Here is a 56,550-nt window from a genome sequence, read left to right as displayed (position 1 = left end):
GTGATATCGGGCTGACGACGTATCCGCTCACCAGCGGCAGCAAGGGTCTGCACCTGTATGTGCCTCTGGCCGAGCCGATCAGCTCCCGTGGTGCCTCGGTCCTGGCCAAGCGGGTGGCCCAACAACTCGAGCAGTCGATGCCGAAGCTGGTCACCGCCACCATGACCCGCAGTGTGCGGGCGCAGAAGATATTCCTGGACTGGAGCCAGAACAACGGGGCCAAGACCACGATCGCTCCGTACTCGCTGCGCGGGCGTGAGCACCCGACCGTCGCCGCGCCTCGCACTTGGGACGAGATCGGCGACCCGGATCTGCGCCACCTGCGATTCGATGAAGTGTTGCAACGGGTTTCCGATGACGGTGACCTGCTGGCCGGGCTCGACGAGGATGCACCCCGGATCGACAAACTCACCACCTACCGCAGCATGCGCGATGCGGGTAAGACGCCCGAGCCGGTGCCGGCGGGATCGCCCACGACCGGCAACAACGATGCCTTCGTCATCCAGGAACACCATGCAAGGCGGTTGCACTACGACTTCCGCCTGGAGCGAGACGGGGTGCTGGTCAGCTGGGCGGTGCCCAAGAACCTGCCCGAGACCACGTCGGTGAATCACCTTGCCGTCCATACCGAAGACCATCCGATGGAATACCTGACATTTCACGGCGAGATTCCTAAAGGCGAGTATGGCGGCGGCAAGGTTATCGTCTGGGACACCGGTACGTACGAGACGGAGAAGTTCCGCGATCATTCCCCCGACGGCCCGGATCAAGGCGGGGAAGTGATCGTCACGTTGCACGGCGAGAAGATCCAGGGCCGGTACGCGCTGATCCAGACCGAGGGCAAGAACTGGCTGGCGCACCGGATGAAGGACCAGAAGTCGGCCATGCCCGAACCGAAGGACTTCGCGCCGATGCTGGCCACCGAGGGTTCGGTCGCCAAACTCAAGGCCGGCCAGTGGGCATTCGAGGGCAAATGGGACGGCTACCGGCTGCTGGTGGACGCCGATCACGGTCGCCTGCAACTGCGTTCCCGTCGCGGACGTGACGTCACCGGCGAGTACCCGCAATTGGAAGCGCTGGCCGCCGATCTCGCCGACCACCACGTGGTGCTCGACGGCGAGGTGGTGGCGCTTGACGACTCCGGGGTGCCCAGCTTCGGCGAGATGCAGAACCGGGCCCGCTCCACCCGCGTCGAGTTCTGGGCCTTCGACGTCCTGTGGCTCGACGGCCGGTCCCTGCTGCGCGCCAAGTATTCCGACCGTCGAAAGGTGTTGGAGGCGTTGGCTGCCGGCGGCGGCCTGATCGTGCCCGAGCCGCTGCCCGGCGACGGTCCCGAGGCCATGGAACATGCCCGTGAGCACCGGTTCGAAGGTGTGGTGGCCAAGAAGCGGGACTCCACCTATCAGCCGGGCCGTCGGTCGGCCTCCTGGATCAAGGACAAGATCTGGAACACCCAGGAGGTGGTGATCGGTGGTTGGCGCCAGGGGGAGGGGGGCCGCAGCAGTGGGATCGGGGCGCTGCTGCTCGGCGTCCCCGGCCCCGACGGCCTGCAGTTCGCGGGCCGCGTCGGCACCGGGTTCACCGAGAAGGAACTGGGCAAGCTGAAAGGCATGCTGGCCCCGCTGCACACCGAGGACTCGCCGTTCGACAAACCGCTGCCGAAGCTCGATGCCAGAGGAGTGACGTTCGTGCGGCCCGAGCTGGTCGGCGAGGTGCGTTACAGCGAGCGCACCAGCGACCACCGGCTGCGCCAGCCCAGCTGGCGTGGGCTGCGGCCCGACAAGACGCCGGACGAGGTGGTCTGGGAATGATGTGGAGACTCTCTTCGCGTCATCGAGCCAGCGATTCAAACGCATCGGCGGTTGTTCGATCGGCGGGAAAGAGCAACTCGATGGCCAATTCGGAAATCGTGACTTCGAACGGCATGTCGAAGGTGCCGAACATGCCGAAGAACGACCACTCGCCGCCGTCGGGTGCCCGGACTCTGACTGGACCGAGATTCTGCGCGAAGTCGGATTCACTTGCCGCACTGTGGTCTTCGTCCGGCATATACGTCTCGAACTCCTCCAGCAGCTGCACGAGCTGTCGGTCGGCGCTGACGGCGAGCTGGCGCTGAATGCGATCGCGAAAGTAGGCCATAACGTCGCGGGCATTGATGATCTGCGGAACCAACTCCAGTGCGACGCGGAGGACGTTGACCGGCGGGTTCAGCAGGGCAGGGTCGATGGTCGCGATGAGTGGCTGTATGGCGGCGTTTGCGGCGACGAGGTTCCAATTGCGGTCGAAGACGACTGCCGGATACGGCTCATGACTTTTCAGGATCCGCTCCAACGCCTCGCGGATCGGGGCGAGTTCAGGTGCGCCGAACGCATGCTCGGGAAATGCCGGAGCGTGCCCCGCGGCAAGCAGCAGCTGGTTGCGTTCGCGGAACGGTAGTTCGAGCCGTTCTCCAAGCCGCAGCAGCATGTCTCGCCCGGGTTTGGAGCGGCCGGTCTCGACGAAGCTCAGATGACGCGCCGACACGCCCGCGTCGAGTGCCAGCTCCAGCTGGGTCAGTCGACGCCGTTGCCGCCATTCCCGCAGCAGCGGCCCGACCTGAGGAGTGAGGCTGGTGATCGCCATTCGCACCGACTGTAGCCGGATGAGGTGCGCTACTCCATTACCTCCAGGTAATCGACAGCACGACCTCTGACCTCGACGATCACTGGAATGACTGTTGGGAGGACGAAATGACCAATTTGCTCCGACGGCTGGTCTGCGGCGCGGCCGGCGCCTTGATGGTCGTCGCATTGTTGTTGCCGTGGACCCAGGTTCAGGACGCCGATCGCATCGCGTGGGGGTTGTGGAAGCTCACTTTTCCGCTCTGCGTGGCCTTGGCCGCGTGCGCGTTGACCACCGCGATCACCGGCGGACGGATCGGCCTGAACAGGCCGGATGTCTCGATCATCGGCGCGACTGACGGTCTTGGGGTTATCACCACACTGACGTTGGCCTGGCTGCTGTTTGGTGACTTCCTGGCTCACGACGGCCGGCAGCCGGCTCTCATCCTGGCGTTGGTGTCGGCGGCCGCAGCCGCCTTGGCCGCCGCTGACTACGGCCCGCTGCGGGGAGCGCCTCTGTTTCCGCGAATGGTCGAGGAGCGCGGCAGTGATCACCGCTCCAGCAGACCTTCTGTATCTCGTCGATGACGGCGTACCTGTATCTCCGTCAGCTGTGTGGGAGTCAGTGAACCAGATCGCCCGAACCGTCGAGCGCTTCCCGAAGTCCCCGGGTCGCGAGCTCGTCGGCCAACTCGTTGTCGGCGATCCCTGAGTGCCCCTTCACCCAGAACCACTCGACCTGGTGCTGGGCGCACGCGGCCTGCAGTCGCTGCCAGAGGTCGACGTTCTTCACCGGCTGCTTGGCTGCGGTCAGCCAGCCATTCCGTTGCCAGCCGAGCACCCACTTGGTGATGCCGTTGCGGACATAGGTGCTGTCGGTGTGCAGATGCACCACCACGGGCCTCGTGAGCGCCTCGAGCGCCATGATGGGAGCCATCAGCTCCATCCGGTTGTTGCTGGTGGTTCCGGGTTCCCCGCCGTACATTTCGCGAACGTGCTCGCGGTGGCGCAGCACTGCACCCCAGCCGCCGGGGCCCGGGTTCGGCCGGCACCCGCCGTCGGTGTGGACGACAACGACGTTGTCACTCATCTGTCCGGCGTCGGTCATGCGCTGAGGATAGGTAACCGCGTCGGGCGCCCGGCGCCCCGACACACGTCAAGCCGGCAGAGTCGTCGAGATCACCGCCGTGTGCACGGATATGTCGAGGTCGCGGTGCCGCAGCGTGGCGATCCGGCGTCCGGGCTGGACTGCGTCCTTGACGGGCCCGATGCGGTCGCCGAAGAACGCCGACGTCGCGTCGATGTCGGCCACGGTGTACGTGATTCCCCACAACGTCGAGGCTCCGTCAGACGCGGTCTCCGGTGAACCGACGACCTCCAGGATCACCTCGCCGAGACGGAAGAAGACCTGGCGCATGGGCCGCCCGCCGAGCTCGGTGTCCCGCTCGCGGCGCGGTTGTTCGCCGATGGCGGCCATCGAGGCGACCGTCCGGCCCAGGTCGGGGGACAGCAACACGATGTGGTCGATCGCGGCGACACCGTTCGCGTGAGTGGCGGAATCAGCGGTGGCGGTCATCGACCGCGCCGTCGGGATGCCGTCGAGGTCTTCGAAGGTGCCGTCGGCCGGGAGGCCGCGCAACGACCACCCGACAATGCCGGCGCCGCGGTCACGTCCGACCAGTCGGATGCGCACCCCGCCGACCCGGCAGACCGGGCCTGCGTCTCCGCCGGGATCGACACGGAATCCCGCCTGCGTCCAGGCATCCGGCGAGTCAGCGACTTCGAGTTCGTCGACGGTGACGGTCATGGACGTCGAATCTATCCGGCGTGCGGTTACTTGCGTGGCGGGCGTAGGGCTTTCATCGCCAGGCGCATGACGGGCTCCGGTAGGTGGTCCTTCGCAGACAGTGCGGCGCCGGCCGCTCGGGTCCGCAGCGGTGTGCCGCGGCCGAACCACCGGTTCAACGGCCCGCCGGACGGCTCCAGGTCGACGTGCAGTGGCGGCTTGCCGTCGGCGGCGCCGAGAGCGTGCGCGATGACGATGCGCTGGATCTCGCTGGTGCCCTCGAAGATCGTGTACAGCTTGGCATCCCGGTACCACTTCTCGACGGGATGATCCGTGACGTAGCCCCAGCCGCCCATCGTCTGGATGGCCTGCTCGGTGGTGCGGACTGCCACCTCGCTGGCGGCCAGCTTCGACATCGAGCCCTCGCCGCGGTCGAACCGCACCCCGGTCGCGGCCATCCAGGACGCCCGCCACGTGAGCAACCGGGCGGCATCGATCCGGGTGGCCAGGTCGGCGAGTGGAAACGCGATGCCCTGGTTGTCGATGATGGGAGCGCCGAAGGCGACCCGGCGGTTCGCATATTCGGTGACGTATTCCAGTGCGGCCCTGGCGATTCCGAGGGCTTGTGCAGCCACCATCGGCCGGGTCTGTTCGAAGGTCCCCAGGGTGGCCGACCCGGAATTCTGACCGCCTGCGACGACTTCGCGGGCTCGAGCCAGCTTGTGCTCGAGTTTGTCCTGACCGCCGAGCAGGTGGTCGGCAGGAACTCGGACATTGTCGAACTTGAGCTCTGCGGTGTGTGAGGCCCGGCAGCCGAGCTTGTCGAGTTTGCGCACCGTTTCCAGCCCCGGCGTGCCGCCCTCCACGATGAACAACGCTTGCCCCTTGTGGCCGAGCTCTTTGTCGACGACTGCGTTGACCACGTGCACATTGGCGATGCCGCCGTTGCCGATCCACATCTTGTGGCCGTTGATGATCCAGTCCGCGTCTGGTCCGGATCCGCTACGGACGGCGTAGGTGCGCAGGTTGCGCACATCGCTGCCGCCCTCGGGTTCGGAGATCGCCAAGGCTGCCAGCTTGAGGTCCCCCGGGGTGCCGAAGCACTCGGGAGCCCACCGCAACATCTGCTCCGGCGAGGCGGCCTGGCCGATGGCCGACAGTGCCAGGGCCGGCATGACGATGGCCAACCCGATCCCTGCGCAGCCCCAGAACAGCTCCTCCATGAACATCGGCAGGGACAGTCCGGTCGGGTCGCCGATCAGGTCGCGATAGAACAGTGGGCTGTAGAAGCCCTGAGCCGCCGCTTCTTCCAGCACCGGCCATGGAAACTCCTGCCGACGGTCGTAGTCCGCGGCGACCGGACGTACCACCTGTTCGGCGAATTCGTGGGTGCGTCGAGCCAGGTCATGCTGCGCCGCGGTGGGGGTGATGTCGAATGCCACGCGGGTGGGATACCCCGCTGTGGATGCCGTCGAACTCGTAGACCTCAGTCGGACGGCTGGCCGGCGTCGGCTATCCGCCGCCGGGCCTCGGCCGGCGAGATGCGCAACCGCCTGGCCAGCACGGCGGCCGGATCGAACCGCGGTGGCGACGCGGTGTTGGTGGCGACCATCCGTCCGAGGAGCCGTTGTTGAGCGGTGGCCAGCCGTTTCTCACCGGCGTCGAGCCGACTCAAAACCTCGTGCAGCTCTGCGCGGGTCAGGGCATGCACCGACAGCGCGTCGATCTCTTTGCAGGCGGCATTCAGATGTTCGAGGGCATCGCCGACGATCGTCCGCTCGATGTCCCTCTCGGAAACCAGTATCGAACTCATGTTCGGTACCGTACGCCGGCACACCGACAAGTCCGGCGGACGCTCGGACCCGGCCCAAAACAATCGGCCGCACAACACTGTGCGGCCGACTGCGGATATGGAATTATCACCGGATCGATTAATTCCGGTTTGGCGTCACAACAAATGCATGCCCGGTTTTATTCCCGACTCAGCAGGCGACGTCGACGTATGCCGTCTTTGAAATTACGGTGGTATTGATCGAGCTTCCGCCCCTTGAGTCGTTGGTGGCGATGGTCTGCCCCTGGCGCACACCGAGCACGGTGCAGTTGGCCAGTGGTGCCGCGCCGGTGCGGTTGACGATGACGTGATAGCCGCTGGTCTGGAGGCTTTTCACGGTCTGTTCGGCCGACTGTGCGGTCGGGGCGGCGGCGGCGACGCCCCCTAGGAATGCTCCCGCGGCCAGCGCGCCCGCGGCTAATGTGGCGATGGTATATGACTTCATTTCCCAACCCTCCGTTGCAGGCCGCACCGGAAGTCCCACTACTACCGGTTGCTGCCTAATACGTCTAATTGGGAATTGGGTTCGAAAATTCCAGAATTCTCAGCTGGATATTGGATATTTCTCAGGATCGGGGCGGGATGCTCGACCGGGTCGCTGTGTCGGATGTCCGACTGCGAAGAACTGCTCAGGTGGGCCCGAGCTGTGCCATCGTTGAAGGATGAGTAGTGACGGGTACAGCGTCGACGACGACGACCAGTTGACTCAGGAGGACACCCTGATCGACCGGGGTGTGGACGATCTGCTCGACGAGGGTTACTCCCCGCCGGACCGTTGGCGGGAACCGCGTGACCACGAGACCCTCGACGAGCTGCTGGCCGAGGAAGAGCCCGATCCCGCGATGCAACTAGACGATTCCGAGATTCCCGACGAGCAGGCCGGCGACGAAGAGGTCGGGGATCGGCGGTCCGGCCGGCTGGTCGCCCCTGATGCCGGCTTCGGCGAGGACGACGAGGCGGAGTTGCTCGGCACTGACGTCGGCATCGATGGCGGCGCGGCCTCTGCCGAAGAAGCCGCAGTTCACATCATCCCGCCGTCATCATCGGGTAGCGGTCCGTTGTTGTAACGCCACCGACACGGTGAACACCAGCAGGCCGCCGACGGCCAGCGCCGCGCCTGCGGCCGCGGGAGCGGTGTAACCGAAACCGGCCGCGATCACCAGGCCGCCCACCCACGCGCCGGTGGCATTGCCGACGTTCAGCGCGGAGTGGTTGAGTGCGGCGGCCAGTGCCTGCGCATCGTGGGCGACGTCCATCAGCCGGGTCTGCAGGGCGGGGCCGACGGCGGAGCCGGCCACCCCGACACCGAACAACAGCGGCAACGCGGTCCACGGGCTGTGCGACCCGAGCGAGAACGCGGCCAGCAATACCGCCAGTGAGCCCAGCGCCAGGTACAGCGCACGGACCACCGAGATGTCGGCCAGTCGGCCGCCGATCAGGTTTCCGACCACCATGCCGAGGCCGAACACCATGAGCGCCACGGGAACCAGCGACCGCGGCAGTCCGGTCACGTCGGTCATCGTGGTGCTGATGTAGGTGTAGACCGCGAACATGCCGCCGAAGCCGATCATTCCGACGAGCACCGCCAGCCACACCTGGGGTCGGCGCAGCGCTCCGAGTTCGGTCAGCGGACTGGTGACGTGCATGGCCCGGAGCTGCTCGGGCAGCCAAGCCCACTGGGCGGCCAGCGTGACCAGCCCGACTCCGACCACCAGACCGAACGCGCTGCGCCAGCCCAGGGCCTGGCCGAGCCAGGAGGCCAAGGGCACGCCCAGCACCGTCGCGACGGTCAGCCCGCACAGCACATAGGCCACGGCCTTGGCCCGGTTCTGCGGACCCATCAGATGCGCGGCGGCCAGCGCGGCGATCCCGAAGAACGCGCCGTGCGGCAGACCGGTCACGAACCGGGCGGTGACCAAGGTCGCGTACGTCGGGGCCAGCATGCTGGCCACGTTGCCGAGGGTGAAGACGGCCATCAGGGTGAGCAGCAGCGCCCTGCGCGGCCACCGTGCGGTGAGCGCGGCGATGACGGGTGCGCCGACGACCACGCCCAACGCGTAGGCGGAGATGACGTGGCCCGCGGTGGGTTCGGTGATGCCGAAGCCCGTCGCGATATCGGGTAGCAGGCCCATCGCGACGAATTCGGTGGTGCCGATCCCGAAGCCGCCGAGGGCCAGGGCGAACACTGCGAGCATGCGCACCGTGGGGTCGGGAGCGACGATGGAGCGCGCACGTTCGAGAGAGGTCGTCATTCGCAGGCTTTCCGAGTCTTCTGAGTTTTTTCCGGTGGTGGCCGGACTGAGCTCTCGGACAGCGTTGGCGAGAACGGCGGGTGCAACGCTAACGGCGCGCCCGCTGTTCCCTCAACCTGTTCTCTCGACCCGCGTCAAAAATCTTGACGATCGCCCAAACAACATCCGACCTGTAGAGGCCCGCGGGCAGCGCAGATCAGACCTTGGCGATGACGTTCTCGGCGAACTTCTCAAGGTGGCGGATCTTGCGGTCCAGTGGCTCGGGGTCGTCGCCCTTGATGTAGGGCAGGCGGAAGCCCACGATCACGTCGGTGACGCCTTTGTCCTCGAGCCGTTTGATGCCGTCGGGCGTGTACGCGTCAGCCGAGATCACGTGGACTTCAAACGGTCCGGTCTGACCTTCCTCTGCACGGATCTCGTTGAGCCGTTTGAGGAGGACATCGAGATCGTCGGTACCGCCGCCGTGCATCCAGCCGTCGTTGCGGGCCGCCCGGCGCAGGGCCGCCTCGGCGTGCCCGCCGACCAGGATGGACACCGGCTTCGACGGTGCCGGGGTCATCTTGGTCTTGGGGATGTCGTAGAACTCGCCGTGGTACTCGAAGTAGTCGCCACTGGTCAGTCCCCGGATGATGTCGATGCACTCGTCCATGCGCTTGCCGCGCCGAGCGAACGGCACGCCCATCAACTCGTAATCCTCGGGCCACGGGCTGGTGCCGACCCCGAGGCCCAGCCGGTTGTCGAACAGCGCGTTGAGCGAGCCGACCTGCTTGGCCACCAGGGCCGGCGGGCGGATCGGCAGCTTGAGGACGAAGAAGTTGAAATTGAGCGTGGTGGTGGCCGCGCACAAGGCCGAGGCCATCACGAAGGCCTCGATGAACGGCTTGCCGTCGAGGAACTCCCGGTTGCCGTCGGGGGTGTACGGGTACTTCGAATCGGACTCGAAGGGATAGGCGACGCTGTCGGCAATGGTCATGGCGTGGTAGCCGGCCGCCTCGGCCGCCTGGGCCAGCGGGATGTAGTAGGTGGGATCGGTCATGGCTTCGGCATAGGTGAACCGCATGCCGTACACACTAGAACGTGTTCTAGTTTTGTGGGGCCGATCGGCAGGCATGATGACCTGGTGCCCGCTTGGCTGACCCGCAACGTCCGAGTGTTGTCGGCGGTGTCCTTTCTGCAGGACGCTGCAAGCGAGCTGCTCTATCCGCTGCTGCCGATCTATCTGACGGCCGTGCTCGGTGCCCCACCTGCGGTGGTCGGCGCGGTGGAGGGCGCCGCCGAAGGCGCGGCCGCGATGACCAAGCTGGCCGCGGGCCCGCTCGGCGACCGCTACTCGAAGCGGCCCTTGATCGCCGCCGGCTACGGCATGGCTGCCCTGGGCAAGGTCATGGTCGCGGCGGCGAGTGCGTGGTCCGGTGTGCTCGCGGGCCGCGTGGTGGACCGGCTCGGCAAAGGGATCCGCGGTGCGCCGCGGGATGCCCTACTGGTCGTCGATGTCGACGACGCTGCCCGTGGCCGGGTGTTCGGGTTCCACCGGGCCATGGACACCATGGGCGCTGTCGTCGGTCCGCTGCTGGGGTTGGCCGGCTACGAACTGCTCGACCATCAGATCGCGCCACTGCTGTGGGTCGCGGTGGTGCCCGCGGTGCTCAGCGTCGCCCTGGTGTTCCTGGTGTCCGAAAAAGCGAAAGGGAAACGGACCGAGCCGCGCCCGCAGCGTCAGCCGGTGTTCGCCCGCGTGCGCGATCTGCCCGGGCGGTACTGGCGGGTGACGGCCGTGCTGGTGGCGTTCGGCCTGGTGAATTTCCCCGACGCCCTTTTGTTGTTGCGGCTCAACGAGATCGGCTTTTCTGTCGTCGAGGTGATCCTGGCCTACGTCACCTACAACGCGGTGTACGCCATCTCCAGTTTCCCGGCCGGGCTGCTGGCCGACCGGATCGGTCGGCTGCCGGTGTTCGGCCTCGGTCTGGTGTTCTTCGCGATCGGCTATGCCGGGCTGGGACTGACCACCGATCCGCTGCTGGCCTGGCTGCTGATCGGGGCTTACGGCTTGTTCACCGGGTGTACCGACGGGGTCAGCAAAGCCTGGGTCTCCTCCCTGGTCGGCGCTGACCTCCAGGGCAGCGCACAGGGAGTTTTCCAGGGGCTCAGCGGTTTTGCCGTGCTGGGCGCCGGGGTGTGGGCCGGGCTTCTCTGGACCGTGGTTCCAGGTCAGCCCGGCCAGCTGCCACTGCTGATCTCCGGGATCTGTGGTGCAGTGTTCGCCGTCGGGTTGCTCGGCCGCTCGGCGCTTACCCGGCGGCGCTGACTCCGGCCTCGTCGGCGCTGTCCAGTTCGAAGGGCGGTTCACCCACGCCGGCAATGGAGTGCGTGCCCTGCGAGGTGCGTTCGGTGATGCGGGCATCGACGGTTCGGGTGCCGATCGTGAGCCGCACCGGCCCGGGAGTGACAGTGCTCGGGGCATCGAGAATCGTTCCCTGCCAGTGGTAGCGGCCGTCGATCGGATCGAGGTGACCGGCCAGGCGAACGTTCACCCGGCGATCGCCGTCACCGGTGTCGAGAATGGCGAGCCCGTCAAACACCTCTTCGGTGACGCCCTCCTCGGAACCTGCGTCCGGTCCGGCCAATCCGGTGAGGCCACGCGGGGCCTTCGCCGGCAGGAACCCCGAGCGCCGCCACATCCGCCGTCCGATGCGGCCCATCAACCCGACCTCTTCGAGGAAGGCGGCCAGCGGGGCGAATCCGGAGATCTGCACCCCACGGCGGTGTGCGCTGGCCCGAGCCATGCGACGGGCGGCGCGGGCGTTGAGGCCCACGCGTGCGTACTGGACCTTGTTGGTGAACAGGTAGCGGAAGAAGAATCCGCCGACCCCGTTGAGGTTGGCCACCCACACCCGCTGGTACCAGCGCATCGAGGGGGCGCGCCCGCGCAGGCCGTCACGCGCGAACTGGATGTGGCGGGCCTCCTCGGTGACGTGAATGCGCATGAGGCGCTGCACCATCGGCTGCAACTCGGGGTCATCCATCATCTGCCGCTGCAGGGAGTCGAAGATCTCCTCGCCGATCAGCGCGGCCACCCACAGCACCGAGCCGCGGAAGAAGAACGGCAGAGAGTTGATGATCATGCGCTGGTACAGCCGTGGTCGCACCGGCTTGGCGCCGATCTTGTCGATGGCCTTGCCGAACATCACCATGTGACGGGTTTCGTCGCCGAGTTCGGTGAGCTCGTAGTGCGTGGAATTCGAGGTGGGATCTTGGTGCATCATCTTGCGCAGCAGCGCCTGGTTGAGGATGTTCTCGAACCAGATGCCCGCCGAGAGCGTGTTGGCCAGTTCCTCGCGTGACAGCTCGATCTGTTCTGCGCGAGACATGCTGTCCCACAATGGGGTTCCGTACAGCGACACGATCCGCGGCGGCAGGAAGAACTTGTCCGGATCGATCGGCGCCTGCCAGTCGATGTCCACCACCGGCGCGTACGACTTGCGAACCGAACCCTTGAGCAGGCGTTCGGAGAACGCGTCCCGCCGCGCAGCGTTGGCCGAGCCTCCGCCGGGTCTGACCGAAGTTGTCACCGTTGACGTTCCCTTCGTTTGTGGTCCCCCTCTTCCCGACGGTAGGTACCGACAATGCGTGATGTCAATACCCCGGGTACCGGATACTTGGGGTACTCGGTTCTTGTTCGGTTAACCTTCGACGGTGCGTCGCATCCATGTCATCGGTATCGGGGCCGGTGATCCGGACTTCGTCACCGCACAGGCCATTTCCGCGCTCAACGACACCCAGGTGTTCTTCGCTATGGACAAGGGTCCGCGTAGAGGCTCGCCGACCGATGACCTGGTCGCCGTGCGCAAACAGATCTGCGACCGGTTCATCGAGAAACCCGATGGTTACCGCTTCGTCGAACTGGTCGACCCGCCGCGCGCCGCGGCCGGCGACGCGCCGGGCTACCGCCAGGTCGTGGCGGACTGGCATGCCGAGCGGGCCAGGATCTGGGCGAAGGCCATCGAATCCGAACTCGGGCCCGACGGCACCGGGGCCTTCCTGGCCTGGGGAGATCCGTCGCTGTACGACAGCACCCTGCGGATCCTGGAAAAAGTGGCCGAGCACCTCGACATCCAATACGACGTGGTCCCGGGCATCACCGCAATCCAGGTGCTGACCGCACGGCACCGTATTCCGCTCAACGACGTCGGCGAACCGGTGCTGATCACCACCGGACGTCAATTGCGTGAGCACGGGCTGACCGGTAGCGCCGTGGTGATGCTCGACGCGGACTGTTCTTTTCAGCAGTGCCCGCCGCAGACCCGCATCTGGTGGGGCGCCTATCTGGGCACACCCGATGAGTTGCTCTACGCGGGAACGGTCGGGGAGATCGGCGACGAAATCGTTGCCGCGCGTACCGAAGCCAGAACCCGCCACGGCTGGATCATGGACACATACCTGCTGCGCTCGGCAGACTAGACCGCCATGAGCTCATTTCTCCTGCGCGCCGCGATAACCGGATTCGCGCTCTGGGTGGTCACTCTCGTCGTGCCGGGGATCTACTTCATCGGCGGTGACTCGACCATCGCCAGGGTCGGCATCATCTTCGTCGTCGCGGTGATCTTCGGTCTGGTCAACGCGTTCGTCAAGCCGATCGTGCAGATCCTGTCGATCCCGCTCTACATCCTCACGCTCGGCCTGATCCACATCGTGATCAATGCGCTGATGCTGTGGATCACCTCGTGGATCACCGACAACACCACGGGTTGGGGTCTGCACATCGACCAGTTCTGGTGGACCGCCATCTGGGCCGCGATCGTGCTGTCGCTGGTGAGCTGGCTGCTGTCGTTCGTCAAGGCTCTCGCGTAACGCTTTCGCGTAAGGCTGTGGCCTGCTCGGTCAGCGCCGCCGCGGTGTCTGCCGCCGCCTCGGCGCCGGCCTCGGTCGCGCCGTCGTGCTCGGCACCCCAGCAGGCCGCCAGGGTGCGGTAGGCGAGCTGTTCGGTGGCCACGACCGTCGGCCACATGCGTTCGGCGCCAAGGCGTTGCGCGGCCGAACCGCCGATGCCGGCGTCATAGGCCGGGAGCAGCCCCATGGCCCGCAGTTGCAGATCGCGCCGCTCGGTGCGGGCCGCCGCGGAGGTGGCGTCGCCGGCTGCCAGGTGAGGCAGGGTCGCGGTGACCGCGTCGAGTGTGGCGTTGACGGCACTGCGCAGACCGGTCGGATGGCGAAGACGCTGGGTCGCCCAATAGACCGCGAGGGCCACCGCGCAACCGATCAGGGTGTCGCTACCGCGGGTCAGCAGCAGTTCGCCGAGGTTGTCCACGGGTTGGCCGCCCGAGGCGATGGTGAGCGCGGCGGGGGTGATGAACACGACGGCCAGCGTGTAGTTGCGCATCACGTACATCTCGATGGTGAACTGCAGCGCCCCGATCACCAGCACCAGCCACAGGCCCTGTGGGTGCAACGCGAGAATCACCCCGGCCACACCGAGTCCGAGCCACGTGCCGAGCGTCCGTTCGACCCCGCGGGCCACGGTGCGTTGCCAGTCGAAGCCCTGGTGCAGCATCAGTACCGCGGCCGCCATTGCCCAGTAGGCGTGGGTCATCGTGAGCGCCTGCGAGATCAGCACCGCGATGACGCCCGAGATCGCGACCGCGATGCCGACGCGCACTGCCAGTTGCAGTGACACCGAACCCGGCGTCAGGGCCCGGCTCAGTAATTGCACGACGCTGGGCCTGCCGAGTGGAATTCCCTCGGCGCCATGCTCATCGGTGATCGCATCGGCAGGCACGGTAGCCAGATGGCGGGCCAGGGCGGCACCGTCGAACGCCAGCGGTTCACCCGAGTCCGAGGCACGCATGGCCTCCGCGAACAGCACGTGCAGGCGGCGGTTGACCACTCGCAACCGATAGAGCGCCTGGTCCGGTTTCGGTTGCACCGGTTGATAACTGACCAGCGTGACCCATGCGGTGTGCAGCAGGAGGGCCGCTTTATGTCTTGCCTCAGCGCCAGGGTTCTCGATGTAGGCCGCGACGGCAGCGGCAGCCGCCGCCACCGCGGCCTTCTCCGGTCCGCGGGGACGAACCAGCGCGCCGCTCATGTGCACCAGCCAGGCGAATGCCCCGCCCGCGAGGACCAGCGTCGCGTGATGAGCCGGGGTGAGGTGCAGCGTGGCCGGGGTGCCGGTGCCGGCCGCACAGGCCAGTACCACCATGTAGGCGCCGGGCGGTCCGACGCTCAGGGCATGGCAGACCAAGGTGGCCACCGCGGCGATCATCGTCACCGTGAGCACGCCCAGCCAGGGTGTCGACGACGCCCAGTCACCGAGAGCCACCGCGGCCGCGAAGCTCACCGCAACGACCGCCAGGAACCCGCCCCGATTCAGGTAGGGGCGCCCGCTGCCGTACAGCGAGGTGAATCCGCCGATGGTGGCGATCAATCCGGCGGTTGTGTCACCGGCCAGCCAGCCCACCAGAACCGGTACCGCCATGCAGATTCCGGCGCGCAGCGCGAACGGCCACCGGCGCGGCACGCTGTTGATCACGAAGACGTGCCGCAGCGGGTTGGTCGCTCGGGGAGCAGGCCGATTGGACATGTCTACAGCATGCTCGGCGTTTCGCTGACACACTGGAGCCATGCCTGAACTGCCCGAAGTCGAGGCGCTGGCCGATCATTTGCGTCGGCATGCGACGGACCGGGTGGTCACCCGGATCGACGTGGCCGCGTTGTCGGTGCTCAAGACGTTCGACCCGCCGACGACGGCATTGCACGGCCAGACCGTGACCGGGGCGAACCGCTGGGGCAAGTACCTCGGTATCGAATTAGGCGCGGAGTTGGGTCCTTTTCACCTCATCACGCACCTGTCGCGGGCGGGGTGGTTGCGGTGGTCCGACAAGCTGTCACCGACCCCGCTGAAGCCGTCGGGAAAGGGCCCGATCGCCCTGCGCGTGCATCTGGGTGACGGGTTGGGTTTCGACCTGACCGAGGCCGGCACCCAGAAGCGGTTGGCGGTCTGGATCGTCGGCGATCCTCTCGACGTACCGCAGATCGCCTCACTCGGACCGGACGCGCTGTCGCTGGATTCAGCCGGGTTGGCCGGAGCGCTGGCCGGGCAGAGCGGGCGGATCAAGACGGTGATCACCGATCAGAAGGTGATCGCCGGGATCGGCAACGCCTACAGCGACGAGATCCTGCACGTGGCCAAGCTGTCGCCGTTCGCCACCGCGGGCAAGCTGACCGATGCCCAACTCGGCGCGCTGCACGACGCGATGATCTCGGTACTCACGGATGCGGTGACGCGGTCGGTGGGGCAGCAGGCCGCGACGCTCAAAGGGGAGAAGCGCTCTGGCCTGCGCGTGCACGCCCGCACCGGGTTGCCGTGCCCGGTGTGCGGGGACACCGTGCGGGAGGTGTCTTTCGCCGACAAGTCGTTCCAGTACTGCCCGACATGTCAGACCGGCGGCAAGGTGCTGGCCGACCGGCGGATGTCACGACTGTTGAAGTAGTCCGCGTTTTTGACAGTTGTCTAACTCGGTTATCCTGCAGCGATGACCCGTCAGAAGATCCTCATCACCGGTGCCAGCTCTGGACTGGGCGCGGGCATGGCCCGGCAATTCGCGGCCAAGGGCCGGGACCTGGCGCTGTGTGCCCGTCGCACCGAGCGGCTCGATGAGCTCAAAGCCGAACTGGCCGACCGGCACCCCTACGTCAAGGTGGCCGTCGCTGCGCTGGACGTCAACGACCATGAAGCCGTGCCCAGGGTGTTCGGCGAGCTGTCCGAGGAACTCGGCGGAATCGACCGCGTGATCGTCAACGCGGGGATCGGCAAGGGTTGGCCGCTGGGCGAGGGCAAGCCATGGGCGAACAAGGCCACCATCGAGACCAACCTGATCGCCGGTCTGGTGCAGATCGAGACAGCGCTGGAGATGTTCAAGAAGTCCGGCAGCGGTCATCTCGTGTTGATCTCGTCGGTCCTGGGCAACACCGGTGTGCCCGGTGGCAAGGCCGCCTACTGCGCCTCGAAGGCCGGCATGACCTCGCTGGGCGAGTCGCTGCGCGCCGAGTACGACAAGGGCCCGATCCGGGTGACTGTGATCGAGCCCGGTTACATCGAGTCGGAGATGACCGCCAAGTCGGCGACCACGATGCTCATGGTCGACAACGAGACCGGCGTGCGGGCGATGGTCGAGGCCATCGAAAAGGAGAAGGGCCGGGCCGTGGTCCCGCGCTGGCCGTGGGCGCCGCTGACCCAGGTGATGAGGCTGTTGCCACCGAAGTACACCAAGCGATTCGCCTAGCCACAGGCATCACTCCCGTCGCAGATTCCCGAGGAATGTCGATGTGCCCGACTGTCCGCGACTTCTCAGCGACAATCGCCACCTGAACAACATCAGTATCGCCAACCACATTGTCGCTGGCGGTTTTCGGCACTCCAGCACCACTGGACTCACAGAGCTCGTCAGTCCAGTGCCCGCCTGTTAGCGACAGTGTCGCTGATAGCCGGGCAGCCCGAAATCTGATGCTGAAGTGGCTGTAGTTGGCTGGAGTGACATAAGTACTAATCGGCCGTGGGGTCAGAGTGACCCAAGGAATCTATGAGGCGATTGTCGCTGAGAAGTCGCGGACAGGCGGGCAAGTCTATACGGCCCTCCCCTCCGCGACACGCCTACCCGCCGCGGCCGTCAGTCGGTGCGCTCTGGACAGGGCGGGGTTTCAGCACCGGGTGAACTTGGGTAGTTAGCCTTTATGACCACAAAGTTGATTGCCTCGATGCTCTTTGCAGGCGCTGCGGCAGGTGCTGTCGCCTTTGGCCCCGTGGCCATGGCTGAGCCTGCTCCGCCGCCTTGTGTCAATGCCGACGGCACCGCGTGCTCCGACATTGGCACCGCCGGACCTGGCGGCGCCACCGGCCAAATTCCGGGTGGCCCCGGTGGCACGGCAGGCCCGGGTGGCGCCAGCGGCTCGATTCCCTACGGCCCCGGCGGCTCGGCGGGTCCCGGTGGCGCGACGGGTGAGATTCCCTACGGCCCGGGCGGAACGGCGGGGCCCGGTGGGGCTACCGGCTCCATCCCCGGCGGTCCCGGTGGCACAGCCGGTCCCGGCGGCGCCAGCGGTTGCATCCCGAACGTGGGCTGCGCGACGGTCCCGGGGATGCCCTAACGGGGATCGCTTCGGCCGGGGACGCTCCTAAGCCGAGCGCCCGCGCTCGACGCGATACCGGCGCACCAGCGCATCGGTCGACGAGTCCGACTGAGTGCCAGGTGATTCCGACTCGGTGATCACCGGCAACAGCGCCTTCGCCTGCGTCTTGCCCAGTTCGACGCCCCACTGATCGAAGGAATCGATACCCCACACAACTCCCTCGGTGAACACCTGGTGTTCGTAGAGGGCGATGAGCTGACCCACGACCGACGGCGTCAACCTGGTTGCCAGGATTGACGTCGTCGGTCGGTTTCCGGGCATCACCTTGTGCGGCACCACCGCAGCCGGTGTCCCTTCTGCCGCAATCGCTTCGGCCGTCTTGCCGAATGCCAGCACCTGGGTCTGGGCGAAGAAGTTGCTCATCAGCAGGTCGTGCATGCTGCCGGTGCCGTCGGCTGTGGGCAGGTCGTCGGTCGGTTGAGAGAAGCCGATGAAATCGGCCGGTACCAAGCGGGTGCCCTGGTGCAGCAGCTGATAGAAGGCGTGCTGGCCGTTCGTTCCCGGCTCGCCCCAGAAGATCTCACCGGTGTCGGTGGTGACGGCGGTGCCGTCGGCGCGCACCGATTTGCCGTTGGACTCCATGGTCAACTGTTGCAGATATGCCGCGAACCGCGACAAGTCGTTGGAGTAGGGCAGCACCGCGCGTGATTGTGCGCCAAAGAAATTCGAGTACCACAGGCCGATCAGCCCCAGCAGTGCCGGAGCATTCTCGGCCAGCGGGGCGGTACGGAAGTGCTCGTCGACCAGGTGGAATCCGGCGAGGAACTCGGCGAACCGCTCGCGGCCGATCACGGCCATCACGGACAACCCGATCGCCGAGTCCACCGAATACCGGCCACCCACCCAGTCCCAGAAGCCGAACATGTTGTCGGTGTCGATGCCGAACTCCTGCACCAGCTTCGCGTTGGTGGACACCGCGACGAAATGCTTGGCGACGGCTTCCTGTCCGGCACCGCCGCCCAGTCCTTCGACCAGCCATCGGCGGGCGGCGGTGGCATTGGTCAGCGTCTCGAGTGTGGAGAACGTCTTAGAGGCCACGATGAAAAGCGTTGTGGCCGGGTCCAGATCGGCCAGCGTCGCGACCAGGTCGGCAGGGTCGACGTTGGACACGAAGCGGGCACTGATGCCTGCGTCGGCGTAGTGGCGCAGCGCGTCGTACACCATCACCGGCCCCAGGTCTGAACCGCCGATGCCGATGTTGACCACGGTCTTGATGCGCTCGCCGGTGGCGCCGGTCCACTCGCCGCTGCGCAGCCGGTCCGTGAAATCGCCCATCCGATCCAAAACAGAGTGCACCTCGGTCACCACGTCCTGGCCGTCAACCGTCAAGGCCGCATCGGCAGGCAACCGCAGTGCGGTGTGCAGCACCGCGCGGTCCTCGGAGGTGTTGATGTGCTCCCCGGCGAACATCGCCGCGCGGCGGGCCTCCAGTCCGGCGGCGCGCGCCAGGTCAGCCAGCAATTCCAGAGTGCGGCGGGTGACGCGGTGCTTGCTGTAGTCGATGTAGAGATCGCCGACCGTCAACACCAGTTCGGTTCCGCGGGCCGGATCCTCGGCGAAAAGCTCCGTCAGATGAATGTCGCGGATCTCGTCGTAGTGCTTCGACAATGCCTGCCATGCGGGGGTTGCGGTGATGTCAGCACTCATTCTGCTGACCTTAGTGCGGTGCTTGATTCGAAGGTGTACATGATGGATGTATGGCCATTGAAGACTTGATTTCATCCGTGCCCACGGGTCTGTGGATCGGTGGTGAAGAACGCCAGGCCGCCTCGACGTTCAATGTGCTCGACCCGAGCGACGATCAGGTGTTGGCCACGGTGGCCGACGCGACCGCCGCCGATGCGGTCGCCGCGCTGGACGCCGCATGTGCGGTGCAGGCCGAATGGGCAGCCACCGCGCCGCGCAAGCGAGGCGAGATCCTGCGCTCGGTGTTCGAGAAGATCACCGAACGCGCCGACGACATCGCCGCGCTGATGACCCTGGAGATGGGCAAGGTCGTCGCCGAGAGCAAGGGCGAGGTCGCCTACGGCGCCGAGTTCTTCCGCTGGTTCTCCGAGGAGGCGGTGCGCATCGCCGGCCGCTTCACCCCGGCGCCTGCGGGTACCGGGCGAATCCTCGTCACCAAGCAGGCCGTCGGCCCGTGTTACGCGATCACGCCGTGGAACTTCCCGCTGGCCATGGGCACCCGCAAGATGGGGCCTGCCTTCGCCGCGGGCTGCACCATGATCGTCAAGCCCGCGCAGGAAACCCCGCTGACGATGCTGCTGCTGGCCAAGCTGATGGATGAGGCCGGCCTGCCCAAGGGCGTGCTCTCGGTGTTGCCGACCAGCGATCCGGGTGCGGTGACCACCGCACTGATCGACGACGGCCGGCTGCGCAAGCTCACCTTCACCGGATCGACCGGGGTGGGCAAGGCACTGGTGAAGCAATCCGCCGACAAGCTCCTGCGCACGTCGATGGAGTTGGGCGGCAATGCCCCGTTCATCGTGTTCGACGACGCCGACGTCGACGCGGCGGTGGACGGCGCGATCCTGGCCAAGATGCGCAACGGCGGCGAGGCCTGCACCGCCGCCAACCGTTTTCACGTCGCGAACTCGGTGCGCGAGGAGTTCACCGACAAGCTCGTCAAGCGGATGAGCGAGTTCACCCTCGGCAAGGGCATCGACCCCGCGTCCACGTTGGGTCCACTGATCAACTCCAAGCAGGTCGCCACCGTCACCGAACTCGTCTCCGACGCGGTGTCGAAAGGTGCGACGGTCGCCGTCGGCGGCGTCGCCCCCGGCGGCCCGGGCAACTTCTACCCGGCCACGGTGCTGGCCGATGTGCCCGCCGACGCCCGCATCCTCAAGGAGGAGATCTTCGGTCCCGTCGCCCCGATCACGGGCTTCGACACCGAGGACGAAGGTGTGGCCGCCGCGAACAACACCCAATACGGCTTGGCTGCTTACGTTTACACGCAGTCACTGGACCGTGCGCTGCGGGTGGCCGAGGGCATCGAATCCGGCATGGTCGGAATCAACCGCGGTGTCATCTCCGATGCGGCTGCCCCGTTCGGCGGCATCAAGGAATCCGGCTTCGGCCGTGAGGGCGGCATCGAGGGCATCGAGGAATACCTCGACACGAAATATATTGCGCTAACCCGTTAGCGCCTCGTCGCGCCTTCCCGATTCGGCGCCCGATGCCCCCTAAACTCTGGGGCTCGGACGCCACGACGGGAGGGCATGACGTGACTGCGGCGCCGGTCCGTGCTGCCAGTCGGCGTCGGCGTGCCTCCATCCGCCGAGACATCCCGGCACTCGACGGCATCCGCGCGATCGCGGTGGCCCTGGTGCTGGCCGGTCACGGCGGGGTGCCGGGTGTGGCCGGAGGTTTCATCGGCGTCGACGTCTTCTTCGTGCTCAGCGGATTCCTGATCACCTCGCTCTTGCTCGACGAGTTCCGCCGCACCGAGCGCATCGATCTCAAAGGCTTCTGGATCCGCCGGGCCAAGCGCCTGCTGCCGGCGATGGTGCTGATGACCTTGGCCGTCGTGATCGCCCGGCCGTTGTTCCCCTCCGAAGCGGTGACCTCGCTCCGAGAGGATGCGGTCGGTGCGTTCTTCTGGATGGCCAACTGGGTGTTCGTCGCCGCGGACACCGACTACTTCAGCCAGGGCGCCACGCCCTCGCCGTTGCAGCACACCTGGTCGCTGGCGGTCGAGGAGCAGTACTACCTGCTGTGGCCATTGCTCGTGCTGGCCGCTGCGCTGCTGGTGCGTCGCCGCTCGACGGGCGCTGTCCGCGCGGTGGTGTTCGTCCTCTCCGTCCTCGGCATGGCCGGCTCGGCGGCAGCGGCGATCTGGTTGTCCGGCGACACCGGTGAGCTCAACCGCGTGTACTTCGGCACCGACACCCGGGCGCAGGCGCTGCTGATCGGTGCGGCTGCCGCGGCGCTGCTGGTGCGGGACTGGTCGGCGCTGACGGTGTCGGGCACGCTGATCCGGACCCGATGGCGGCGATGGGTCGCCTGGACGTTGCCGGTGATCGGAATCGCGGTGCTGGCGCTGGCCGCGCACCTCGCGACCGGCAGTGCCGACGAGTTCCATCACGGGCTGCTGATCGCGGTGGCCGTGGGTGCGGTGCTCGTCGTCGCCCCCGTCGCGTTGGACCAGGACGGTTACGTCGCGCGGGCGTTGGCCTGGTTCCCGCTGGTCACCCTCGGCGTCATCTCTTACGGCGTCTACCTGTGGCACTGGCCGATCTTTCTGATCCTCAACGGCGAACGCACCGGGCTTTCCGGCTGGTCGCTGCTGGCGTTGCGGTGTGCGGTGACGATCGCGGTGTCATGGGTGTCGTGGTGGGCGATCGAACAGCCGGTCCGGCACTGGCGCCCACAGCACGTCCCGATGCTGCGGCTGGCGGCGGCGACGGTGGCCACCGCGGCGGTGGTGACGATGACGTTCGTCCCGGTCGGTGTTCCGACCCGCCCCGCCGGCCCGGACGTGATGGCTGCGGCCGCCTCGGAGCAGGACATCGGCGCCGAGCGGGCCGTCCCGGTGGGACCACCGCCGGCGCTGCCGCCCGGCACGCAAACCGTTGCGGTGTTCGGCGACTCGGTGGCCTGGACTCTGATGCGCTATCTGCCTGCCACGCCTGGTTTTCATTTCAGCGACTACACCACCATCGGCTGCGGCATCGCCCGCGGCGGACCGTACCGGTCGGCCGGGGAGACGCTGAACCAGAAGCCGGAGTGTGACTCCTGGCCGGAACGCTGGGCGCAGCGGATCGCACACGACCGCCCGCAGACCGTGCTGCTGATGATCGGGCGCTGGGAGGTTGTGGACCGCACCTGGAAGGGCCGGTGGACGCACGTCGGCAACGACGCCTACGACGCCTACCTCAAAGGTGAGTTGCAGCGCGCGCTGGACATCCTGAGCTCGACCGGCGCCCGTGTCGTGGTGACCACGGCGCCGTACAACCGACGCGGCGAACGGTCGGACGGGACGCTATACCCCGAGGATCAGCCGGGCCGGGTGCAGGCCTGGAACACCATGCTGCGCAATGTGGTCGGGCAACGGCCCAACGTGTCGGTGCTGGATTTCAACGCCAAGCTCAACCCGGACGGCAAGTACACCGCGAAGATCGACGGGGTGCGGATGCGCAGCGACGGTGTGCACCCGACCTCGGAGGCCGTGCAGTGGCTGACGCCGTGGCTGCTCGACTCGCTGAAGGCGCCTGCCAAACCGGCGGGACGCTAGTCGATCTAGCGAGGGCAGGAGTCGTACTGCTCGCGGACGCGCTCCTGCAGCGCCTTTTCCTCTGGCGACAAATTGTCCCCGTAGGGTGTACTCGGATATCCGCAAGCGCCCACGTGCACTGTTCCGTCGGGCGCCGCGGGAAGGAAGATCTGGCCGACCTGCCAGCTCAACATCAATGGTGAGTCAGGTCCGGCGCCGAGCCGGCTGATGGCATCCTTCATCGCCGGTTCGACCGCCTGGACGTCGGTGACCGCGACATTGAGTTCGGTGATGACACCGGAACTGACCGTCACCGCGCCCACCTGAAGGGGAAGCGAGTCGAGCTGAGAGCTGACGCGGCGTTCTTCATCAGGTGAGAACGGGAAATAGATGCGCCAGCGCTGCACGCTGCTCGATGCGCCCGGGTAGATCTCGGCCAGACCAATGCCGCCCAGGCTTTCCCGAATCATGCCGAGTGTGCCCGGCAACGGCGATTCGCGTGAGACATAGAGGTTGCCGTCCGGGATATCGTCGCGTGTCCACTTCATCACCGCAGTTGGGCCCACCGCCGGGGTGAGTCGACGTAGCCGCTCGACATCGTCGACGAACTGACCGGCATCGAGATTCGCGACCGTGCCGCTGACGAGAATCAAGGGTTTTTCAGCGACACGGATATTGACGGTCTCGAGATCCTCATCGGGATTGTTCTTGAGCGTGTCGACGACCGCCCGGATCTGCCCGGGCGTCGCGCTTGCCATCGTCACAAAGAGATTCGGCAGCGTGACGGTGGCCAGTTCCGCGTCGTTTGTCGCAAACCCCGCGCTGGTGACGCCGGGCATGGCGGCGATGGTGTCCTTCAGCCTCTCGGCGCCGTTGTCTTTGCCGGGGCCGAAGAAGCATCCGCTGAGTAGACCGGCGACGAGCAGGACAATCATGGCCGTCCTCTTCGTCATCTTGGTACTCCCGGGGTTCGGCCCTCGGTCGGGTAGGGGGTCGGATTGCCAGGTGCCCGGCCTTCGGGATTGCCCCCGAACTCGCCTATCGGCAAGCTCGGGTCATTACTCCAGGTCAGGCCTGCGCCGTCCTTGGTCACGATCACACTGTCGCCGTTGTCCACTGTCGTTTGGACGAGATCGGCGAGCTCCTCAGTTGTCGCATTCGCATGAGTCATCCCGATCTGGCGGCCGATCTCGTTGTTGTATAGATCCATCGCCTCGCGCGGTGCCGGTTCACCCGGTCGGCGTTCATGAGCGGTGGCGAACTTGCGGGTCCACTCCTCACCGAACCGCTGCGTCATCAGTGCATTCCAATACGTGTGTCTGAACGCGTCGGTGTGATTGTCAGTGGTGGCGTCAGGGGCAGGGGGAGGATACCTGCGGATTGCCTCTTGTTCCGCGGCCTCCTTCATATCGAAGAAGTCCATGACCGCCTGAGGTCCTTGGGTCGCACCCAGTTCAAGGAGGAGCTGGTATTCGCCGAACGTGAGCCCGGCATACCCTGCGCGTTTGTCGCCAATCAACTTCCCGAGCTGGTCGATCATCCACTGCGGTAGCTTCCGATCGTCTTTGACCTGGTATTCGCGCAGGATGTCTTCGAGCTTCTTGCGGGGATCCTCCTCCATAGTCGATCTGGCGCTCTCGCCCGCTCCGAGCTTCTGGTACTCGTTGGCGATTTCGGTGATGTCCTTGCCGATGTCCGAGAGATCGGCCGTGGTGCGACCCACGACTTCGGCGATCTGGCCCATGCCGGCGGCGACGATCGGCAGGAGCATCGTCTCGCGGAGCGGACCCGGCGGCACCGAGTTGGCCAAGCTGACCACCTGGTCATGCACCGAGACCAGATTCTCGCGTCCGCGCTTGACAGCGTAGGCGGACGCGTCGATCTGGGAGCCGAGACGTTGATCGAGGGCGGCGAATGCCCTCATCTTCGCGACGTTCTTGTTGTTGGCGTCCTCGTATGCCTCGGACGCGGTACCCCTCCACGCATCCCCGGGCATGGTTCCCGCCGTGTCCCTCGCGACGGCATCGACGGCTGCGCTGCCTTCGAACAAGGGGGCGCCGGACTGCAGAGGTGTGTCGTCACCGAAGTTCGACCGTGCAGTTTGGTACGTCGTCAGAAAAGCTTCGAGCACGCTCATCGATGCCGCCCCCCGGTTGTCACCCACCAATTATCGGGGCGACTACGGCAGCGTCTTGACAGCAATTTGTCAGGCTCGCCCGAACCGGTGAGCCGGGTGCGGGGGTCTAGTGACCCAGGCGGCCGCGTCCGAGCTGCAGCAGCAGGATGGCCAGGTCCTTGCCCTCGGGGCCGAGCACGCTGTAGCGCTCGATGACCTGCATCTCGCGGCTGTGCACCAGGCGGGTGCCGCCGGAGGCCATTCGGGCCTTGCCGATCAGTTTGGAAACCTCGGCGCGTCGCTGGACGGCGGCAAGGATGGTCGCGTCGAGTTCGTCGATCTCGCGGCGCAGGTCATCGATCTCAGGCACAGGCTGATCGTCCCAGTCGGCCCGTGCCAGCGCAAAACTGTCCCCGCTCGGCGGTAAGTTTGAACGCAAGATGACCACTTCCCCCGTCGCCTCGCCAGTTGCTGCAGATGTTGATCAACTTCTTGATGGCTTGAACCCTCAGCAGCGCCAGGCAGTGCTGCACCAAGGGTCGCCGCTGTTGATCGTTGCCGGTGCTGGGTCGGGTAAGACGGCGGTGTTGACCAGGCGTATCGCTTATCTGCTGGCGGCCCGTGACGTCGGGGTCGGGCAGATCCTGGCGATCACGTTCACCAACAAGGCCGCGGCCGAGATGCGCGAGCGCGTGGTCCAGCTGGTGGGCCCCAGAGCCAGGAACATGTGGGTTTCGACGTTCCACTCCACCTGCGTGCGGATCCTGCGCAATCAGGCGTCACTGCTGCCGGGACTGAACTCCAACTTCTCGATCTACGACTCGGACGATTCCCGTCGCCTGCTGATGATGATCGGCAAGGACATGGGGCTGGACACCAAGCGGTACTCGCCGCGGCTGCTGGCCAACGGCATCTCGAACCTGAAGAACGAGCTGATCGGACCCGAGCAGGCCGCGGCCGAGGCGTCGGAGGCGGCCGAGGAGATGGCCGGCATCATCGCGCAGGTCTACGGCGAGTACCAGCGTCGGCTGCGCGCGGCCAATGCGCTGGACTTCGACGATCTGATCGGGGAGACGGTCGGGATCCTGCAGGCCTTCCCGCAGATCGCCCAGTACTACCGGCGCCGGTTCCGCCACGTCCTGGTCGACGAGTACCAGGACACCAACCACGCGCAGTACGTGTTGGTGCGTGAGCTGGTCGGGCACCACCTCGACGAGAAGGACGGGGTGGCCCCGTCGGAACTGTGTGTCGTCGGTGACGCCGACCAGTCCATCTACGCGTTCCGCGGCGCGACCATCCGCAACATCGAGGACTTCGAACGCGACTACCCGGACGCGACCACGATCCTGCTCGAACAGAACTACCGCTCCACCCAGACCATCCTGAACGCGGCCAACTCGGTGATCGCCCGCAACACGGGCCGCCGCGAGAAGCGGCTGTGGACCGAGGAGGGCGAGGGTGAGCTGATCGTCGGCTACGTCGCCGACAACGAGCACGACGAGGCCCGCTTCGTGGCCGAGGAGATCGACTCGCTGGCCGACAGTGAGGGCCTCAAGTATTCGGACGTCGCGGTGTTCTACCGGACCAACAACTCCTCGCGCGCGCTGGAGGAAGTGTTCATCCGAGCCGGCATCCCGTACAAGGTCGTCGGCGGCGTGCGGTTCTACGAACGCCGCGAGATCCGAGACATCGTCGCCTACCTACGAGTGCTCGACAATCCGGGTGACGCGGTCAGCATGCGCCGCATCCTCAACACCCCCCGCCGTGGCATCGGCGACCGGGCCGAGGCGTGCGTCGCGGTCTACGCCGAGAACACCGGCGCAAACTTCAACGATGCGTTGCAGGCGGCCGCCGAGGGGCGGGTGCCGATGCTCAACAGCCGCTCGGAGAAGGCCATCGCGAGCTTCGTGGAGATGCTGGACCAGCTGCGGGCCAAGCTCGACGACGAGCTGGGTGATCTGGTGGAGGCCGTGCTGGAGCGCACCGGCTACCGCCGCGAACTGGAGGCCTCCAGTGATCCGCAGGATCTGGCCCGGCTGGACAACCTCAACGAATTGGTCAGCGTCGCACACGAGTTCAGCACGGATCTGGCCAATGCCCGGGCACTGGCCGAGCAGGGTGAGGGCGAGCCGGTCGACGAGGACATCCCCGACACCGGTGTGCTGGCCCAGTTCCTGGAGCGGGTCTCGTTGGTGGCCGACGCCGACGAGATTCCCGAAGACGGTGCAGGTGTGGTCACGATGATGACGCTGCACACCGCCAAGGGGCTGGAATTCCCGGCGGTGTTCGTCACGGGCTGGGAGGACGGCATGTTCCCGCACATGCGGGCACTCGGCGATCCCAACGAGCTGTCCGAGGAACGTCGGTTGGCCTACGTCGGCATCACCCGGGCCCGCAAGCGGCTGTACCTCTCGCGGGCCAAGGTGCGTTCGTCGTGGGGGCAGCCCATGCTCAACCCGGAGTCTCGTTTCCTGCGGGAGATTCCCGAAGACCTGATCAACTGGCGACGCATCGAGCAGCCGTCGTCGATGAGTGCGCCGGTCGGCAACGCCGGCCGCTACGGCACCCCGCGTCCTTCCCCGTCACGGCCCGCGCCGGCGCGCAACCGTCCGATCATCACGTTGGAGCCCGGCGATCGGGTCACCCACGACAAGTACGGGTTGGGCCGCGTCGAGGAAGTCACGGGCGTGGGCGATCTGGCGATGTCTCTGATCGACTTCGGCAGTGGGGGTCGGGTCAAGCTCATGCACAATCACGCGCCGGTGCAGAAGCTCTGACGCTTCCCAGCCCGTTGACTCTGCGCTGACGGCGTCGGTCTGTCGTACTTTTGCGCCGTGCTCGCAGAATCAACGAGGACTGCGTGCCGACGGTGCCGAGCCGACGAGCAAGGCCGCCGCGGCGGCGGTGAAGACGGACGCACTGAACGGTGTCTCGAATCCGGCGAAGACGAACATCGAGACACCGAAGATGAGCAACGTTGCCGCACTGGCGAAAGCGGCCCAGCGCGTGGCGATGCCCAGCAGTAGCCCCACGGCGAGGACGACTTCGACGACCGTCGCACCCCACGCGACGATGTCGACCAGCGCCCCGGGGAGGTAGGGCGCCAGGACATGCACGTAGGCCGTGAAGGACTCGAAGTTCCCCCAGCCGACATTGGGCGTGCCCGGCGGTCCCCACAGACCGAACCGGTCGGCGACGGCGGACAGGAACGAGGTGGCCAATGCCAGGCGGGCGAACAGGATTGCTCCCCGGAGCAATAGTTTGTTCTCGGTCGGCGCCGCATCGGTGTCATCAGGAGTGACGTCGTCAGGCATGTCCCTGATGATGCCAGGGTCCGTCTGCGAGCACGGCGGGAGCGGCCAGTCGTGGCTCGGCCAGAGGTGGAACAGAGGTCAACACCGGATTCTGGTCCAATCGGGAGCCGGGGGAGCGGCCCCGACCCCAGCCCACCATCTCGCGGTAGCCGCCGAGCAGGCCTGCCTGGGCGACGGCGGATTCCGTCGCGTGCGGGCTGTCGGCGCCGACAGGCGCCGAGACCGGCGAGACATAGAGCGCATCGGTGGGGCAGTAAGCCTCGCACATGAAGCAGGTCTGGCAATCGGACTGGCGGGCGATGACGGGCACGCCGTCGGGGCCACGGTCAAAGACGTCGGTGGGACACACCTTCACGCAGACGTCGCATTTGATGCACGCGGTGGTGCTGACGATCTCGATCACGCCACGGCCTCCGAGGAGATGAGCTGCGGGGCAACGGGATCAGGGGTGGTCCAGACGTCATCGAGACCGCCGACCAGGATGCGGTGCTCGAAGCGGCGATTCGATTCGGGCAGATCCTCACGCCGGTGCAGGCCGCGGGTCTCGGGCCGGGCCAGAGATGCGGCAGTGATCCAGCGCGCGGCTGCCACCATGGCGACCGCCTGGCGCTGCTTGTAGACGGCGCGTGCCGGAACCGGGGCGAGACCGTCGGCGATGTCACGCCAGAGGGTCTCCAGTGCCCCGGCCGATTGACGAAGCCGCTCAGCTGATTTCAGGTAGCTGCGCTGTGGCGGCAGGACATGCGACTGTGCCGCCGCGACCACCTCGTCGATGGTCGGCGCACCGGAGCGTGACCGCCCCGTGGGCGGTATCGCCGCAGCCGGTTCGACCCGTCGGGTGCGGCTGAACTCCGCAGCACCCCGGCCGGCGAAGGTGCCCGACGCGATTGCCCAGGAGCCGTTGCGACTGCCGCCGCCCGACAGCGAGCCGGTGATGAGCTCGCGGGTCGCGGCGTCCCCTGCCGCGTACAGTCCGGGAACCGTTGTCGCGCAATCCGGCCCGACCAGTCGCAGGCCACCGGTGCCACGCACCGAGCCCTCGTAGACCATTCGGACCGGGTACGCCGTCGTGAATGGGTCGATGCCGGCCTTGTCCAGTGGCAGGAAGTAGTTCGGCTGGGCATCGCGCATGGTCTGGCGGATGTGTTCGGGGGCACGGTCCAGTCGGGCGAATACCCGCTCGCCGCGGGTGAGTGCCCGCTGCGCGTCCTGACGCCCACTCAGCCCACGTTGGGTGGTGAAGGGCCGGCCGTGTTCATCATAGAAGCTCCCCCACTGCAGCATTCGGCCCTTGGTATGCACACCCCATTCGGGCGCCAGCGCGTAGGCCGTGCAGAACTCCATGCCGGACAGGTGCGCGCCGTGTTCGGCCGCCATCAGGAGACCCTCGCCGGTATCGACGTTGGTCCCGAAGGTTCCGGACAGGAAGGCCGTTCCGCCGGTGGCCAGCACGACGGCACCCGCGGTGACCTGCCACAGCCGGCCGCCGTCCTGGCGAGCGATGCCGGTGGCACCGGTGACGACACCGTCGCGGTCGGCGGTCAACGTCAGCGCCGGATGATGGTCGAGGATCAGCACGCCGCTGCGGTGGGCCTTGCGCCGCATCCGGCGCATGTACTCCGGGCCCTGCAGACTGCTGCGCATCTCGCGGCCGTCGGCGCCCACCGGGAACGGATAGCCCCACTCGGAGAGCTGCTCGAGCCGGTCCCACGAGGTGGCCAGTACCCGGAACATCCACTCGGAGTCCGTGATCCGGCCGGCGGCCAGCTCACGCTCGCGTACCGAATCCTCGCGCCGCGGGCCGGGACCGATGGCCCACAGGTTGTTGCCACCGGCGGCGGTGGCTCCGCTGGTGCCGCAGTAGCCCTTGTCCACCAGGATGACCCGGGCACCGGATTCGGTGGCCGAGATGGCGGCCCAGGTGGCGGCGGGGCCGCCGCCGATCACCAGGACATCGGTGACCAGCGCATCGGGGTCAGCGGGAGCGGTCATGGCCTACTTCCTCTCGGACACCGAGTTCGGCCAACAGCACATGGCGCAATTCGTCGAACCCGTCGTCGCTGCGGGTGCGGGGGAAGGACAGTTCGACACGGCGGTCGAGCGATACCCGCCCGCCCGAGAGGACCACTACCCGGTCGGCCAGCAGGATCGCCTCGTCGACGTCATGGGTGACGTGCAGGACCGCCATGTGTCTGCGGGACCACAATTCGTGTAGCAGCCCGTACATCTTGAGCCGGGTCAACGCGTCGAGCGCGCCGAACGGCTCGTCGAGCAGCAACAGGTCGGGTTCGCGGACCAGCGCGCGGGCCAGTGAAACCCGTTGCGCCTCACCGCCGGACAGCGACAACGGCCAGCTGCCTGCTTTCGCGGTGAGGCCCACCTCTTCGAGCGCGGACCGCCCGCGCGCCGCCCGGCTGGGGGCGTCGGGTCCGGCGTCGGGCAATGCGAAGGTCACGTTGGCCAGGGCACGCCGCCATGGCAGCAGCCGCGGGTTCTGGAACACCACCGCCCGTGAGCGAGGCACCTTCACCGAGCCCGTGACCTGATCGTCGAGGCCGGCCAGCACCCGCAGCAGTGTGCTCTTCCCGGACCCGGACCGGCCCAGCATCGCGACGAATTCACCGTCGTCGATCTGTAATTCGAGGTTGTCGAGCACCTGCTGATCAGCGAAGGCGCGCCGCAGGCCGTGCACCTCGACGACCGGTGAACTCATGCCGGCGCTCCCAGACCCTCGAAACCGTTACGCCAGGACAGCAGGAGCCGTTCAAGTACCCGCACCAGCGTGTAGGACAGCAGTCCCGCGACTGCATAGATGACGATCACCAGCAGCGACACATCGAACTGCAGGTTGGTCTGGGCCCGCGACATCAGGTAGCCGATGCCCTGGGTGGTGTTGATCATCTCGGCGAAGATCAGGCTGAGCCACGCGCTGGACAGCCCGAGCCGCAGGCCGACCAGGAAATTCGGCATCGCACCGGGCAGGATCACCTGGGTGATCAAGGTGTGCCGTGGCGCTTCCAAGGTTTGGGCCATCTCGACGAGTTGCCGGTCCACACCGCGGATTCCGGAATAGGTGTTGATGTAGATCGCAATCGCCACCCCGGTGGTGATCAGCACGATCTTGGGGCCCTCGCCGATGCCCATCCAGATGATCAGCAACGGGGTCAGCGCGAAATTCGGTACCGCCTTGAGGATCTGCATGGTCCAGTCGAGCAGGTCCTCGCCGGTACGGGTGAGCCCGGCCAGGATCGCGAGCGCGACCCCGATGAGGATGCCGAGCACGGTGCCGGTCAGCACCCGGACCGCCGACGCGCCGACGTGGGTGGCGAGTTGGCCGTCGCCGAGCAGGCGCCACGCGGTGGCCGCCACCTCGGTCGGAGGTGGGAAGAGGTCGGTATTGAGGAGCCCCGTCATCGAGCCGACGGTCCAGATCGCGAGGATGAGTGCCGGGCTCACCAGCCGGCGAACCGGTCGAGGTAGGCGTGCCCACAGTCCTTTTCGTCGGCTACGGCCACCGACGACCTCGATGAGTTCCGGACGAGTGGTCGGGGCCTGGACGACGGTCGCTGCGGTCATGACTTGGCCCCGGCCCATTCCCGGACCGAGTATTCGTGGTCGAACGATCCGTCGGCGTTGAGGAACTGGTAGGCGGCCTCGAGCTGGTCCACGCCGACCTGGGGGAACGGTTCGGTGTTGAACTCCTCGGCGCGGGTGGACTTCTGGACGAACTTCAGGTCGGTGTCGTCGGTCTGCGCGACCCAGGCCAGGTAGTCGTCGAAGTTCTCGGTGATGTCGCGGTTGACGCTGGTGACGGCCTGTTGCCAGGCGCCGATGAACTCGGGGCGGGCGTCGGTGAACGAGCGCAGGGCGATGTTGGTGCCGGTGCTGCCGAAGCTGTGCCGCGACAGGCTGTCGATGATCGGGAAGCCCTTGGATTCCAGCTCGGCCGCGCTGGCGCCGGTCACGACTGCCGCGTCGATCTTCCCGGAACTCAGGCCGGCGATGGACTCGGGGGTGGGAACGTCGCGCACGTGGATCTGGCCGGTCAGCCCTGCGGCATCGATGAGTTGTCGGGCGGCCCGGTCACGGATCGTGCCCTGCGGGGCGGTGATGTCCTTGCCGACCAGGCCCTTGATCTCGGTGGGTCCGCCCTTCGCGCCCACCAACCAGGCGTCGCCGTTCACCGAATCCAGGGACAGCAGCACCACTTTCGGGTCGCGACTCCGGGCCCGCAGGCCCGGGTTGTCTCCGATGGCCGCCACGTCGATGGCTCCGGCGAACAGGGCGGAGGCGACATCGCTACCGGACTGGAAGAACGAGTACTCGATCTTGCCGACCCCCGCGGATTTGAGTTGTTCGGTGAGGATGCCCTGCTTGTCGCCCCAGCCCAGCGAGCCCGCGGGGGTACCGGTCACCGACGTGGCCCCGACCCGCAGCGTGTAGCCGTCGGCGTCGTTGTCGTTGGCACTGCAGGAGACGGCGGTGGCGAGGACGGTAAGCGCAAAAGCGGTGCGCAACAGGCGGTTGAACATGGGAGCGGGCCTCCGGGGGTCAAGGCGTGAGCACACGCGAATCCGCCCCAGTAGACGCCCGGCCCGATTTCGGGTCGACGGTTTGGCTCAGCTTGACTGGAAGAACCCTGTGAGCGGGTGATTGACCGCTCAGCGAACGGCACAGTACGGTGGAACAACTATTTGGTACCACGTGGACGGGGAAACGGATCGGTGACGACGCAACAGGCTGTGGAGCTGTACTACGACCCGTTCGACAACGACATCGACGACGATCCCTACCCCATCTGGAAGCGGATGCGCAGCGAGGCGCCGCTCTACTACAACGAGAAGTACAACTTCTATGCGCTGAGCCGCTGGGACGACGTGGCCCGCGAACTGCCCAACTGGCAGGCCTATCGGTCCGGGCGGGGCACGACGGCCGACATCCTGTTCAGTGGCATCGAGGTTCCGCCGGGCATCCTGCTGTTCGAGGACCCCCCGCTGCACGATCTTCATCGTCGGCTGCTGTCGAAAGTCTTCACGCCGCGCCGGATGCTGGCCGTCGAGGACCTGGTGCGCGACTTCTGTGCGAAGGCGCTGGATCCCCTTCGCGGGCAGGACGGTCTGGACTTCGTTGCCGACCTCGGGGCGTTCATGCCGATGCGGACCATCGGTTATCTGCTGGGCATTCCAGAGGAGGGGCAGGAGCAGATCCGCGCGGGCACCGACAAGAACATCGCGCTGTCCGACGACACCACCGATGTGAGTGCGACGGTCTTCGCGGATGCCCTGGCGATGTTCGCCGAGTACATCGAGTGGCGGTCCACCCATCCCTCCGACGACCTGATGACCGAGTTGCTCAACGCCGAGATCGACGAACCCGACGGCACCCGGCGCAAGCTGGAACGTACCGAGGTGCTCGCATACACCGCGATGATCGCCGGCGCCGGCGGCGAAACCACGGCTCGGCTCATCGGTTTCATGGGCCAGCTGCTCGGCGAGCATCCGGACCAACGCCGGGAACTCGTGGCCGATCCGGGCCTGATCCCGAAGGCGGTCGAGGAGACATTGCGCTTCGAACCGCCGTCACCGGTGCAGGCCCGGTATGTCGCCCAGAACGTCGAGCACTACGGGCAGGCCATCCCCGAGGGCTCGTACATGTTGCTGCTCAACGGATCGGCCAATCGTGACGAGTCGAAGTTCACCGATCCCGACCGGTTCGACATCCACCGCACCGGCGGACACCTGAGCTTCGGGCAGGGCCTGCATTTCTGTCTGGGGTCGGCGCTGGCCCGGCTGGAGGCCCGGGTGGCCTTCGAGGAGGTGCTCAAGCGGTGGCCAGACTGGGAAGTGGACTACCCCAACGCTTTCCGCGCCCACACGTCCAGCGTTCGCGGATGGGCGCGGCTGCCGGTCAAGTTCTAGAGGGTCGTGCTGCCGCCGCCGCCAGTACCGCGGTCACCACCGGCACAGTGAGCGTGAGCACCACCACCGACGCCGAACGCGGGGCGAAGATCGGTGTCAGATCGGTGGCTCCGATCTCGAAGAAGAGCCGATCCAGATCAGTCCAGCCGAAGATGCCTTGCGCCACCGTGAGAATGCAACCGGCGATCACGGCGTACCGGCCGGCGGTGGCACCGAAGGAGATCAGCACTGCACCGAGAATCAGCGTCAGTGCCGCGACTGCCGCGGCGATCGGTGGTTCCACCATCGCCAGCGCCCATGTCGCGCTCGGCGAAGTCGGCAGCAGGTCCGTCAAGTTCGAGACATAATGCAAGCTGTCGTCGAACTGCCTTGTGACCAGCCACAGCTGGTAGGCGGCCATCGCTACAGCCGGTGCCGCGACGAGCAGGTTGGCCCACCGGCTGGGCTGGGGTGTGGCGACCTCTGGACCGCCTGCAGTGCAACGAGATTCGCTCGACACGAAGGGTGCGACGATCAGCGTGGCGATGGCCAGGGCAAACCACACCCAACGATGCACCCCGAGCATGCTCTGAGCGGACGACATGGCCCATACACCCAACTCGATCAGCGACAGCACGATCACCGCCACGCTGGCCGCGATCACCACGACCCGTCCCCGCGGGTTGCGCCGTTCCAGCAGCACTGCACCGGCGAACAGCGCCACCGTCACCGCACCCAGCGCGACAAGGTTGAAGATCGAGTGGCAGAAGCGAAGCGGGTTGAAGCTGAAGCCGTAGCCGATGGCGTACCAGGCCACGATCAGCGCACGCAGTGTCGCGACGATTCCCAGGACACCACTGACACAGGTCAGGGCAATCGCGGTCAACGCAGTGGGGCGCATCGCGCAAACCTAACAGCGGTCACCGTGCGGACCGGACGCCTATCGGCGCGCGCTCCAGCGTCCGGTCGCGGGCAACACGGTGAACAGGATGGCGGCCAGCGGTAGGGCCGGCATCGCGTAGACGACGGGATGCAGTCGGGCCCCGGCGATGAACAGACTGCCGAAGATCAGCAGGCCGATGACCGCACCGACGACGACCAGGAGCCTGCCCATCCGGCGCCGCAGCAACAATGCGATGAGCCCGCCGATGGTTGCTGCAGCCGAGATCGCCGCCAGGAAACCGATGGCGACGCAGAACAATCGGTCGGTGCGCCACCACCCTGCGATCAGGTCCGTGGCGATCACGCCGGTGGCCCAGCCGCTGAGGATGGCCAACGTGGCCGCCACGATCGCCGTGCGCGGATTGGCACCCGCCGGGGTGCGCGGGACGATCACGGGCCGGGCGCGGGGCACATAGCTCGTGCTGGCGTCGTCGTCCGCGCGGCCGATCAGGCTGGTCTGGGGCTCCGCGCTGCCCGCGGTGGGAATGGCACCGGTGGGATGACGCCGGATGATGCTTGTGTGGGGATCGTCGGCCACGGGTACGGGCCGGGAAACCGGGTCCTGCGGCTGACGCCGGATGATGCGGGTGCGGTCGTCGTCCTCGTCAGGGTGATCGGCTGGTATCTGACCGTCGTCGCTCACTCAGCCAACATAGCTGCCGAGGCTGAGGCCTCGCTTTGACAGCCACGGCACCGGATCGATGCGGCTGGTGCCGTTCTGCAGCACCTCGAAATGCAGGTGGGGGCCGGTGGAATAGCCCCGGTTTCCGACGGTGGCGATCTGGTCGCCGGCCATCACCCGGTCGCCCACGCTGACGAGCCACGTGTTGATGTGACCGTAGAGCGTGACGGTGCCGTCGGCATGGCGGAGTTTGACCCACGCGCCGTAGCCGGCGGTCGGGCCCGAGGCGATGACGACTCCGTCGGAGACCGCCACGATCGGGGTGCCGATCGGGCTCGCGAGGTCGATGCCGGCGTGCAGCACGCCCCAGCGGTAGCCGAAGTTCGAGGTCCAGACGTAACCCTTGGTGGGCATGACGAACAGTGGGCGCGACAGCCGGGCCTCGCGCTCGGCGCGTTCCTGGGCGAAGGCGGCGGCCTTCGTGATCTCTTCGGCGTGCACCGAGGTGTCGGCGGTCGAGGAGACCGAGACGATCTGCATGCCGTCCACCGAGCCGGTGACGGAGGCGCCTTCGATGTGGCTGCCCTCGGAGGCCAGGATCGTGTCGTCGGCGTTGGTCTCGGTGGGATTACTGAGCGAGTAGGCGCCGGCGGCGGTGGCACCCGCGGCCATGGCGGCGATCATCAGGCGGCTCTTGACGGCGCCGGCGTGCTCCTTGCGGTGGGCACCGCGGCGGCCGGACAGGTTGATCACGTCGGTGGCGGCGACGCCGTCGCTCACGTCGGTGTGGCTGTCGCGGTACGCGTAACGAGAGCCGCGCTCGGTGCCGGCCTCGGGACGGAAGCGGGAGGGGACGGCGAGGCGGACGGGTACCAGGTCGTCGGTGTCGTTTAGATCGTCGAGCTCCGGGGCATAGATGACGTTGGATTCGTGATCGTCCGATCCGTGATCATCCTGGCCGGGAGGGGCATCGAACGCTTCGAAAGCGCTGAAGGGGATGACGTCGGTGATCTCCGCAGCGTCCAGTTCGTCAGGGGAAACCCGGCGCCTGCGGCGGCGCGCGTCCGTCGGCACTCCTCGCGGAGCTGCGGACGAACGATGCTGCGGCAAGACTCGAGAATCCTTCTTCGTCGTGACCTGAACGTTATCTGGACCAGAGGCACGTTAACCAAATCCCAATGATGGTGGCAACTTATGGGTCTATTCCGCGTCGGAATGTGATCCGTATCACCTCCCATGGGCGGTGAGATCTACCACATGAGCCGGAGGCGATGCTAGCCCATCACTCGGTGATGGATAAAGTGCCAGCGGGCCCGTCAGAGGTATGCGGACCGGGCAGCTTCGAAGCGCGCTAGAAGCCAAGCAGACAGACAACGCCTATCTAGGAAGCACATGGATCTCTTCGAATATCAGGCAAAAGAGCTGTTCGCCAAGCACAACGTCCCCACGACCCCGGGCCGCGTGACCGACTCGGCCGAGGACGCCAAGGCGATCGCCACCGAAATCGGCAAGCCCGTGATGATCAAGGCACAGGTGAAGGTCGGCGGCCGCGGTAAGGCCGGCGGCGTGAAGTACGCAGCCACCCCTGAGGACGCCCTCGAGCACGCGACCAACATCCTCGGTCTCGACATCAAGGGTCACGTCGTCAAAAAGTTGCTGGTGGCCGAGGCGAGCGACATCGCCGAGGAGTACTACATCTCCTTCCTGCTCGATCGTTCCAACCGGACCTACCTGGCCATGTGCTCGGTCGAGGGCGGCATGGAGATCGAGGAAGTCGCCGCGACCAAGCCCGAGCGGCTGGCCAAGGTTCCCGTCGACGCCGTCAAGGGTGTCGATCTGGCCTTCGCACGCTCGATCGCCGAGCAGGGTCACCTGCCCGCCGAGGTGCTCGACGCCGCGGCCGTGACCATCCAGAAGCTGTGGGAGGTGTTCGTCGGCGAGGACGCCACCCTGGTTGAGGTCAACCCGCTGGTGCGTACGCCCGACGACCAGATCCTGGCCGTGGACGGCAAGGTCACCCTGGACGCCAACGCCGACTTCCGTCAGCCCGGCCACGCCGAGTTCGAGGACAAGGACGCGACCGATCCCCTGGAGCTCAAGGCCAAGGAGAACGACCTCAACTACGTCAAGCTCGACGGCGAGGTGGGCATCATCGGTAACGGTGCCGGTCTGGTCATGTCGACGCTGGACGTGGTCGCCTACGCGGGCGAGAAGCACGGCGGCGTGAAGCCGGCCAACTTCCTCGACATCGGCGGCGGCGCCTCGGCCGAGGTCATGGCCAACGGCCTCGACGTCATCCTGAACGACAGCCAGGTCAAGAGCGTGTTCGTCAACGTGTTCGGCGGCATCACCGCCTGTGACGCGGTGGCCAACGGCATCGTCAAGGCGCTGCAGATCCTCGGTGACGAGGCCAACAAGCCGCTCGTCGTCCGCCTGGACGGCAACAACGTCGAAGAGGGCCGGCGCATTCTGGCCGAGGCCAACCATCCCCTGGTTGTCCAGGCCGAGACCATGGACGCAGGCGCCGACAAGGCCGCCGAGCTGGCGAACAAGTAAGGGACTGCTGCAATGTCGATCTTTTTGAACAAGGACTCCAAGGTCATCGTCCAGGGCATCACCGGCGGCGAGGGCACCAAGCACACCGCTCTGATGCTCAAGGCCGGCACCCAGGTCGTCGGCGGCGTGAACGCCCGCAAGGCCGGAACCACCGTGTCCCACAAGGACAAAGACGGCAACGACGTCGAGCTGCCCGTGTTCGCCTCGGTCGCCGAGGCCATGAAGGAGACCGGCGCTGACGTGTCGATCGCCTTCGTGCCGCCGGCGTTCTCCAAGGACGCCATCATCGAGGCCATCGACGCCGAGATCCCGCTGCTGGTGGTCATCACCGAGGGAATTCCGGTGCAGGACAGCGCCTATGCGTGGGCCTACAACGTCGACAAGGGCGAGAAGACCCGCATCATCGGTCCGAACTGCCCCGGCATCATCACCCCCGGTGAGTCGCTGGTCGGCATCACGCCGAACAACATCACCGGCAAGGGCCCGATCGGCCTGGTGTCGAAGTCGGGCACGCTGACCTACCAGATGATGTACGAGCTGCGCGATCTCGGCTTCTCGACCGCCATCGGCATCGGTGGCGACCCGGTCATCGGCACCACCCACATCGACGCCATCGAGGCGTTCGAGAAGGATCCCGAGACCAAGCTGATCGTGATGATCGGTGAGATCGGTGGCGACGCAGAAGAGAAGGCCGCGGCCTACATCAAGGCGAATGTGACCAAGCCGGTCGTCGGCTACGTCGCGGGCTTCACCGCTCCCGAGGGCAAGACGATGGGCCACGCCGGCGCCATCGTGTCCGACGGTGCGGGCACCGCCGCCGGCAAGCAGGAGGCCCTGGAGGCCGCGGGCGTGAAGGTCGGCAAGACGCCGTCCGAGACCGCCGCCAAGGCGCGCGAGCTGCTCGCAAACCTGTAAGTCTGTGCAACGGAAAGGCCCCCGCTACGGCGGGGGCCTTTTCTTTTGGCGCGAGCGTGCGCTCGGCGTGCCGGCTAGACGCGCCCGCCCAGGTGCTCGGCGAGGAAGCGTTCGACGGCGTGGTACATGTCGATCTGGTTGTCGGGGTTGAGGAATCCGTGGCCTTCGTCTTCCTTGACCATGTATTCGACCTCGACCCCACGCTTGCGCAGCGCTTCGACCAGGTTGTCGGACTCGGCCTGCACTACACGAGAGTCGTTGGCGCCCTGGACAACCAGCAGCGGCGTGCAAATCTGATCGACCTTGGTGATGGGGGAGCGGGCCAGCATGTCGGCCTCCTGCTCAGGATCGTTGTGATTCCCGACGTAGAGGTGCCAGTTGTTGGCCAGGAACGGCCGGGCCACATTCGGCAGCGTGCGCATGAAGTTGGCCAGGCTGGAGATCCCGACGTAATCGACCGCCGCGGCGAAGACGTCCGGAGTGAACGTCACGCCGACCAGCGCAGCGTAACCGCCGTACGAGCCACCGAAGATCGCCACCTTGTCGCGGTCGGCATAACCTTGCTTGACAGCCCAGTCCACCGCGTCGATGAGATCGTCGTGCATCTTGCCGGCGAACTCGCCGATCGCAGCCTTGGTGAACGCCTTGCCGTAGCCCGTCGAGCCGCGAAAGTTGACCTGTAGCACCGCATATCCGCGGTTGGCCAGCATCTGCACGTCTGGCTGGAAGCTCCAGCAATCCCGAGACCACGGGCCGCCGTGCACCAGCAGGACCAACGGCAGATCGGTCGGCTCGACACCGACGGGCAAGGTCAGATACGAGTGCAGATCCAGCCCATCGCGTGCGGTAATGGTCACCGGCGTCATCGGTGCTAATGAATCTGAATTCAGATTCGGATACGGCCGGAACAGCAGCCGACTCTCGCCGGTGGAGTGGTCGTAGAAGTAGGTCGCCCACGGGTGGCGGTCATGGGTGAAACTGGCCACCCATCGCTGGCCGCTGTCGTCGGAGGAGATGCCCCCGAGGTCGCCATCGGACAGTTTGGTCAGATTCTCCAGTACCGCAGCGAAATTCGGGTCGAGAGCATGAATCACCTGGCGTTCCCCGTAGTAGCGGGCGCCGATCAGTTCGCCCGTGCGCTCGCTCAGGATGAACGGCGACGGTAACACCATCTGGTTGCCCAGGTCGAACGTAGGGTGGCTGTCCATCTCGGTCTCTGAACCGGTGGCCACGTCGATGCGGGCCAGCCGGGTCCTGTCGGTACCCTCATTTGATCCGAGCCAGATGCCGGTGCCGTCCGGGGAGATGGCGACCGGGAAGATACCCAGCGGGTAATCGGTGCCGTCGTAGACCTTGATGGGTCGCAATGATGCTGTGGCCGAGTCCCATTGCGATATCTCGACGTCGCCGTCGGCCGTCAACGTGTTGGTGAACAGGTCACCGTTGGGGGCGCACAGCCACATGATGACATTGCCGGGGTTCTCGGCGAGAAGGGTGAGTTCTCCTGTCGCGATGTCGAGTTCGTACGCATCGACCAGTTCGGGATTGCGGTTGTTGGTCTGCACGATCGCTTTTCCGGGTCGGCCCTTGGTGAGGTCGAAGCTCGCCCTGGCTCCCGGAAACGGTGTGAGATCCACTGCGGCGGTGTCGGGGTTATCCAGGTCGATCCGGTAGACGTGGAAATTCTCGTCGCCGCCGTTGTCCTGCATGTAGAGCAGCCATCGTGGATCGTCGGTCCATTGGTAGATGTAGACGCTGCGGATTTCATCCGCGGTGACACAGCGTGGCGGAGTGTCACCGTCGAGGTCTTGGATCCATACGTTGAGGCGGTTCTTCCACGGCGCCAGATAGGCGATCTTGGTTCCGTCGGGCGAGATCCTGGCAGCTGTGCGCTCGGGCGGGCTGAAGAATTCCTCCACCGAGATGAGTTCGGGCAACGCCATGACGTTCCTTTCGCGGGTGTGGACAAGCTCTTTCGAGATGGGTTAGGACGCGACAGGGCCGCCGAGGCGCCCGTTGGTGGCGTCGCGGATCGCCCGGTCGATCAGCGAGAGTGCCTGCTCCTCGGTGACCGTCTTCCCCTCGACGATCACTGCTACGCTGACGTCCTCATCGACAACGCGGAACGCCCCGGTGACGGCGGCGGCGCAGAGTCGCACGGTGAGATCATCGGCGGGCAGGTTCAATCGGTCGGCGATCACCGGGATGAAGCCCTGCTCCATCCGGTCATGCACCATGAGGTAGGCAGTGCGCAGTGCCGGTTCCGATGGTGTCATGGTGGCGATCCGCATCGCGCTGATCTCATCGGCTATGTCCTGGGGCGCCAGCGGATGTGAAATCCCGTCGGCGGCAAGATGTTCGGCCAACGACAGGTCGTGCGGCCAGCGGTTCAAGATGGCGATGAACCGGTCGGCGGACTTGGCCAGCACTGGTTCGACGCAGCTCTCCTTCGCGCGGAAGTAGCGCCAGATCGTGCGCGTCGAAAGCCCTGCCGCCGCGGCGATGTCGTCACCGCTGGTCGCGGCGACGCCTTGCTCCCAGAACAACTTGCAGGCGTGTCGCGACACCTCGAGACGAGCCTGCTCCTGCTTTTCGCCCATCGACTCACCTTCCAGAACTTGTCACTTAGTGACAGCACCAATGTGTCACTAAGTGACAGCGCCGTCAAGGTGTGCTGGTCAGGGTGGGTTTTGTTTCGCCGTTTTCTACGGCAGGGTTGTGCTTGCGCACGGAAAACAACCAGGACGTCGACATCGACGACGCGTTGCCCGAGCTACTGTCGCCCGGCCGCCAGCAGGCCCGCCGAGGCGAACTTCAAACCGCTGCGAAGCTCGTCGAGCTGGATCGGGTCCTCGCTCTCGATGTAGCGCGTCGTAGTGGCCACGGCCATGTTGAAGAACAGCCACGCCAATGCCCGTGGGCTCAGCTCGTGGCGGTACTGGTCCCGGTAGTGCGCCATGTGCAGGGTGGTCATCGCCAGCAGCGTCGCGTTCAGCCCTGAGGCGTTTTCCAAGGTGCGCGCATAGTCCGGCCGGTCGGCGACGTAGCGGATCAACTTCCGGTTGGCGATCGTGAAGTCGATCAGGATGTCGATCGACGCCTGCATCGCATCTTGTGGCTGCTCGAGGGTGACCGACCGGAGCATGTCCTCGATCAGCGGCGCCTGCTCGGCGGCGAGCTGCTCGATCGCGGCATGGATGAGCTCTTCTTTGTTGGCGAAGTACTGGTAGATCGATCCCTTGCTGACGCCGGCCCGCGCCGCGACGGCGTTGGTGGTGATCTGATCGGGGTCGGTCTTCTTCAGCATCTTCACCGTCGTCGCGATGATTTTTGCGACCATCTCACGAGAACGCTCCTGCTGGGGCAGCTTGCGCTGCGCTGAAGTGCGGGTTTCCATTTCTGCCTCTGAGTTCAAATGCGACTTGAATGCGACCTGATGGTCAGATTACCGTCGGCTCACGCTCAAGGAGGTGCGCTGCATATGACCGCCACTACGGACGCCGTCAACCCGGTCGTCGACGAATCCGTTGACATCGAACTGGTTCCGCTCGACTCGCTGACCGGTGTGCACACCGGCCGGTGGACGTTCCTGATCGTCGACGGGGCGGCGTTCATGATGCAGGCGATGCATCCCGTCATCGCAGAGATCACCGGCCGCTATTCGGCTGCGTTCCACGGCGATCCGGGTGGGCGGGCGATTCGCAGCGTCGACTCGGTGCTGCGGTGGACCTATGGCGGCACCGAGGCGGTCGCCGAGGGGAACCGGGTGCGCGCTCTGCACCAGCCCATCACGATGAAGAGCGCCGAGACCGGGAAGCAGATCAGCGCGCTCAATCCCGAGGCATATCAATGGGTGATCGCCACCGGCTACATCGTCAACGCCGAAGGCGGGGGCAAGCTGCTGATCGGACGCGACTTCACCGACGATGAAAAGGACGAGTTGCTGCGCGACAACCGCCGACTCGCGCGACTGCTGCACGTGCCGATGGGCGGCTATCCGACGACGCGTGCCGAGATGGCCGACTACTACGAGGCGATGATCGACAAGTTGGAGGGCACGCCCCAGGCCTTGCAACTGATCGAGGAGATGCAGACCGGCAACGTCGAGCTGCCGCCGTCGGTGCCGAAGCTGTTGCATCCCTTGGTGCGTCGGGCGCTGCGCCCGGCGCTGCGGTTCAACTACCTGTCTGTTGTCGGGCTGCTCGAGCCCCGGCTGCGGGCCAAGCTCGGTGTCACGTGGAGCGACGACGAAGAGCGTCAACTTCAGCGCATCTACACCGTCATCCGCGCTGCCTACCGCATCCTGCCCGATCGGCTCACCTACTTTCCGCTGGCCTATCACGCGCGGAAACACCATGAGTGCCTTGAGAAGATGAAGCAGCGCCAGCAGAAGTCCTTCGCGTACAACCTGTCAGAAGGTCCAGCTGCCAGAGGGTTGTAGGACGAACCCGTGCTTGTGGTCGGCGTCGATGCAGGCCACCAGGTTGTTCTTGCCGACCACGCAAGTGCTGTTGTCTCCTACTAGTTTCTTGCCGGTGGTGATGGGTTTCCACCTCGCGGTTGTACACGCACCGTCGGAGCGGGCGAACATGTACGGCGCATTGCTAGGCCCATCTTCAGGCTTGTACACCCTCGGGCAGCCGTCGCCAGTGACAGAGGTGGGAACGCCATCGATGGAGCCGCCGCAGACGACTGACTTGTGCGGGCCGTGATCGAGCAGGCAATGCACTTGCTCGGGGCTGACGAATGCCGTTCCACCCAAGTTGAAGTCCATACGGTCAACGACGCTGAACTTGTTCAGATCGGGGAACCCATTTGGCGGGGCTGGCAGTTCCGGCGGTGACGAGCACGCGGCAAGCACCGTTACGAGGACAGCTAGGTTTCGGGTGCGCTTCATCAGAACACCCAACTTCCAGAGGGTTGTAGGACGAAACCGTGATCGGTTTGTGGATTGATACACGCGGTGAGTCCGCTCTCGCCGACCACACACGTGCTGCCGGTTAGGGAGTCGGTCAGTTTCTGTCCAGGATTGAGCACCTTGTCTTGCGCGGGCTCGCAGTTGCCGTTGTCGGCGCTGAATGTGAATTGTCGATCGTCACCCTTCTGATGAACCGACGCGCAGGATCCGCTTTGGCCGGACGGCAGTCCCGGAATGGCCCCGTTGCACCACGATCCAGGTCCGGTTGCGCAGTTCAGACCGTCTGGCGTCCTGAAGAAGGAGTAGACGTTCGCCCAGCGCTCAGCGTATGAGAAGGGACGGCTGAACTGTGCAGCGTCGACTTCCGTGAAACTGCTGAGGTCAGGAAACCCCTGCGGTTGAGCGCTGGCCTTGGGCGCCGCCGTCGCAGAGCATGCCAAGCCCAATGCGATGACTGAAGCCGATGCATACAGTCGCATCCGAAACGTGGCGTGCATGGCATTTGCCTCCGCTAGTGCTGGACCGTGATTTCAGTTCTATACGTCTGCGGGTTGTACGGCATATTGCCTTTCCCGTTCCAATCAGGCGGTCGTTCCCAGGTACTCACCCGGAGTTGCACTGTCTCGTTGCCCGTGACGGGGTCGTACACAGTGTCGACGACGGTGGGACCATAGGGCGCTGCTCCACCGGGCCAACCAGAGCCGGGCGGGAAAAGCGGAGTTGCTTTCGCGTGTAGTAATCCTTCGGGGGTGGCAGCTGTGATGGCGCCGATCGGCTGATCGTCGGGCACGTTCTTGTTGAAGTTATCGGAACCGACCAACATGAATCCGCCGCCCTTGAGCGCAACGAGTTGACTTTCCCGGTCTCCGGGCAGCCCTGCGATCTCTCCCTGCGGTTTGAGGGTGTGGATCCATCCGTCTGGGTCTGCGGGATTGATCTCGTCCGATACGTACAACATGCGCGTTCGATCACCTGGATGCGGGCCGGTGTTTCCGACAATGATCATGCGGTTCGACTTCGGGTCGTACACGCCGCTCGCTTGCGAAATGCCAGACAGCACGTCAATGCGCTGCGATGGATTGGCTAGGTCCACCACAGTCGTGTCGGCGGTGGCGTATTCAGGATTCGGGTCCCCGTTGGGAAGTTCGTATGGAACTTCGCTGTATAGCGCATATTGCTTGCCATCGGGGCCGACGATGGTGCCGGTTGGAAGCGGCCGTACTTTGTCCTCGCCGTTTTGGTTCGCCTCGATCTCCAACGGATTCCTTTCGCCGTTCAATGTGGGGTAGCCAGTACGGCCGTCGCCGCTGATCTCGATACCGGTGCCGGGCAGTGTGGAATTCAGGTCTGCTGCTTTGCTTTCGGGCCTCAGTGGGCCTGGCAGTCCGGTGATCTGCGGGCGACCGGACTTTCCGGTATCCGGACCTCCTTCCTTACCGCCTTCAAGATCGAACTCGCGCAGCTTCGCCGTCATGCCGTCGAGTTGGTTAGCGACCTTCTGATCGGCGAACTCCAACACCGTTGCCTTGGCGTGAATGTCGGCTTGTGCGTGCTTCGCCCGCAGTTTTCGCATCAGAGCCAGGGCGGGGCTGATGATCCACGGCATGCGGTCGGTGACAGTCAGATCCTCACTCACCGAGAAGAACTGGTCCTCAGCGTTCTTGATCGCGTTGACCGCATCGCTCTTGGCCATGTCGATAGATTCCGCTCCAGACTTGGCGATTCCTGCCGCCTGCCGCATCAAGTCGAGTGCGCCTTGGATTTTGGCCATGTTTTCGGCCAGCTTGTCGTTTGCGCGGTCGGAGGCTGCGCCCGTCCAGGGGACGCCGCCGACCGTGCTCTGCGCCTTGCTGTAGTGCTCTCCGACGATGGTGGCAGCGCGTTCCCACCCGAGTGCGGCTGATCTCAGGTGGCCCGTCGTCCACCCCTCGACACGGGAACGTGTCAGCATCTCGACCCAGCTCCTACCTGGCTGGGTTCATCGTGTTGATAACTGCTCGGGCGTTGACCGAGTCGGTCGCATCGTAGAAGCGCGCTGCCTGGGCGATGTTGTCGGCAAAGCTGAGCAGGTTGGCGGAGCATTCGCTCATCACGTGATTGGTCGCAGCTGTGAGGGCAACAGTGGCCTTCGCTGACGGTTGATCTGCCGGAGTCTGCCACTCGTGTGTGAGTGAATGGTCGAGTTCGTCGCTGGACGCGGCAAGTTCCCTGGCGGCGCTGTTCAGCGCCGCGGTGTCGACTCTCAATGGCTGCGTCACCCATCCACCCTAATGCTGCTGATGAGGCCAGATCCGCACCGATTTCCCTCTCGAAACAGCAATCGGTTAGCCTCGCGAATTAACAGCTGTCAAGGAGATTGTCATGGTCGATCCGCGCACCCCCGTCATCGTCGGCGTCGGGCAGTTCACCGAACGCATCGACCTCGACGGCTACCGCGGGATGTCCTCGGTCGAGCTGGCCACCGAGGCGGCACGGGCAGCCGTGCACGACTGCGGAGCCGACACCGCCGCCGTAGCACAGGCCATCGACACCGTCGCGGGTACGCGGCAGTTCGAGATCTCCGGTCCGCAGACGCCCACGCTGGGGATATCCAACAACTACCCGCGCTCGGTGGCGCGCAACGTCGGCGCCGAGCCGGCCCGCGCGATCCTCGAGGTGATCGGCGGCCAGAGCCCGCAGCACCTGGTCACTGAGTTCGCCGGAGCCATCGCGGCGGGCGAGGCCGAGGTGGTGCTGCTGTTCGGTTCGGAGAACACCTCGACACTGCGGCATTTCTCCAAGCGCGACGACAAGCCGGACCACTCCGAGACGGTCGACGGCCAGTTGGAGGACCGCGGCTTCGGTTACGACGGCATCTTCGACGAGTACACGATCCAACACGGTCTGATCGGTGCACCGGTGCAGTACGGCTTGTTGGAGAACGCGCGCCGGGCCCGGCAGGGGCTGTCTGTCGCGGACTACCGACAGGCGATGGCCGAGCTGTTCGCACCGTTCTCCAAGGTGGCCGCCAAGAACCCGTATTCGTCTGCGCCGATGGAGCGTTCGGCCGAGGAGCTGGCCACCGTCACCGAGAGCAACCGGATGATCTGTGACCCGTATCCGCGCATGATGGTGGCGCGCGATCAGGTCAACCAGGGCGCCGCCGTGCTGCTGATGTCGGTCGAGTCTGCCCAGAAACTCGGTGTGCCCGAAGAGAAGTGGGGGTACCTACGCGGCCACGCCGACATGAAGGAAATCAAGCTCCTGGAGCGTGCCGAACTCGGTTACAGCGAAGCCGCGGTGATCGCCGTCAACGAGGCGCTGAGGGTCGCCGGCATCACCCTCGACGACGTCGCCGCGTTCGACCTCTACAGCTGCTTCCCGTTCCCCGTCTTCAACATCTGCGACGGCACCGGTCTGGCGCCCGACGACGAACGCGGCCTGACCCTCACCGGCGGCCTGCCGTTCTTCGGTGGCCCGGGCAACAACTACTCGATGCACGGTATCGCCGAGGCCGTCAATGAAATGCGCGACAAGCCAGGGAAATTCGCGCTCGTCGGAGGCAATGGCGGCATCGCGAGCAAGTACTCGGTCGGCATCTACTCCACCGAGCCGGCCGACTGGGCGGCTGACGGCAGCGCCGCTCTGCAGGCCGAGTTCGACGGTCAGGAGCGCGTCGCCATCACCGAAAAGGCCGACGGCCCGGCGACTATCGAGACCTACACCGTCCGCTACGACTGGACGCCGCGCACCGGCATCATCATCGGCCGTCTGGATTCCGACGGCAGCCGCTTCCTGGCGACGACGACCGACGAAGCGCTGGTGCAGTTGCTCTCCGATGGGGAACCGTTGGGCGCGTCGATCATCGTGAAGTCCGGCGAGAAGCGGAACACCGCGACGCCGGCATAAGCCGACCTGTTGGCGGAACCACGAAATCAACGCCATGGTCGTTCTCGTCGACTTGCCTTCAAGGGGTGGATGCAACAGCACTTGATTGTGATCGAGGAGTGCTGTTATGTCGGTTCCACCGCGGAGGTCTGTTGTTGAACAGTTCTGGGCCCATATCAGCGAGGGTCATCTCGCACGGGAAGCGGCTGTAGCCGTTGGCGTGTCGGAAACGACCGGAGTTCGCTGGTTTGGTGACGCTGGCGGGGTGAAGCCCCTATTTACGACCCCAAAGAAGTCGGGACCGCGGCCGCGATTGAACCTGGCCGATCGGATCCGAATCCAGATCGGCGTGAGCAACTACGAATCGCTGAACTCGATCGGGCGAAGTCTGCACAGGCCGGCATCGACGATCAAATATGAGATCGATGTCAACGGCGGTCCGGTCAGCCTCAACGGCGGCAAATCCGGCTATCGGCGCAAAGAACGCTTCGGGGCTCGCCAAAGCGGCCGCACCGCAGTGGTTAAGTACGACGCGCTGATCGCCCAAGCTCGTTGCGATGCACGCGCACGGCGGCCCAAGCCGGGCAAGCTGGCCACCCATGAACGGCTGCACGATGAAGTGCAGGCGCGGCTGCTCGAGGAACACAGCCCTGCTCAGATCGCCCACCGGTTACCGTTGGAATTCCCCGACGATCTGGAGATGCGGGTGTCTCACGAGGCCATCTATCAGTCGATTTACGTGCAGGGCAAGGGAAATCTGCGCCGCGAGCTGCACACGTGTCTGCGTACCGGGCGGGCCCTGCGTAAACCCCAACGGCGCCCTGAGGAGCGCCGAGGCCGCATCCGCGACATGGTCAACATCAGCAAGCGTCCACCCGAGGTCGCCGACCGTGCGGTACCTGGGCACTGGGAAGGCGATCTGATTACCGGAGCCGAGAATAAGTCAGCGATCGGCACCCTGGTCGAACGCACGACTCGGTTCGTGCTGCTGCTGCACCTTCCCGATGATCATGGGGCGCTGGCTGTGCAGGAGGCGATCGTGGCCAAAATGGCGCAGCTTCCCGCGATCCTGCGCAAAACTCTGACCTGGGATCAGGGCGTCGAGATGTCCAACCACATCGAGATCGCCAAGGCGGCCGACCTCGATATCTACTTCTGCGATCCGCACTCCCCATGGCAGCGCGGCACCAACGAAAACACCAACGGACTGTTGCGCCAATACTTTGCCAAAGGCACCGACCTATCGGTGTTTCCCGCCGACTACCTCGACTACGTGGCCGCCAAACTCAACAACCGGCCACGCCACACTCTGGGCTGGAAAACACCGGCCGAAACCCTCGACGAACTACTCTCAAACCCACCTAAACCACCCGCTGTTGCATCCATCGCTTGAAACCGCCCGAACGTTTACGACCATGGCGTTGATTTCGGCGCGTCGGCCGCAACGGCGCGTGAGGCGCGCCCCAGAAACTAGACCAACGTCGCGAGCTTGCCCGCGAGCCGCTCGACGTATGCCGACACCTCGGCCTCGGACTTGTCGGGCAGGCCGAACAGTACTTCGGTGACGCCCAGTTCACGCCAGTGCGCGAGCTTCTCCGGGTCCGGCTTGAAGTCCAGCGCCACGATCTGCGGCGCACCGTCTCGCCCGGCGGCGGCCCAGGTGTCCTGCAGCAGCTTGACGGGCTCGTCGATGTTGAAGTCGCGCGGTGTGGTGATCCAGCCGTCGGCCGACTTGGCGATCCACTTGAAGTTCTTCTCGGTGCCGGCTGCTCCGACCAGGACCGGGATGTGGGACTGCACGGGCTTGGGCCAGGCCCACGACGGCCCGAAGTTCACGAATTCGCCTTCGTAGGAGGCCTCTTCCTGGGTCCACAGTGCGCGCATGGCTTCCAGGTATTCGCGCAGCATGGTGCGGCGCCGGCCCGGGGGAACGTTGTGGTCAGTGAGTTCGTCGGTGTTCCAACCGAATCCGACGCCCAGTGACACGCGTCCGCCGGACAGGTGGTCCAGGGTGGCGATGGATTTGGCCAGCGTGATCGGGTCGTGCTCGACGGGCAGCGCGACGGCCGTCGACAACCGCACCCGCGAGGTCACCGCGCACGCGGTGCCCAGCGATACCCATGGATCGAGGGTGCGCATGTAGCGGTCGTCGGGCAGAGACTCGTCACCGGTGGTCGGGTGAGCGGCCTCCCGCTTGATGGGGATGTGGGTGTGCTCGGGGACGTAGAACGTCGTGAAGCCGTGATCGTCGGCGAGTTTGGCGGCCTTGGCCGGGGCGATGCCGCGGTCACTGGTGAAGAGAACAAGCCCATAGTCCATGACCAGAATTAGAACGTGTTTCAGTCTCAGTAGCAAGACGGTGCGTCTCGTGGGGCGGTGGGGCGAAGAGAAAACTTCACCGCGAGCGATACCCGCGACGTGCGCCGATGCGTTTGCTGGGATCACCGGCATGACGACCGAACGCATCGCCGACCACGTCAAGTTCGCCTACTGGGTGCCCAACGTCAGTGGCGGCCTGGTCACCAGCGATATCGAGCAGCGCACCGACTGGAACTACGAGTACAACAAGAAACTCGCGCAGACCGCGGAGGTCAACGGCTTCGAGTACGCGCTGTCGCAGGTTCGCTACGAGGCCAGCTACGGCGCGGAGTACCAGCACGAATCCACCAGTTTCAGTCTCGCCCTGTTGCTGGCCACCCAGAAGCTCAAGGTCATCGCCGCAGTTCATCCGGGTCTCTGGCAGCCGGCGGTGTTGGCCAAGCTCGGTGCCACCGCGGACCACCTCAGCAATGGCCGCTTCGCCGTCAACGTCGTCTCCGGCTGGTTCAAGGACGAGTTCACCCACCTGGGTGAACCCTGGCTCGAACACGACGAGCGCTACCGGCGCAGCGCGGAATTCCTGCAGGTTCTCCGCAAGATCTGGACCGAGGACGACGTCGATTTCCGCGGCGACTTCTACCGGATCCACGATTTCACGCTCAAGCCCAAGCCGCTCAACACCCCCGAGCGTCCCAACCCCGAGCTGTTCCAGGGCGGCAACTCGACCGCGGCCCGTCGTAACGGCGGCTATCACGCCGACTGGTACTTCTCCAACGGCAAAGACTTCGACGGCCTCACCGAACAGCTCGTCGAGGTACGCGATCACGCGCGCAACGCAGATAGAGAGGTGAAGTTCGGTCTCAACGGGTTCATCATCGCCCGCGACACAGAGAAAGAGGCGAAGGAAGTCCTCCGCGAAATCGTGGCCAAGGCCAACAAGCCCGCGGTCGAAGGCTTCCGCAGTGCGGTGCAACAGGCCGGCAACTCCACGGGTGACAAGAAGGGTATGTGGGCCGATTCCAGTTTCGAAGATCTGGTGCAGTACAACGACGGCTTCCGCACCCAGCTGATCGGCACACCTGAGCAGATCGCCGAACGCATCGCCGCCTACCGCAAACGTGGCGTGGACCTGATCCTCGGCGGGTTCCTGCATTTCCAAGAGGAAATCGAGTACTTCGGTGCCAACGTGCTGCCGCTGGTTCGCGAAATCGAGGCAGCCGAAACAGATTCCGCTGACGCACCCGTCCTGGTATCAGCTTGAGACCGCGCTGACACCACGCACGCGCGCCCGGCACCCAGGCGGGTGCGCTAGCGTGGAAGATCGAATCGCTCACGTGGTCGGTATTCATGCCTGCGTGAACACACGTCGCGAAGCTTGATAGCACAGGAGAGGTCATGACCTACCCGCCCAGTAATCCCGGATACCCGCCGCCGAACCCGCAGTCGGGTTCGCAGTTCGACGCCACCCAGCAGTTCGCCAAGGCGGTCCCCGCACCGGCTCCGGCAGCCCCGGCAGCGGCCCCGGCCGCCGCGCAACCCGGCGAGAACAAGCTGCCCGAGATCCTGCTGGCAGTCGTGGCCATCGCCGGCCTGCTCATCTACTTTGTGAGCTTCGCCCTCGATGCCTCGACCTCGCAGGGAATGGTCGTGCTCGTCGCGCTGCCACTGTTGGCAGGTCTTTTGGCCGGTGTCAGCCTGCTGCCCAAGCAGAACAAGTACACGGGAGTGGTCGCAGCCATCGCGACGATTCCGTTCTTGTTCGTGATCGGCGCCGTGGTGTCCAGCGGTGGATCGGCCGACTGGACCATCTGGGTTCTCCTGGTCCTCACTCTGGTCCAGGCCGGTGCCGCCATCGCCGCGCTCCTGTTCGAAGCGGGCATCATCACGCCCCCGGCGCCCAAGCCGCAGTTCGACCAGCAGCCGCAGTACGGCCAGTACGGTGGCCCGTCGCAGTACTACGGTCAGCAGCACCAGCCGCAGCACGGTGGCCAGCCCTACCAGCAGGCTCAGCCGCAGCAGCCCGGATATCCCTCGCAGTACGGCGGCTACTCCGGCGGCCCGAACACCGGTGGCTACCCCGTGCAGTCCCCGCAGGGCCAGCAGGGTCAGCAGCCGAGCGGTCCGCCGACGCCTCCGACCGGCTACCCCACCTACGGCCAGCCACAGCAGTCGGGCTCCTCGGCGCCCTCCGGCGCTCCGGCACAGCAGCCGCCTTCACAGCAATCTGGCCCTGCGCCGTCGTAAGCTGATCGGCGCGTGCGCTTCCCGCGCACGCGCCGATCATTGCGAGGAGCAGCCCACCAAGTGAGTAACCGGCCAGTCGGCACCCGCCAGGCGCGTGAGTTGCTCCGGGTCGCGTTCGGGCCGTCCGTCGTCGCGCTGGTGGTCATCGCCGCGGTTGTGTTGTTGCAACTACTGATCGCCAACAGCGATATGACGGGCGCGCTCGGTGCGATCGCCAGCATGTGGCTGGGCGTGCACCAGGTGCCAGTCTCCATCGGCGGCCGCGAGCTGGGTGTGATGCCGCTGCTGCCGGTGATGGCGATGGTCTGGGGCACCGCGCGCACGACCGCCGCGGCCACCGCCCCGAATTCCTCCTGGTTCGTCACCCGCTGGGTCGTCGCCTCGGCATTGGGCGGGCCCATTCTGATCGCGGCCCTCCTGCTGGCCGTCATCCATGACGCCGCCTCGGTCATCGGCGAACTACAGACCCCCAATGCCCTGCGGGCTTTCTGCAGCGTGCTGCTGGTGCACGTGATCGGTGCGCTGATCGGCGTCGGGTCCAAAGTGGGTCGACGTACGTTGGCCGTCCTGCCGCTGCCGGATTGGCTGCCCGACGCGATCCGGGCCGCCGTCGCCGGCGTCCTCGCCCTGTTCGGGCTTTCCGGTGCGGTGACTGCGGTGTCCCTGGTCGTGCATTGGGGCACGATGCACGATCTGTTCGCGATCACCGACAGCCTGTTCGGCCAGCTCAGCCTGACGCTGTTGTCGATCCTCTATATCCCCAACGTGATCGTGGGGGCTTCTGCCATTGCAGTGGGATCCAGCGCCCATGTCGGGTTGGCTGCCTTCAGTTCGTTCGCTGTGTTCGGCGGCGACATTCCCGCGGTGCCGGTGCTGGCCGCGGTGCCCACGCCGCCGCTGGGCCCGATCTGGGTGGCGCTCCTGATCGTGGGGGCGGCGTCGGCCGTGGCGGTGGGTCAGCAGTGTGCACGACGGCCGCTCCCGATCGGGGCGGCTACCGGGAAGTTACTGGTGGCCTCGGCGCTGGCCGCGGTGACGATGGCGCTGGCCGGTTTCGCCGGTGGCGGTCGGCTGGGCAATTTCGGTTCCGTCGGGGTGGATCAGGCGACGTTCGCGCCTGCGGTGTTCCTGTGGTTCGTCGGGATCGGCGGACTGACGGTGGCGATGTCCGGCGGACTGACCCGCAAGCCCCGACCGGTGGCCCCGCCCAAGCCGGAGCCCGAGCCGGTAGCCCCGCAGCCCGAACCAGAGGTTGAGGAAGAGCCTGAAACCGACGTCGTCGACGAGGACGTCGTCGCCTACGACGAGCCAGACCCGGAACCGGAGCTCGAACCCGACGAGCCGCTGGTGTCCTGGTCGGCCGAGGAGACGCAGGCCGACGAGCCCGCGCCCGAGTACGTCGATCGGTATGTCGAGTACGACGACGTGCAGGAAACCGTCCACGAACCCAGCCCCCGGCGTTATGAAGACCTCGATGACGATCCCGAGGACCACTTCATCGTCGACGACATCCCCGACGACCCAGCGACCGGCGATCAGCCGCGCCGTGCGGGCGACTAGGCTGCTGCGCGTGCAGCAACCGTTACAAGTGCCTCCGAGTGCACCGGCACGGCTGGTAGTGCTGGCTTCGGGGACCGGGTCGTTGCTCGCCTCGCTACTGGCCGCCGCCGTCGACGACTATCCGGCGCGCGTCGTCGCAGTCGGCACCGACCGCAAATGTGCCGCGCTGGACATCGCGGCCGCGGCAGGGGTGCCGTCGTACACCGTGCGACTTGGCGATCATCCAGACCGCGGCGCCTGGGATACCGCGCTCACCGAGGCCACCGCCGAGCACCAGCCGGACCTGGTGGTCTCGGCCGGGTTCATGAAAATCTTGGGCGGCCAGTTCCTTTCCCGTTTCCCCGGCCGCGTCGTCAATACCCACCCCGCACTGCTGCCCGCGTTCCCCGGGGCGCATGCGGTGCCCGAGGCGTTGGCGTACGGCGTGCGGGTGACGGGCTGCACGGTGCATCTCGTGGACTCCGGCATGGATACCGGGCCGATTCTGGCCCAGCAGGCCATCGAGGTGCTCGATGATGACACCGAAGAGACTTTGCATGAGCGCATCAAGGTGGTCGAACGTCGACTGCTGGTGGATGTGTTGGCCGCGCTGGCAACCCGCGGCGTGACCTGGACTGGACGAAAGGCGACCATCGGATGTTGAGGATGACAGCGTGAGCGAGAAGAAACCGATCCGGCGAGCGCTGATCAGTGTCTACGACAAGACCGGGCTGGCCGATCTGGCCCGCGGCCTGCACGAGGCGGGCGTGGCCATCGTCTCCACCGGGTCGACCGCCAAAACCATTGCCGCCGCCGGTGTTCCGGTGACCCCAGTCGAAGATGTCACCGGCTTCCCCGAGGTGCTCGACGGCCGCGTCAAGACCCTGCACCCGCGCGTGCACGCCGGCCTGCTGGCCGACACCCGCAAGCCCGAACACGTTGCGGCCCTGGCCGAGCTCGAGGTCGAGGCGTTCGAGCTCGTGGTGGTGAACCTCTACCCGTTCACCGAGACCGTGGAGTCCGGGGCGTCGGTGGACGAATGTGTCGAGCAGATCGACATCGGCGGGCCGTCCATGGTTCGCGCGGCCGCCAAGAACCACCCGAGCGTGGCCGTGGTCGTGGATCCGCTGGGCTATGACGGCGTGCTGGCCGCGGTCCGCGCGGGCGGTTTCACCCTCGACGAGCGGAAGAAGCTGGCGTCGTTGGCCTTCCGGCACACCGCCGAGTACGACGTGGCCGTTGCCGGCTGGATGGGGTCGACGCTGGCGCCCGCGGAAGATTCGGTGCCTGCGTCCTTGCCCCAGTGGTTCGGGGGTACCTGGCACCGCAGCGCGGTCCTGCGCTACGGCGAGAACCCGCATCAGCAGGCCGCGGTGTACCGCGACGACTCCGCGTGGCCCGGACTGGCCCAGGCCGAGCAGCTGCACGGCAAGGAGATGTCCTACAACAACTACACCGACGCCGATGCGGCGTGGCGGGCGGCGTTCGACCACGAAGAGATCTGCGTGGCGATCATCAAGCACGCCAACCCGTGTGGCATCGCGATCTCCTCGGAATCCGTCGCCGACGCGCATCGCAAGGCCCACGAGTGCGATCCGCTGAGCGCGTTCGGCGGCGTCATCGCCTCCAACACCGAGGTCAGTGTCGAGATGGCCGAGACCGTCGCCGACATCTTCACCGAGGTCATCATCGCCCCGGCCTATGAGGCCGGCGCAGTGGAAATCCTGGCGCGCAAGAAGAACATCCGCATCCTGGTGGCTTCCGAGCCTCTGGTCGGCGGCATCGAGCTGCGCCAGATCAGCGGCGGCGTCCTGCTTCAGCAGCGCGATGCACTCGACGCCGAAGGCGATGATCCCGCCAACTGGACCCTGGCCACCGGTGAGCCGGCCGATCCGCAGACGCTGAGCGATCTGGTCTTCGCCTGGCGGGCCTGCCGCGCGGTGAAGTCCAACGCGATCGTGATCGCCAAGGACGGCGCCACCGTGGGTGTCGGTATGGGACAGGTGAATCGCGTCGACGCCGCCGGACTGGCAGTGCAGCGTGCGGGCGACCGCGTGCCCGGTTCGGTCGGTGCCTCCGATGCCTTCTTCCCGTTCCCCGACGGCTTGGAGACGCTGACCAACGCTGGCGTCAAGGCTGTCGTGCACCCGGGTGGATCGGTGCGTGACGCCGAGGTGACCGCCGCCGCCGAGGCGGCGGGCATCACGCTCTACCTCACCGGTGCAAGGCATTTCGCGCACTAGTTTGGGGTCTCTTCGGACTGCCGCACCGCCTTTTTGCCGCCGCCCCTCACACTGCCGCACCGCCGTTTTCTACACCAGGGCTGTAGATCGCGTCTCAAAGTCAAGTGGTTAGCGCAACATCGGCTATGCGGCTTGGTTGATGAGGGTGGCGAGGCGTTGGGCGGGGGTGTCGTAGTCCAGGGTGGGCCGGG

At 65.9% G+C, this 56,550-nt stretch carries 53 protein-coding genes and 1 pseudogene (1 of these 54 only partly in view); 24 read left to right on the top strand and 30 right to left on the bottom strand.

Annotated features, from left to right (window positions below):
* Positions 1–1,811, top strand: partial view of an ATP-dependent DNA ligase gene (locus AC4ELS_RS04205; RefSeq protein ID WP_064887365.1) — the 3' portion only. Its footprint begins 460 nt before the window's first position; the window shows 1,811 of its 2,271 coding nt (coding positions 461–2,271); the start codon falls outside the window, past its left edge; its stop codon occupies positions 1,809–1,811.
* A gap of 19 nt (positions 1,812–1,830) precedes the next feature.
* Here the strand turns inward: AC4ELS_RS04205 and AC4ELS_RS04200 are convergent, their stop codons facing one another.
* Positions 1,831–2,622, bottom strand: coding sequence for a helix-turn-helix domain-containing protein (locus tag AC4ELS_RS04200; protein WP_064887366.1), 792 nt, complete (start codon positions 2,620–2,622; stop codon positions 1,831–1,833).
* 107 nt (positions 2,623–2,729) lie between these two features.
* Here AC4ELS_RS04200 and AC4ELS_RS04195 point away from each other — a divergent pair, with 107 nt between their 5' ends.
* A complete protein-coding gene (locus AC4ELS_RS04195) occupies positions 2,730–3,188 on the top strand; it encodes a hypothetical protein (protein WP_499046042.1) in 459 nt (152 codons plus the stop codon).
* 34 nt (positions 3,189–3,222) lie between these two features.
* On the opposite strand, the gene rnhA is transcribed toward AC4ELS_RS04195, so the two are convergent.
* From rnhA to AC4ELS_RS04170, 5 genes are all read right to left on the bottom strand, one after another.
* A complete protein-coding gene (rnhA, locus tag AC4ELS_RS04190) occupies positions 3,223–3,690 on the bottom strand; it encodes a ribonuclease HI (protein WP_055120690.1) in 468 nt (155 codons plus the stop codon).
* A gap of 66 nt (positions 3,691–3,756) precedes the next feature.
* The gene (locus tag AC4ELS_RS04185) at positions 3,757–4,407 is read right to left on the bottom strand and encodes a VOC family protein (protein ID WP_499046039.1); all 651 of its coding nucleotides are present in this window, start codon (positions 4,405–4,407) and stop codon (positions 3,757–3,759) included.
* 26 nt (positions 4,408–4,433) lie between these two features.
* A complete protein-coding gene (locus AC4ELS_RS04180) occupies positions 4,434–5,828 on the bottom strand; it encodes an acyl-CoA dehydrogenase family protein (protein WP_499046036.1) in 1,395 nt (464 codons plus the stop codon).
* 44 nt (positions 5,829–5,872) lie between these two features.
* Positions 5,873–6,199 carry a hypothetical protein gene (locus AC4ELS_RS04175; protein WP_055117285.1) on the bottom strand — a complete coding sequence of 109 codons (327 nt, stop codon included), beginning with the start codon at positions 6,197–6,199 and terminating at the stop codon, positions 5,873–5,875.
* Between the two features lie 169 nt (positions 6,200–6,368).
* Entirely contained in the window at positions 6,369–6,662 is a 294-nt protein-coding gene (locus AC4ELS_RS04170) for a hypothetical protein (protein WP_064887370.1), read from the bottom strand.
* 217 nt (positions 6,663–6,879) lie between these two features.
* Here AC4ELS_RS04170 and AC4ELS_RS04165 point away from each other — a divergent pair, with 217 nt between their 5' ends.
* Positions 6,880–7,284: a DUF5709 domain-containing protein gene (locus tag AC4ELS_RS04165; RefSeq protein WP_499046033.1), complete on the top strand. Its 405-nt coding sequence runs from the start codon at positions 6,880–6,882 to the stop codon at positions 7,282–7,284.
* Here the strand turns inward: AC4ELS_RS04165 and AC4ELS_RS04160 are convergent.
* Both AC4ELS_RS04160 and AC4ELS_RS04155 read right to left on the bottom strand, forming a co-directional pair.
* Complete coding sequence (locus AC4ELS_RS04160; RefSeq protein WP_499046031.1) at positions 7,258–8,469, bottom strand: MFS transporter; 1,212 nt, start codon at positions 8,467–8,469, stop codon at positions 7,258–7,260. The genes AC4ELS_RS04165 and AC4ELS_RS04160 overlap by 27 nt on opposite strands.
* 196 nt (positions 8,470–8,665) lie before the next feature.
* Positions 8,666–9,529 carry an LLM class flavin-dependent oxidoreductase gene (locus AC4ELS_RS04155; protein WP_065463136.1) on the bottom strand — a complete coding sequence of 288 codons (864 nt, stop codon included), beginning with the start codon at positions 9,527–9,529 and terminating at the stop codon, positions 8,666–8,668.
* Between the two features lie 60 nt (positions 9,530–9,589).
* Between AC4ELS_RS04155 and AC4ELS_RS04150 the strand changes: the two genes are divergently transcribed.
* Complete coding sequence (locus tag AC4ELS_RS04150) at positions 9,590–10,774, top strand: MFS transporter (protein WP_499046028.1); 1,185 nt, start codon at positions 9,590–9,592, stop codon at positions 10,772–10,774.
* Here the strand turns inward: AC4ELS_RS04150 and AC4ELS_RS04145 are convergent.
* Complete coding sequence (locus AC4ELS_RS04145) at positions 10,758–12,038, bottom strand: diiron oxygenase (protein ID WP_499046025.1); 1,281 nt, start codon at positions 12,036–12,038, stop codon at positions 10,758–10,760. The two genes, AC4ELS_RS04150 and AC4ELS_RS04145, sit on opposite strands and share 17 nt — an antisense overlap.
* Positions 12,039–12,162: 124 nt before the next feature.
* Here AC4ELS_RS04145 and cobF point away from each other — a divergent pair, with 124 nt between their 5' ends.
* Positions 12,163–12,927, top strand: coding sequence for a precorrin-6A synthase (deacetylating) (cobF, locus tag AC4ELS_RS04140; RefSeq protein WP_064887374.1), 765 nt, complete (start codon positions 12,163–12,165; stop codon positions 12,925–12,927).
* 6 nt (positions 12,928–12,933) lie between these two features.
* Positions 12,934–13,317 (top strand): phage holin family protein, encoded by a 384-nt coding sequence (locus AC4ELS_RS04135; protein WP_055117268.1) that lies wholly within the window; start codon positions 12,934–12,936, stop codon positions 13,315–13,317.
* Here AC4ELS_RS04135 and AC4ELS_RS04130 read toward each other — a convergent pair.
* The gene (locus AC4ELS_RS04130; RefSeq protein WP_499046023.1) at positions 13,301–15,046 is read right to left on the bottom strand and encodes an FUSC family protein; all 1,746 of its coding nucleotides are present in this window, start codon (positions 15,044–15,046) and stop codon (positions 13,301–13,303) included. The two genes, AC4ELS_RS04135 and AC4ELS_RS04130, sit on opposite strands and share 17 nt — an antisense overlap.
* Before the next feature lie 40 nt (positions 15,047–15,086).
* Between AC4ELS_RS04130 and AC4ELS_RS04125 the strand changes: the two are divergent.
* The 4 genes and pseudogenes from AC4ELS_RS04125 to AC4ELS_RS04110 form a co-directional block, all read left to right on the top strand.
* A pseudogene (locus AC4ELS_RS04125) lies at positions 15,087–15,344 on the top strand (DNA-formamidopyrimidine glycosylase family protein); the annotation flags it as partial.
* Between the two features lie 123 nt (positions 15,345–15,467).
* Positions 15,468–15,956, top strand: a complete 489-nt coding sequence (locus AC4ELS_RS04120) for a zinc finger domain-containing protein (protein WP_499046338.1) — start codon at positions 15,468–15,470, stop codon at positions 15,954–15,956.
* A gap of 42 nt (positions 15,957–15,998) precedes the next feature.
* Positions 15,999–16,748, top strand: a complete 750-nt coding sequence (locus AC4ELS_RS04115) for an SDR family oxidoreductase (protein ID WP_044520156.1) — start codon at positions 15,999–16,001, stop codon at positions 16,746–16,748.
* Positions 16,749–17,196: 448 nt separating this feature from the next.
* Positions 17,197–17,610, top strand: a complete 414-nt coding sequence (locus AC4ELS_RS04110; RefSeq protein ID WP_236734927.1) for a hypothetical protein — start codon at positions 17,197–17,199, stop codon at positions 17,608–17,610.
* A 27-nt stretch (positions 17,611–17,637) separates the two neighbouring features.
* Here AC4ELS_RS04110 and pgi read toward each other — a convergent pair whose 3' ends face one another.
* Positions 17,638–19,299, bottom strand: coding sequence for a glucose-6-phosphate isomerase (pgi, locus tag AC4ELS_RS04105; protein WP_064887377.1), 1,662 nt, complete (start codon positions 19,297–19,299; stop codon positions 17,638–17,640).
* Positions 19,300–19,349: 50 nt separating this feature from the next.
* On the opposite strand from pgi, the gene AC4ELS_RS04100 reads away from it, so the two are divergent.
* Positions 19,350–20,798 (top strand): NAD-dependent succinate-semialdehyde dehydrogenase, encoded by a 1,449-nt coding sequence (locus AC4ELS_RS04100; protein ID WP_055117260.1) that lies wholly within the window; start codon positions 19,350–19,352, stop codon positions 20,796–20,798.
* Positions 20,799–20,830: 32 nt separating this feature from the next.
* Positions 20,831–22,888, top strand: coding sequence for an SGNH/GDSL hydrolase family protein (locus AC4ELS_RS04095; protein WP_463805543.1), 2,058 nt, complete (start codon positions 20,831–20,833; stop codon positions 22,886–22,888).
* A 5-nt stretch (positions 22,889–22,893) separates the two neighbouring features.
* Here AC4ELS_RS04095 and AC4ELS_RS04090 read toward each other — a convergent pair whose 3' ends face one another.
* The 3 genes from AC4ELS_RS04090 to AC4ELS_RS04080 all read right to left on the bottom strand — a co-directional run bounded on the left by AC4ELS_RS04090 (position 22,894) and on the right by AC4ELS_RS04080 (position 25,422).
* Entirely contained in the window at positions 22,894–23,802 is a 909-nt protein-coding gene (locus AC4ELS_RS04090; protein WP_448441899.1) for a hypothetical protein, read from the bottom strand.
* Positions 23,803–23,816: 14 nt separating this feature from the next.
* The gene (locus AC4ELS_RS04085; RefSeq protein WP_499046020.1) at positions 23,817–25,004 is read right to left on the bottom strand and encodes a DUF6973 domain-containing protein; all 1,188 of its coding nucleotides are present in this window, start codon (positions 25,002–25,004) and stop codon (positions 23,817–23,819) included.
* Positions 25,005–25,110: 106 nt separating this feature from the next.
* Positions 25,111–25,422 (bottom strand): chorismate mutase, encoded by a 312-nt coding sequence (locus AC4ELS_RS04080; protein WP_413784957.1) that lies wholly within the window; start codon positions 25,420–25,422, stop codon positions 25,111–25,113.
* 1 nt (position 25,423) lies between these two features.
* Here AC4ELS_RS04080 and pcrA point away from each other — a divergent pair, with 1 nt between their 5' ends.
* Positions 25,424–27,760, top strand: a complete 2,337-nt coding sequence (gene pcrA / locus AC4ELS_RS04075; RefSeq protein ID WP_064959064.1) for a DNA helicase PcrA — start codon at positions 25,424–25,426, stop codon at positions 27,758–27,760.
* Between the two features lie 69 nt (positions 27,761–27,829).
* Here pcrA and AC4ELS_RS04070 read toward each other — a convergent pair whose 3' ends face one another.
* The 6 genes from AC4ELS_RS04070 to AC4ELS_RS04045 are packed head-to-tail and all read right to left on the bottom strand — an operon-like array spanning position 27,830 to position 32,829.
* Positions 27,830–28,297, bottom strand: coding sequence for a DoxX family membrane protein (locus tag AC4ELS_RS04070; protein ID WP_499046018.1), 468 nt, complete (start codon positions 28,295–28,297; stop codon positions 27,830–27,832).
* Positions 28,290–28,700, bottom strand: coding sequence for a 4Fe-4S dicluster domain-containing protein (locus AC4ELS_RS04065; RefSeq protein ID WP_499046016.1), 411 nt, complete (start codon positions 28,698–28,700; stop codon positions 28,290–28,292). The genes AC4ELS_RS04070 and AC4ELS_RS04065 overlap by 8 nt, the downstream gene beginning before the upstream one ends.
* Positions 28,697–30,289, bottom strand: a complete 1,593-nt coding sequence (locus tag AC4ELS_RS04060; protein WP_499046014.1) for an FAD-binding protein — start codon at positions 30,287–30,289, stop codon at positions 28,697–28,699. Before AC4ELS_RS04060 ends, AC4ELS_RS04065 begins: the two co-directional genes overlap by 4 nt.
* On the bottom strand, positions 30,273–31,010 hold the full coding sequence (locus AC4ELS_RS04055; RefSeq protein WP_499046011.1) for an ABC transporter ATP-binding protein: 738 nt from the start codon (positions 31,008–31,010) through the stop codon (positions 30,273–30,275). Before AC4ELS_RS04055 ends, AC4ELS_RS04060 begins: the two co-directional genes overlap by 17 nt.
* Positions 31,007–31,891, bottom strand: a complete 885-nt coding sequence (locus tag AC4ELS_RS04050) for an ABC transporter permease (RefSeq protein WP_064887383.1) — start codon at positions 31,889–31,891, stop codon at positions 31,007–31,009. The genes AC4ELS_RS04055 and AC4ELS_RS04050 overlap by 4 nt, the downstream gene beginning before the upstream one ends.
* The gene (locus tag AC4ELS_RS04045) at positions 31,870–32,829 is read right to left on the bottom strand and encodes an ABC transporter substrate-binding protein (protein ID WP_499046009.1); all 960 of its coding nucleotides are present in this window, start codon (positions 32,827–32,829) and stop codon (positions 31,870–31,872) included. Before AC4ELS_RS04045 ends, AC4ELS_RS04050 begins: the two co-directional genes overlap by 22 nt.
* Before the next feature lie 192 nt (positions 32,830–33,021).
* Between AC4ELS_RS04045 and AC4ELS_RS04040 the strand changes: the two genes are divergently transcribed.
* Positions 33,022–34,215, top strand: coding sequence for a cytochrome P450 (locus AC4ELS_RS04040; protein WP_499046007.1), 1,194 nt, complete (start codon positions 33,022–33,024; stop codon positions 34,213–34,215).
* Here the strand turns inward: AC4ELS_RS04040 and AC4ELS_RS04035 are convergent.
* The 3 genes from AC4ELS_RS04035 to AC4ELS_RS04025 are packed head-to-tail and all read right to left on the bottom strand — an operon-like array spanning position 34,205 to position 36,868.
* Complete coding sequence (locus AC4ELS_RS04035; RefSeq protein ID WP_499046004.1) at positions 34,205–35,095, bottom strand: hypothetical protein; 891 nt, start codon at positions 35,093–35,095, stop codon at positions 34,205–34,207. The genes AC4ELS_RS04040 and AC4ELS_RS04035 overlap by 11 nt on opposite strands.
* Positions 35,096–35,134: 39 nt before the next feature.
* The gene (locus AC4ELS_RS04030) at positions 35,135–35,779 is read right to left on the bottom strand and encodes a hypothetical protein (protein ID WP_064959070.1); all 645 of its coding nucleotides are present in this window, start codon (positions 35,777–35,779) and stop codon (positions 35,135–35,137) included.
* Positions 35,780–36,868: a M23 family metallopeptidase gene (locus tag AC4ELS_RS04025; RefSeq protein ID WP_064959071.1), complete on the bottom strand. Its 1,089-nt coding sequence runs from the start codon at positions 36,866–36,868 to the stop codon at positions 35,780–35,782.
* Between the two features lie 282 nt (positions 36,869–37,150).
* Between AC4ELS_RS04025 and sucC the strand changes: the two genes are divergently transcribed.
* Together sucC and sucD are read left to right on the top strand one after the other, a co-directional pair.
* The gene (sucC, locus tag AC4ELS_RS04020) at positions 37,151–38,314 is read left to right on the top strand and encodes an ADP-forming succinate--CoA ligase subunit beta (protein WP_499046000.1); all 1,164 of its coding nucleotides are present in this window, start codon (positions 37,151–37,153) and stop codon (positions 38,312–38,314) included.
* Positions 38,315–38,326: 12 nt separating this feature from the next.
* Positions 38,327–39,229 (top strand): succinate--CoA ligase subunit alpha, encoded by a 903-nt coding sequence (gene sucD / locus AC4ELS_RS04015; RefSeq protein WP_044520139.1) that lies wholly within the window; start codon positions 38,327–38,329, stop codon positions 39,227–39,229.
* Between the two features lie 74 nt (positions 39,230–39,303).
* Here sucD and AC4ELS_RS04010 read toward each other — a convergent pair whose 3' ends face one another.
* The 3 genes from AC4ELS_RS04010 to AC4ELS_RS04000 form a co-directional block, all read right to left on the bottom strand.
* Positions 39,304–41,172, bottom strand: coding sequence for a S9 family peptidase (locus AC4ELS_RS04010; RefSeq protein ID WP_499045997.1), 1,869 nt, complete (start codon positions 41,170–41,172; stop codon positions 39,304–39,306).
* 42 nt (positions 41,173–41,214) lie between these two features.
* Positions 41,215–41,829, bottom strand: coding sequence for a TetR/AcrR family transcriptional regulator (locus AC4ELS_RS04005; RefSeq protein ID WP_448441922.1), 615 nt, complete (start codon positions 41,827–41,829; stop codon positions 41,215–41,217).
* Between the two features lie 173 nt (positions 41,830–42,002).
* Positions 42,003–42,569, bottom strand: a complete 567-nt coding sequence (locus AC4ELS_RS04000; protein WP_448442377.1) for a TetR/AcrR family transcriptional regulator — start codon at positions 42,567–42,569, stop codon at positions 42,003–42,005.
* A 141-nt stretch (positions 42,570–42,710) separates the two neighbouring features.
* Here AC4ELS_RS04000 and AC4ELS_RS03995 point away from each other — a divergent pair, with 141 nt between their 5' ends.
* Entirely contained in the window at positions 42,711–43,670 is a 960-nt protein-coding gene (locus AC4ELS_RS03995; RefSeq protein WP_064882563.1) for an oxygenase MpaB family protein, read from the top strand.
* Here the strand turns inward: AC4ELS_RS03995 and AC4ELS_RS03990 are convergent.
* The 3 genes from AC4ELS_RS03990 to AC4ELS_RS03980 all read right to left on the bottom strand — a co-directional run bounded on the left by AC4ELS_RS03990 (position 43,641) and on the right by AC4ELS_RS03980 (position 46,405).
* Positions 43,641–44,126: a hypothetical protein gene (locus AC4ELS_RS03990; RefSeq protein WP_499045994.1), complete on the bottom strand. Its 486-nt coding sequence runs from the start codon at positions 44,124–44,126 to the stop codon at positions 43,641–43,643. The genes AC4ELS_RS03995 and AC4ELS_RS03990 overlap by 30 nt on opposite strands.
* A gap of 532 nt (positions 44,127–44,658) precedes the next feature.
* Positions 44,659–46,098: a hypothetical protein gene (locus AC4ELS_RS03985; RefSeq protein WP_499045992.1), complete on the bottom strand. Its 1,440-nt coding sequence runs from the start codon at positions 46,096–46,098 to the stop codon at positions 44,659–44,661.
* 13 nt (positions 46,099–46,111) lie between these two features.
* Entirely contained in the window at positions 46,112–46,405 is a 294-nt protein-coding gene (locus AC4ELS_RS03980) for a hypothetical protein (protein ID WP_499045990.1), read from the bottom strand.
* Between the two features lie 103 nt (positions 46,406–46,508).
* Here AC4ELS_RS03980 and AC4ELS_RS03975 point away from each other — a divergent pair, with 103 nt between their 5' ends.
* Complete coding sequence (locus AC4ELS_RS03975) at positions 46,509–48,035, top strand: acetyl-CoA acetyltransferase (RefSeq protein WP_499045988.1); 1,527 nt, start codon at positions 46,509–46,511, stop codon at positions 48,033–48,035.
* A gap of 106 nt (positions 48,036–48,141) precedes the next feature.
* Entirely contained in the window at positions 48,142–49,407 is a 1,266-nt protein-coding gene (locus tag AC4ELS_RS03970; protein ID WP_448449198.1) for an IS30 family transposase, read from the top strand.
* Between the two features lie 77 nt (positions 49,408–49,484).
* Here the strand turns inward: AC4ELS_RS03970 and AC4ELS_RS03965 are convergent, their stop codons facing one another.
* Positions 49,485–50,333, bottom strand: a complete 849-nt coding sequence (locus AC4ELS_RS03965; protein ID WP_491839889.1) for an LLM class F420-dependent oxidoreductase — start codon at positions 50,331–50,333, stop codon at positions 49,485–49,487.
* Positions 50,334–50,463: 130 nt separating this feature from the next.
* Between AC4ELS_RS03965 and sfnG the strand changes: the two genes are divergently transcribed.
* The 5 genes from sfnG to purH all read left to right on the top strand — a co-directional run bounded on the left by sfnG (position 50,464) and on the right by purH (position 56,359).
* Positions 50,464–51,594 (top strand): dimethylsulfone monooxygenase SfnG, encoded by a 1,131-nt coding sequence (gene sfnG, locus AC4ELS_RS03960; protein WP_064959077.1) that lies wholly within the window; start codon positions 50,464–50,466, stop codon positions 51,592–51,594.
* Positions 51,595–51,728: 134 nt separating this feature from the next.
* Complete coding sequence (locus tag AC4ELS_RS03955; RefSeq protein ID WP_448441929.1) at positions 51,729–52,577, top strand: DUF5336 domain-containing protein; 849 nt, start codon at positions 51,729–51,731, stop codon at positions 52,575–52,577.
* Positions 52,578–52,637: 60 nt separating this feature from the next.
* Positions 52,638–54,137, top strand: coding sequence for a cell division protein PerM (locus tag AC4ELS_RS03950; protein WP_499045985.1), 1,500 nt, complete (start codon positions 52,638–52,640; stop codon positions 54,135–54,137).
* A gap of 10 nt (positions 54,138–54,147) precedes the next feature.
* The gene (gene purN / locus AC4ELS_RS03945; RefSeq protein WP_463792891.1) at positions 54,148–54,780 is read left to right on the top strand and encodes a phosphoribosylglycinamide formyltransferase; all 633 of its coding nucleotides are present in this window, start codon (positions 54,148–54,150) and stop codon (positions 54,778–54,780) included.
* A gap of 10 nt (positions 54,781–54,790) precedes the next feature.
* Entirely contained in the window at positions 54,791–56,359 is a 1,569-nt protein-coding gene (purH, locus tag AC4ELS_RS03940) for a bifunctional phosphoribosylaminoimidazolecarboxamide formyltransferase/IMP cyclohydrolase (protein WP_064882573.1), read from the top strand.
* Positions 56,360–56,550 lie beyond the last annotated feature (191 nt).

It is taken from the genome of Mycobacterium shunyiense, assembly GCF_058270035.1.
Note: the sequence above shows the minus strand (reverse complement) of the source record. Positions and strands in the feature narration are given on the sequence as shown.

Bases quoted from the DNA above. Each gene is read 5' to 3' on its own strand.
- AC4ELS_RS04000 (WP_448442377.1), bottom strand. From the start codon at position 42,569: ATGGTCGCAAAAATCATCGCGACGACGGTGAAGATGCTGAAGAAGACC.
- AC4ELS_RS04200 (WP_064887366.1), bottom strand. From the start codon at position 2,622: ATGGCGATCACCAGCCTCACTCCTCAGGTCGGGCCGCTGCTGCGGGAA.
- AC4ELS_RS03995 (WP_064882563.1), top strand. From the start codon at position 42,711: ATGACCGCCACTACGGACGCCGTCAACCCGGTCGTCGACGAATCCGTT.
- AC4ELS_RS04050 (WP_064887383.1), bottom strand. From the start codon at position 31,891: ATGGGCCGGGGCCAAGTCATGACCGCAGCGACCGTCGTCCAGGCCCCG.
- AC4ELS_RS04035 (WP_499046004.1), bottom strand. From the start codon at position 35,095: ATGCGCCCCACTGCGTTGACCGCGATTGCCCTGACCTGTGTCAGTGGT.
- AC4ELS_RS04165 (WP_499046033.1), top strand. From the start codon at position 6,880: ATGAGTAGTGACGGGTACAGCGTCGACGACGACGACCAGTTGACTCAG.
- AC4ELS_RS04170 (WP_064887370.1), bottom strand. From the start codon at position 6,662: ATGAAGTCATATACCATCGCCACATTAGCCGCGGGCGCGCTGGCCGCG.
- AC4ELS_RS04010 (WP_499045997.1), bottom strand. From the start codon at position 41,172: ATGGCGTTGCCCGAACTCATCTCGGTGGAGGAATTCTTCAGCCCGCCC.
- AC4ELS_RS03965 (WP_491839889.1), bottom strand. From the start codon at position 50,333: ATGGACTATGGGCTTGTTCTCTTCACCAGTGACCGCGGCATCGCCCCG.
- sucC (WP_499046000.1), top strand. From the start codon at position 37,151: ATGGATCTCTTCGAATATCAGGCAAAAGAGCTGTTCGCCAAGCACAAC.
- AC4ELS_RS04100 (WP_055117260.1), top strand. From the start codon at position 19,350: ATGGCCATTGAAGACTTGATTTCATCCGTGCCCACGGGTCTGTGGATC.
- pcrA (WP_064959064.1), top strand. From the start codon at position 25,424: ATGACCACTTCCCCCGTCGCCTCGCCAGTTGCTGCAGATGTTGATCAA.
- AC4ELS_RS04060 (WP_499046014.1), bottom strand. From the start codon at position 30,289: ATGACCGCTCCCGCTGACCCCGATGCGCTGGTCACCGATGTCCTGGTG.
- AC4ELS_RS04070 (WP_499046018.1), bottom strand. From the start codon at position 28,297: ATGCCTGACGACGTCACTCCTGATGACACCGATGCGGCGCCGACCGAG.
- AC4ELS_RS04185 (WP_499046039.1), bottom strand. From the start codon at position 4,407: ATGACCGTCACCGTCGACGAACTCGAAGTCGCTGACTCGCCGGATGCC.
- AC4ELS_RS04090 (WP_448441899.1), bottom strand. From the start codon at position 23,802: ATGATTGTCCTGCTCGTCGCCGGTCTACTCAGCGGATGCTTCTTCGGC.
- AC4ELS_RS04095 (WP_463805543.1), top strand. From the start codon at position 20,831: ATGCCCCCTAAACTCTGGGGCTCGGACGCCACGACGGGAGGGCATGAC.
- sfnG (WP_064959077.1), top strand. From the start codon at position 50,464: ATGACGACCGAACGCATCGCCGACCACGTCAAGTTCGCCTACTGGGTG.
- AC4ELS_RS04160 (WP_499046031.1), bottom strand. From the start codon at position 8,469: ATGACGACCTCTCTCGAACGTGCGCGCTCCATCGTCGCTCCCGACCCC.
- AC4ELS_RS04055 (WP_499046011.1), bottom strand. From the start codon at position 31,010: ATGAGTTCACCGGTCGTCGAGGTGCACGGCCTGCGGCGCGCCTTCGCT.
- AC4ELS_RS04005 (WP_448441922.1), bottom strand. From the start codon at position 41,829: ATGGGCGAAAAGCAGGAGCAGGCTCGTCTCGAGGTGTCGCGACACGCC.
- rnhA (WP_055120690.1), bottom strand. From the start codon at position 3,690: ATGAGTGACAACGTCGTTGTCGTCCACACCGACGGCGGGTGCCGGCCG.
- AC4ELS_RS03990 (WP_499045994.1), bottom strand. From the start codon at position 44,126: ATGAAGCGCACCCGAAACCTAGCTGTCCTCGTAACGGTGCTTGCCGCG.
- AC4ELS_RS04195 (WP_499046042.1), top strand. From the start codon at position 2,730: ATGACCAATTTGCTCCGACGGCTGGTCTGCGGCGCGGCCGGCGCCTTG.
- pgi (WP_064887377.1), bottom strand. From the start codon at position 19,299: ATGAGTGCTGACATCACCGCAACCCCCGCATGGCAGGCATTGTCGAAG.
- AC4ELS_RS04175 (WP_055117285.1), bottom strand. From the start codon at position 6,199: ATGAGTTCGATACTGGTTTCCGAGAGGGACATCGAGCGGACGATCGTC.
- AC4ELS_RS03985 (WP_499045992.1), bottom strand. From the start codon at position 46,098: ATGCTGACACGTTCCCGTGTCGAGGGGTGGACGACGGGCCACCTGAGA.
- AC4ELS_RS04045 (WP_499046009.1), bottom strand. From the start codon at position 32,829: ATGTTCAACCGCCTGTTGCGCACCGCTTTTGCGCTTACCGTCCTCGCC.
- AC4ELS_RS04130 (WP_499046023.1), bottom strand. From the start codon at position 15,046: ATGTCCAATCGGCCTGCTCCCCGAGCGACCAACCCGCTGCGGCACGTC.
- AC4ELS_RS04110 (WP_236734927.1), top strand. From the start codon at position 17,197: ATGACCACAAAGTTGATTGCCTCGATGCTCTTTGCAGGCGCTGCGGCA.
- AC4ELS_RS03955 (WP_448441929.1), top strand. From the start codon at position 51,729: ATGACCTACCCGCCCAGTAATCCCGGATACCCGCCGCCGAACCCGCAG.
- sucD (WP_044520139.1), top strand. From the start codon at position 38,327: ATGTCGATCTTTTTGAACAAGGACTCCAAGGTCATCGTCCAGGGCATC.
- AC4ELS_RS03975 (WP_499045988.1), top strand. From the start codon at position 46,509: ATGGTCGATCCGCGCACCCCCGTCATCGTCGGCGTCGGGCAGTTCACC.
- AC4ELS_RS04085 (WP_499046020.1), bottom strand. From the start codon at position 25,004: ATGAGCGTGCTCGAAGCTTTTCTGACGACGTACCAAACTGCACGGTCG.
- AC4ELS_RS04155 (WP_065463136.1), bottom strand. From the start codon at position 9,529: ATGCGGTTCACCTATGCCGAAGCCATGACCGATCCCACCTACTACATC.
- AC4ELS_RS04115 (WP_044520156.1), top strand. From the start codon at position 15,999: ATGACCCGTCAGAAGATCCTCATCACCGGTGCCAGCTCTGGACTGGGC.
- AC4ELS_RS03970 (WP_448449198.1), top strand. From the start codon at position 48,142: ATGTCGGTTCCACCGCGGAGGTCTGTTGTTGAACAGTTCTGGGCCCAT.
- AC4ELS_RS04135 (WP_055117268.1), top strand. From the start codon at position 12,934: ATGAGCTCATTTCTCCTGCGCGCCGCGATAACCGGATTCGCGCTCTGG.